Raw genomic sequence first — 54906 nt, 5'->3', positions numbered from 1 at the left:
CTGCAGATCTTAAGTTTAATGAACGGAAGTATTTCCGGGGGGGAAGGAAATTTGAAGTCGAGGTCTGTTTTTGTTCAGAGGGAAAGGGACAATTTAGGCAGTCGCCCGGCAATCAAATTCGCGTACAGTTTGGCCCGAAACAGACTGTACAGTTTTAGTGAAATACGCACATTGATGGAGATCTTACATTAGGCGGTATGATGGCTATTCAATATATTGTTGGTCAATTGAACAGCCCGATTGATCTGCTCTTCAATTTCATGCAACAGTTTCAGGACGCAAAAATCAGCATTGAACGGTTAAATGAGATACATGAACTGGAAGATGAGGAACCTCTCGGCTTAAGGTTAGCCACAGATTTACCTTTTAGAAAGGAAATTGTATTACGGAACGTTTGTTTTAGATATCAAGGCTCTGAGAGTCAAGAGGTATTATCAAATATTGATCTTGTTATTCCGGAGGGAAAAACAACTGCCATCGTTGGGATGAGTGGAAGTGGTAAAACTACGATATTAAAATTATTATTAAGGTTTTATGAGCCGACAAAGGGCAGGATACAGGTCGGAAGTGATAGCCTAGATCAGATAAGCCATAGCTTTTGGAGAGGGAAATGTGGGGCAGTTCTTCAAGATAGTTTTATCTTTTCGGATACCATTCTTAAAAATATAGCTGTGGGAGATGATTATCCAGATAAAAAACGGGTACAGAATGCAATTGATATCGCAAACCTTACCGATTTTATAGATGACCTTCCATTAGGTCTCAATACTAAAATTGGAGCTTCGGGAAATGGAATAAGTCAGGGACAAAAACAGCGGATACTTATTGCAAGGGCTTTTTATAAAGACCCTGAATATATTTTTTTTGATGAAGCGACTAATTCATTGGATGCTAACAACGAGTTGGTTATAATGGAGAATCTTAAAGATTTTTTTGTTGGACGTACTGTTGTAATCGTAGCACATAGATTAAGCACCGTCAAGAACGCTGATAATATTATCGTACTTCATAAGGGGTCAATAGCAGAACAAGGCACACACCAAGAACTTATAGGGAATAATGGAAGATATCTAGAGTTAGTAAGAAATCAATTAGAAAATATTGTCTAACGAATTGTTGAACATGGAAGATTTAAATAAATTGGAATTTAGTGAAGATGTACAGGATATCATTACTGCAGTACCGAACTGGATGATTCGATGGGGAATATCACTCATTTTGGTAATACTTCTAGGAGTCATCTTTTTTTCTTCAATAATTAGATACCCTGATGTTGTTAAAGTGAGGCTTAAGGTTTCTTCATTAAATATACCCAAAGCAATTGTTGCAAAAAAAAGTGGCAAACTTGCAGTTTTGTCTGTAACTGACGGACATTTCGTAAAAAAAGATCAGATCTTAGGTTTTTTTGAGACAAATGCCAACCCTGAAAGTGTGCTGTTAGTCCGTGAGGTTTTAAAGAAAATTGAACATAGTTTTCTTCATAACTTTCCTTTGCCAAAGCTACCATCAACTCTTAACTTAGGAGAAATACAATCTGCTTACCAGGTATTTCACCTTGACTATTTAAAGTATGAATCAACTATTACAGGGGGATATTATTCGAAAAGGATACAGTTTATTCAAAAGGATCTAGCAAATATAAAACTTTTAAGAAAACAGATTTCAAGTCAGAAAGCAATACAAAAACTTGAGTTGAACAATAACAAAAGCAATTATTTAGCTTATCGCAAACTTTTTGAAAAGAATGTAATCTCTAGGAATGAATTCTTTGAAGAGGAAAATAAATATTTGGCTTCAAAGCACCCAATGCAACAAACCGAAATATCTGAAACCAATAATCAATCAGCATATAATGAGAAAGAACAGTCACTCCTGGAGATAAACCATACCATAGCAGAGGAACGTTCACAGTTTCTTCAATCACTTAAAAAGTTAGAAAGTGAAATCGATGCCTGGATGTCAACCAATGCCTTAATTTCACCTGAAACCGGAAAACTGACCTTCGCTGGAATTATACAGCGTAATCAGAATGTAGCGCAAAATCAAGAGGTCTTTATAGTAAATGCAGGCAATACTTCTTTCTTCGGAGAAGTACAGATTCCGCAATACAATATGGGAATGATCCGCAAAGGTCAAAAAACTTTGATAAAACTACATAGCTTTCCTTACGAAGAGTTTGGAATGTTAAACGGACATATCAGCAGTATTTCTGATGCGGCATATAAAGACAGTATTTTTTTTGCAAATATTGATTTCGAAAAAATTGAAACTAAACAACAACGGATTATTTTAAAAAGTGGAATGATGGCGGATGCTGAAATTATAACAAACAATACATCTTTATTGATGAAGTTACTCAAAAATGCAAATAAAATATTCTTCAGTCACTGATCTTTATAAGTTAGTGGCCAAGAATTACACGGATATTATATGTATCGCTTCATCATACCTTAGAGAATCAGATTGTCGAAGAGAAAGAATTTATTAGACAGTTTTGGCAACTGATTGAAATCGTGGACAATTATTTTAGTCCGAAAACGAGAGATATCCCCATAGAAGGGGCTTCCGCGGGGATATAGAACAAAATCTGAGATTCTGGGACTGGACTAATTGCTGAACAAAATCAATGTGCACTTATTGCAAGAGCCATTTATAAAAACAGTAATTATTATTGCACATAGACTATCAACTGTTAAAAACACAGATCAGATACTGGTGTTAATGCAAAGGACTGCAGTTGAATAAGTAAATTATGAGATACTAGTTCCTAATTCTAACCTGAAACAGAACCCAGGTTGGGAATAGTTACAGACAAATAAAGATGAAAATAAAATTATTATTAGCTGCAACATTGTTATCCTTAACTACATTGATGGGGAGGGCACAACAGATTACCATTGGTACCTTTAATATCCGTTATGATAATCCTGCTGATTCAGGCAACTTATGGGTAAATAGGGCGCCTATTGTTTCTAACCTTATCCGCTTTCATAAGTTCGATGTACTTGGAATTCAGGAAGGTTTAAAGAACCAGTTGGATGATATCTCTAATGCACTACCAGAATACGCGCAATATGGCAAGGGAAGAGATGACGGCAAGGATGGAGGCGAGCATTCTGCTGTTTTTACCGTAAAGACCGTTTTAAACTGCTTAAAAGTGGTGACTTCTGGTTATCTGAAACCCCTGATCAACCAGGGAAAGGGTGGGACGCTACTTGTTGCAATAGAATTTGCTCATGGATATTCCTCGAAGATGTACAAACCAAAAAGAAGTTTTACGCCTTTAATGTGCATTACGATCATCAAGGGGTTATTGCCCGCAAAGAGAGCAGTAAATTGATATTAAAAAAGATTGCTGAAATTGCTGGCACTGCACCAGCATTGTTAACCGGCGATTTAAATGGGGGAAGAGATAGCGAATGGTATCAAAGAATCGCAACTTCAGGTGTTTTATCAGATACACATTCAAAAGTTAAGTTCCCATATGCGAATAATTCATCTTCAAATGGGTTCCGCACGCCGCGAGGACAAACTGTAATTGATCATATTTTTATGAGTAAACAATTTACAGCAACCAGGTGGGGTATTTTGACTGATACCTATTTTGGTAAATTCCCTTCAGATCATTTTCCGGTATTGGCAGAAGTTGAACTGAAATAGTAAACTTATTTGCCACTGCATTGTGGTATAAGAGTTAAAAGGAGATTGTATCATAAAGGCGTTTCATCTCAGATGCTGTCATGTTGAGCTTGTCGAAACACTTTAAAGTGTATTTGACAGGTCCTTCGACAAGCTCAGGATGACAAATCTATCTTTATGATACAAGCTCCTTTTTTATGTCTCATCTTCTAGCTGAAATTTAACCGCTTTCCTTTATCTTTGCCGCGAATTTAATATTCCCAATCGTGATTAATGTAAATAACATCTCCGTTTCATTTGGCGGAACCACCCTTTTTAGCGATGTAACCTTTTCGATAAACGAGAACGATAAAATCGCCTTAATGGGTAAAAATGGTGCAGGCAAGTCGACCATTCTAAAAATCATTGCTGATGTAGCTAAACCTACATCTGGTAGCGTAACAGGTCCAAAAGAAGCTGTGATTGCGTATTTGCCACAACATTTGCTCACTCATGATAATGTTACTGTTTTTGAGGAGACCATGAAAGCTTTTGCTGAGGTAAACCAGATGCAAAAAGAGCTTGATGAGCTGAATGAACAACTTACTATCCGTACCGATTACGAAAGTGACGATTATATGAAGCTTATCGAGCGGGTATCTGAATTAAGTGAGCAATTTTATTCTATCGAAGAAACCAATTATGATGCAGAGGTAGAGAAAGTGTTAAAAGGCTTGGGTTTCGAGCGTAAAGACTTTACCCGCCAAACTTCTGAGTTTTCGGGTGGATGGCGTATGCGTATCGAATTGGCCAAAATTTTATTAAAGAAACCTGATCTTATTTTACTGGATGAGCCTACCAACCACATGGATATCGAAAGTATTCAATGGTTGGAAGATTTTCTGATCAATTCGGCAAAAGCCGTGATGGTAATCTCGCACGATCGTACCTTTGTAGATAACATTACCAATCGTACTATTGAGGTAACAATGGGCAGGATATACGATTATAAAGCCAAATACACCCATTATCTTCAACTGCGTGCTGAGCGTCGTGTACACCAATTGAAAGCTTACGAAGAACAACAACGTTTTATTGCCGATAACCAGGAATTTATCGATCGCTTTAGGGGAACTTATTCTAAAACCTTACAGGTGCAATCGCGTGTAAAAATGCTCGAGAAACTTGAAGTAATTGAAATCGATGAAGTAGATACTTCGGCGTTGCGATTAAAATTTCCACCGTCGCCCCGTTCAGGCCAGTATCCGGTAATGGTAGAAGAGCTAACCAAAACTTATGGCGATCATGTGGTGTTCGAAAAAGCATCGATGGTGATCGAACGAGGAGAAAAAGTGGCTTTTGTTGGTAAAAATGGTGAAGGAAAATCGACAATGATTAAAGCCATTATGGACGAGATTGATTTTGAAGGCAGTTTAAAAGTAGGGCACAATGCTAAGATCGGCTATTTTGCACAAAATCAGGCCGCATTACTTGATGAGAACCTAACGGTATTCGAAACCATTGATCAAATTCCGTTAAGCGATGGTTCAATAAAAATCAAAGACCTTTTAGGCGCCTTTATGTTCAGTGGCGATGATACCACAAAAAAGGTTAAGGTGCTTTCTGGCGGCGAGAAAACCCGTTTAGCCATGATTAAATTATTGCTAGAGCCCGTAAATGTATTGATCCTGGATGAGCCAACCAACCATTTGGATATGAAGACCAAAGATATTATTAAAGACGCGTTGAAAGATTTTGATGGTACTTTGATTTTGGTATCTCACGACCGGGATTTCTTAGATGGATTGGTACAAAAAGTGTTTGAATTTGGCAATAAACGCGTTCGTGAACACTTTGAAGATATTAAAGGATTCTTAGCTTATAAGAAAATGAATAGCCTGAAGGAAATAGAGCAAAGTTAAATAAGCACCGAGGTCGTCAGTCTGTCCAAAGGACTTCTGTGGAGAGCGTAGTCGAAGACTTCTTGAGATTGATAAATCGCAAATAAATGCCCTTCGAATAAACTATCATTAACAGACCCCAGTAGAAAAATCGTCATTGCGAGGAATGAAGATAACCGAACGAAGCGAGCTCATGAATGCCTTTAAAAACAACTGCAAAAATGAATAATCTTAATGCGCACGCTAGCAGCGATCGTTGTAAGATTGCTTTCTCGAAGGTCGGGACAGGCTGTCGGCTGAAAAAACCTTCTCAGCAATGAGAAGGTCGTCTTAAAAACTTTTCCCTTTTTTTATCATTTTTAAGCAAATGGCACATTTGGGATCAATAATTTCTTTATGCGTATTTTAATTAAAACACCTGAACACTTTATTCAGAAATAAGATTACTATTTAGTGCTAATTGAAGCTTTTAGTGGGATTTCTAAACTTTTTATAGCACCAATTGGAGCAACCTTAATTGATCTGTTTCCTTTGGATAGGTAGAAATAATAAATACTATTTGTTCCGATCAAATAAATGTCTTCAGATTCGCCGTTCGAATAATTCAGTTTGCGGTCGTATTTGAGTTCGTTATTGCTGATGTGTTTTGATAAGTTTTTCCCTTGGCCAAGTCCAATTCCCAAAAAAAGTGATAGGAGCCCAATGGCAAAAACAATAGTGAAAAGTTTCGAAAAATGGCTTTCTACTTCCTCTTTACTAAGTGTTTCAGGGTTTTTTAGGCCAGAAAGATTTTGTGCCCACTTTTTATCCCTTCGCTTTGCCAGATAGGTCGGGTAAGCATAAGCGAGGATAATAAAACCTGTCGTAACGATTAATACCACCGGATTAGATGTTAGTGTTGCTACCGGACTGATCAATACATCCATAATTGTGGTGTACTTTAAAATGTTTATACCAATCTGATAGTAAAAAATGCTTTCTTTTAATATTCCCATTACCACAAGGAACAGGTAACCATATGGCAATAGCTTTTGTAAGTTTTCTGAGAGTTTCATTTGCTAATGATGTTATTTAGTCTGGAGGTAAACTTTGTTTTGAATGCAAAATAGAAAAAATAACTGTCTCTATTGGTTGTTTGTGTAATAAGCAAAATTATTGGTCAGGATGATTTACTTTTAAAGCCGTTATTATTTATTGAACTGAGGATGGAACAAGAGCAACAATTTCTTCTGCTGTAACGCCCACCCGGCTAACATCTGTTTGGGTGGCAGCAAAACGATCGATGGTTAAATTTGGTGCTTTGCCCATAACCAGCGTATGGTGATTGGTATTGCCTTTGAGTTTTAATGTACTATTGTCGAGAATCTCAGTATATAAACCTTCGCTACTGGTATCGATGTCGGCAAAGGCATTCCCCTTAAGAATGATCTGAAGATATTTAGTGCTGAGCTTTGCTTCTGTTTTTACAACAGCATTTTGATCAGCCTCAATGCGGTAGATATCATTTACATAAATAACAAGTTTACACTTTTCTTTATCGATGCCGGTAATGCGTAGTACCTCGCCCTGCTGGGTAACTTTCACATTTCCAGTATTATCATCTGCATAAGATATTCCAATAGCGGGCCGCTGCACCAACATCACTTCTACATTTCCCTTTATCACAATCCTTCTAAAGCTTTGAATCTTGTAAAGCATCGTCGTGTTTTTTTCTGTAGCCCTTAAGCTTGTTGGAAGGGCAGCCGTTAAGGTAATTACTGCCAATGCAATAACGATTAGCGTTTTAATTGAAGTTTTCATTGTGTTTTTTATTTAAATGTTAAAATTTGTTAAGCTTATGGTGATGTGCTAATTAAAATCAGCTTGTACCAATATTATTCCGCTACGTGGTTAACCAAGCGGGTGCCAAAAAGGAGATGTTATCTTAATTGCTCTGTAATGGTTGTTTTTGCTTATTGCTCATTGAGGCGTGTTCATTTCCGAACAGTCGTTGTGCGGCAGCGAACAGTTTTTAGATGTTGAGAATATGAATGAAAGCTGAGACTGTCTTAAAATCCTTTATTCGATATTAAACACCATACATATAGGATTATATTCATTATTTTAGTGAAAAGTTAAGGTATATTGAATCAGTCGTTTTGAATAAAAATCACGATGTCAGTAAAAATTAATCGCCAAACACAGCAGAAACTTAAACAATTATTAATCATTATCCTTGCATGGATAATGACTGGGGGTGTAATTGCTATTTTTGAAGACCTTGTACTGCATACCCGAAATTCTTTAGGACCAGTGCCCGGTTATACATTAATTTCTTCAATTGTACTAAATGCAGTTATTGGCCTGTTTGGGGCATTGTTAGGAGGAAGTTTGCTCGTATTCTTTGTAAATGTAAAATACAATGATAAGCCTTACGGTTATACCCTTTTAATTGTTGCCGGATCGTTTTTAGGCGTTATTTTGATTGTAAACGAGGTACTGAGCCTTTATGAACTGGGCGATTCGAAAAGATTTTTAAAAAACGGATTAGTGTGGGCCATCGTGGTTTCGATAACGCAGTTGCTGCTACAGATAAACAGTAAGTTTGGACAAGGGATTTTCTGGGATATTATTAGTGGTAAATACAATACACCTAAAGAAGAATCACGGATCTTTATGTTTCTCGACCTAAATTCATCAACCTCCATTGCCGAAAGCCTCGGAGATAAAAAATACCACGAATTATTAAAAGATATCTTTATAGATATTACCAATCCTATTTTAGAAAATAGGGGAGAAATATATCAATATGTGGGCGACGAAGTGGTAGTTGCCTGGCGTTATGATGAAGGATTAAGAAACAATAAATGCATCAATTGTTTTTTTGATATCAAAGCGCATCTGTCTTTTCTGAGGAATAAGTACATTGGAAAGTATGGGTTAATACCTGCTTTTAAAGCAGGTATTCATTGCGGAAAGATTATAGCAGGCGAAGTGGGGATTATAAAACGCGATATTACCTACTCTGGTGATGTACTTAATACCACTTCAAGAATCCAGAATATGTGTAAGGAGTTTAACCAGGAGATGCTGGTATCGATAGCGCTAATCGAAGAACTCCAGTTAACAGACCATTATACCACGCAAATGTTGGGGTCAATTAAGCTCCGGGGAAAGGAAAAAGAAATGCAGCTCGTAGCTGTACAGCCTGTTTAACATACCAAGAGACTGATAAAAATTCTTTAAAGCATATTGTCTTGATTATTGTCAACCAGATTATTATTTGGGCACAATTAATTTAATTGCATTGTATTATTTTTGTTGCAGCATGAATTAATTGTCTATCCGTTCATGTATGTAGGATTTGTTTAATTTGTGATGACTTTAAACAAAAGAGAGGGTAAGCATGAAAAATGTTTACCCTTTTTATTTTAATATGTCAAATAAAGACTATCGTTCTCATAAATCCTACTAATTTCATATTTCATAGATACTGTAATAATTTCTTTACGGAAGAAGCAGGACAGAGCAGGTCGCTTCTTTTTTTTAATTATTATAGATTGGGATGATTAACCATTTATAAACCCATATATGTTTTGTCCCATTTGGGAGCAATGATATAGTTTAAGCCATCTATTATGTTTGTTTTTACCAATCCGATTAAAACTTCGGGATCTAAAATATTGTTTGTTTTTATTGTGATGTGCACTGGTGTACCTGCTTTTGCTCAATATGTAGAACATAGAGGTAATGATGTTACCTCGCCACTACATTTGCTAAAGCCAGCCTATGTTACACCTTATGGTGAAACAAAAATGGCGGATGTTAAAGCATCGTTAGATCGGATTTATAGTTATCTGGATAAAACAACCCCTTTCGAACTAATAGATAAGGTTTCGGGAAAAGTGGTTTCTGATTTAAAGAAAGCAGATTCCAGTTCGGTATTTAAACCTGGAGACTATCGTTTAACGAGTTACGAATGGGGTGTTACTTATACTGGTATGCTGGAGGTTGCTACTGCAACAGGAGATCAAAAATTTAAGGATTATACCGTTAAGCGGATTAGTTTTTTGGCAAATGTTGTTTCTGCTTATCAAAAATATTTAAAAACAAATAAAACGGCAGTAACACCGGTTCGTTCGGTAATAGATCCACATGCATTGGATGATGCAGGTTCTATTGCTGCTGCAATGATTAAGACGCAACGAACAGGAGAAGTGAAAGCCGATCTCCGCCCGGTTATTGATCATTATTTAAATTACATCATGACCAAAGAGTTCCGCCTGAAAGACGGTACATTGGCCAGGAACAGGCCGCAACCCAATACGCTATGGCTTGATGATCTCTACATGAGCCTGCCGGCAATTGCCCAGATGGGGGTGTTAACTGGTGAAAATAAATATTTTGATGAGGCGGTGAAACAATACAGATTGTTTGCCGAACGGATGTTTAACCCAGAAAAAGGATTGTATATGCACGGCTGGGTTCAGGATATGGATCCCCATCCCCAGTTTCATTGGGCGAGGGCAAATGGCTGGGCACTTATGACCAAAATAGAACTGCTGGATGCCTTGCCTGTAAACCATCCCGGTAGGCCCTATATCTTGCAAATGCTAAAAGCACATGTAAAAGGTTTGGCAGCGCTGCAGGATGGGACAGGTTTTTGGCATCAGCTTTTGGATCGCAACGATTCTTATTTGGAAACTTCTGCTACCGCCATTTATACCTATTGCATTGCCCGTGCAGTTAACAAAGGCTGGCTAGATGCCAAAGCTTATGGCCCTATGGCGCTTTTGGCCTGGAATGCAGTAAGTACTAAAATAAATGTAAACGGCCAGGTAGAAGGTACATGTGTGGGTACGGGCATGGGTTTCGATCCTGCATTTTACTATTATAGGCCTGTAAATGTTTTTGCGGCACATAGCTATGGCCCGGTGCTTTTGGCAGGAGCAGAAACTTATCGTTTGTTACAAGAGCACCCTTTTGTAATGAACGATAGTTCAGTACAGATGTATAAATAATCAACGCTGCTTTTAACCAAAATAACGATGAAATATACATTCTGTTCATTTCTCATTACCGCTTTTACCTGCATTTTAGTGTTTAATTATCAGCCCGGCTACGCACAGATTGGTAAACGTTTTCCTTCAGAGAGAAAAGTGCTTAAAGATCCTGTTACGGGTGCTGTACTTACCTTTCTAACCAGTACGCCTGCAGGAGATTCGAAGATTTATCAGACACATAACCAGTGGACTGCTGATGGACAATGGCTGATATTCCGATCGGGAAGGGTTAAAGGAGAGGCAATGGCGGTAAATGAGCAAACGGGAGATCTTGTTCAGGTTACCGAAGGTGGCTACACCGGAATGTTGAATGTGGCCAGAAAATCGATGAAACTATATTTTATGCGGAATATTGATTCGGGCAAACGCATAGGTGGGGCAGTAAAAATTATGGAGGTAAATCTGGCTAAGGTATTTGCAGATAGTAAATCTGGTAAAATGAAGCCTGTATCGGCTTATGAACGTATTTGTGGAACTACACCCGAAGAAATTGGTGCAGGTGGCGATATGGCGCTTGATGGCGACGAAAACTGGGCTTATTTCAGGGTGGGTAAAGAAGAAGCGGCTAAACATCTTGCAGCAGGAATTAAACTGGAACCGAACTTCGGGCCACGGAAAATGGGTGCTGGCCCATCGGGTATAGCAGGGATGAATATTCATACCGGCGAAATCAAATATGTAGTTTCCGTTCCTTTTCAGGTAGGGCATATACAGACCAATCCCTGGCTTGCCGGCGAAATTGTTTTTTGCTGGGAAACCGGAGGGAAATCGCCACAACGAACCTGGACTGTATTGGCTGATGGAACAGGGTTACGCCCACTATATCCAGAGGCCGATTATGAATGGGTTACCCACGAAGCCATCATTTCGCGTGATGAGGTAGCCATGGCCATTATGGGGCACAGGCCCATATCCGGAACTGGTGCTGTATCTGCCCCACAAACTGAGGTGAACGGTGCCAATCCCGGGCAAGAAAATGCCTGGGGACCATCAGGCACCCGCGAAAAACCTACCGGGCTGGCTATTGTAAATTTAAGAACAAGGGAAATGAGAATTGAAGGTCAAACACCAACTGGTAGCGGGCTTTGGCATGTAAGCGGTTCGCCAGACGGAAAGTGGGCCGTTGGCGACGATTTTTCGAGAAGCATTTATCTGATTAATAGGAAAACGCATGAAATGAAACTACTCTCGGCAGGACATAAGCAAACAGCTGCAGATCATCCGCATCCTACCATGAGCCCTGATGGTAAAAAAATCGAAATCCAATCAGCGATGTTGTCTGAAGATAATCGATCCATGAACATCTGTGTAATTTCTATCCCGGAAGGATGGATGAATAGTAAATAGCTTTAAACCAAACAACATGACAACTACTGCTAATTGCAGGATAGTCCTCGTATTTTGTCTTATTTCTTGTACTGTTAATGTTTTTTTTGATCAGCAATACTATTGTTTAATTTTTTTTAAAGGCATTAAAGCTTGCTTAAAACGATTTACCTCCGCTTAAGATTGATGTTGTCTTTTTATGATAATATTTTATAGTAAGAAGACAGGATAGTACAGGATGGAAATTTTGTTCTGCCTCTATATATTTAAGAAATAATTCACTAACCAAATAACTTTTTAACCAACTATTTAATTAACGAACGTTAATACGATTCTATGCAGTAAAAATCTACTCACCCTTTAAGTCAGTTTTTTCATTTCTTAATTTCTAATTGATTTAGATCCATAGCTTTTTATTGCCCAGTATTTTAATGGCCGTTTATCCAATGAAATTGCTATGAGTAAAATTTTACAAAAATTTTTAATCGTTAATTTGGCGATTATATTCATTCTCAGCGCTTGCCGGAAAAAAGAATTTGATGAGTTCTATGGCCGTCCTGAAACATTAGCCGATCCAATTTATCAACAGCTTCAGGCCAAAGGGAATTTTACCAGATTTTTAGATTGTATAGATAAATCAGGCTATAAAGAAACCTTAAGCAAAGCAGGTTCGTGGACGGTTTTTGCACCAACAGATGCAGCTTTTACCACCTACATGACCGAAAACAACTTAACCGAGATAAATGCAACCCTCGCTTCGGCAATTGTACGTTATTCAATGACTTATGATGGAGAAAAAGTAGAACGTTTAAGCGATAATTTAACTGCAAAAGGTTTTGTTAAAAATGTTGGTTTTAGGCGACGTACCGTTTATTACGATTTTGTTTATGATGGCATAGACAATGATGGTAAAGCAATAAAGGTAATTGCGGGTAACCGGAACGGAGCTTATTTGCCAACCGATTTTAACAATAAAAACCTGCCCTATTTTCTTAGCCCCTTCGTCACTTTTGCGGGTATCAGTGCTTTAGATTATAATTATTTTTATCCAAATACTGAGTACACCGGAAAAAATGTGGGCCCTGGAAAAATTATCGAGCAAGATATTGTAGCCGAAAATGGCGTAATCCACATCGTAGATAAGGTGCTTACACCGCCACAAAGTATCGATCAGTATATTGGCACTAAAGCACAGTATGGTGCCTTCAAATCCCTTTTGGATAAATATGTAAGCTATAATTTAAATACCGACATTACCCATCGTTACCAGGTATTAACAGGCAAAAGCGATAACGTTTACGCTAAAAACTATAGCATATTGCTGGGTTTCTCACCCAACAACGAAAATTATCTAAAAGAAGATGCCAACGATGCGCAGATTGGTATGTATACCATTTTTGCACCAACCGATGATGCGGTTGAGGCTTATGCCAAGGTGCTGTTAAAATATTACGCAAAAAACAGGCTACAGCCCGGAAACTATAAAGCACAGCTGAACGAACTGTTTTCTTTAAGATCCGATATCATCAGGGATTTTATCAACTCACATTTGTATAGAACTACCGTATGGCCAAGCAAGTTTAATACGGTTAACAGCTTTTTGGGCGAAGCCACTAAACTTACGCCTGCAAACGTTGTAGACAAGCAGTTTTTAAGTAATGGATTGTTTTACGGCGTAAACGCTGCCCAAAATGCCAATGTATTTTCGACCGTTTATGGGAAAGTAAATTTAGATCCTACCTACTACATTATGAAACAGGCGCTTGACGTATTAGGCTATGCTATTCCAATTAAAACGGCCTCATTAAAATATATTGTTATCCCAATTCCTGATGCCACCCTGGTAAGTTTAGGGTTCTCATACGACCCCTTTTATCCTTCGTCGCCTATTAGGGGCGACCTCAATATTTTAAGGCGACTCTTGCAAACGCATATTATCCCACTGGGCGACCGTGCTGTACCAAATTTTGCCACAACGGCTGGTATTTTAGAAACTTCGGGTGGTGAATACATTAAGTACAACAACGGTTTTTTCTCTTCAGCTGGTACAGAAGATTTACCCGCAGTTGCCGATAAAAGTATTAAGATCGATTCGGTTGCCACGGCTGTTAATGGTGCTGATGCCTATGCTGCCAAAGTGCTGATGTATACTGTACTTCCGGTAAGCAAGCATATCGAAAAATATGGTACGCTAACAACCGATCCTTATTATTCTTTCTTTCAGTATCTTAAAAATAACGTTACGCTTTATACGGCTGCTACAGGCGCAATTCAAGGGGTTACCGACGGCACTTCATACACCGTTTTCATTCCTACAAATGCGGCTATACAAGCTGCGGTAACCGCTGGGTTATTACCGAAATTAGCCAACGGAACGCCAAACTATGCGCCAACAGATGCAGGAGATATTAGCCGGGTGGCCAAATTTATCCAATACCATATTATTAAAAGCACAGTAGCAAGCGATGGACAGAAAACAGGTTCTTTTGAAAGTTTGCTTAAAAACGATTCGGGAGATGCAGCCAAGGTTACTGTATTTACCAATACTACCAATACACTCACGCTAAGAGATGTAACCAATACTTCTGTTAATGTTTTGCTGGGTACAACCGATAGAAGCAACGTGTTATCTAACAGAACGGTGATCCATCAAATCAATTCTTATTTAAAATATCAATTCTAAACCGAGATGACTAAAAGATATAATTATAGTTTTTTTATTTTACTATGCTGTTTGTTGGTATCGTCCCTAACCTATGCACAACAAATTAACTATGTAAAGGGTAAGGTAATTGATAAAAAAGATAAGCAGCCCATTATTGGTGCATCTGTTGTAATTGTTGATAAAGATAAAAGGGTAATTAAAGGCGTTTCGACCGATATTGATGGAAACTATTCTTTGCCGGTAGCAGATAAAACCTATAGGATATCGGTTTCATATATCGGATATAGGTCTACAGCACCCGTAAATATCGATAAGGCAGTGATCAATTTCCAGTTAGAACCTTCTGAAAATCAGATGGATGAAGTTCAGATTGTTTCGAGAGCCAAAACTAACAATGGAAGTGGAATGACGATCGATAAACGCGATCAGACTTCGGCTACGGTTACCATTGATGCCAAAGAACTCGAAGACCTCCAGTCGGCATCAATCGATCAGGCCTTGCAAGGCCGCATGGCAGGGGTTGATATTACCGCTAGTACAGGCGACCCAGGTGCGCCGATGCAGATCCGTATCCGTGGTACATCTTCCATTAATGGTGCTACCGATCCGTTAATTGTATTGGATGGTATGCCTTACGATATTACCATCCCTTCTGATTTTAATTTTGCCACTTCTGATGAGAACAATTATGGTCAGTTATTAAATATTGCCCCATCTGATATTAAAGAAATTAGCGTGTTAAAAGATGCCGCGGCTACAGCCGTTTGGGGATCGAGAGCAGCAAACGGAGTATTGATCATTACCACAAAAAGAGGTTCAATTGGTCCGCCAGCTATTTCCTATAATTTTAAAGGTTCGTATTCTAAACAGCCAAGTCCGATCCCGATGCTGGATGGTAACCAGTATTCATCACTCGTTTTGGAAGAATATTATAATGCGGGCCGTCAGTTTTCTACTTCAGAATTTGCAAAACAATTTCAATATGATCCGAACGACCCTTATAATTACTATAATTACAGCAACAATACCGATTGGTTATCGGCCATTACGAGGGTAGGTTACCTTCAAGATCATAACCTATCTATTTCCGGTGGTGGTGAAAAAGCCAGATACCGTGCTTCGGTAAATTATTTTAACCAAACAGGTACTACCATTGGCACCGATTTAAACCGTGTTTCGGCAAGGGTGAATTTAGATTATATGGTGTCGAACAAAATCAGGTTCAGTTCTGATATTTCTTATACACATATCGACCAGAATGGCCTTTTTACGCAGAATGTTAGAGATGTAGCTTATACCAAAATGCCTAACCAGAGCATTTACGAGTACGATGAGTATGGGAATTTAACTTCAAACTTTTTTAGTCCTGCGGCAACCGCACAAGGCTCATTCTTATATAACTTCGATACTAAAAAGGTAACCGGAACTTTTAACCCTTTGGCGATGGCAACAGCAGGTAGTAACCATCAATTGGGAGAACGGATTACACCAAAATTTAGTCTACAGTACGAAATTTTGCCAAGTGTGCTACGCCTGAATGGAAGTTTTATGGTAAATATTAATAACACCAAAGTAAAAACCTTCCTTCCACAGATTGCAACAGGCCGCCCATATACCGAATCTGTAGTCAATACAGCTTCAGATGCTGATGGCGATTCATTCACCATGAACACCAGTATGACGTTGGCCTATACACCGAAATTGAACGATAGACACGATATCATAGGTTTTTTACGCTTCGATAGTGAAGATAGCCGCAGGACTGGGCAGTACTTGTTTTCTACCAATACTGCATCATCGTATTTATCCGACCCTTCTGTTGATAGCCGTACCAATTACACAGGTTCTGCATCATCATCATTAGGGCAAACCAGGTCAGTTGGTTTATTGGCTAACGTTCAATACAAATTTTTAGACCGTTATATCATTAATGGTAGCATTAGGGGCGATGGTAATTCCAGGTTCGGTGCTGCTAACCGATATGGTATTTTTCCTTCAGTTTCTGGTCGTTGGCGGATATCTGGCGAACCTTTTATGAAAAAGGCTAATAAATATGTAGATGATTTTAGTTTAAGGGCCAGTTACGGTAAAAGTGGTAATGTGCCGCGTTACGATTATACTTATTTCAATATTTATCAGAATTACGGTTTTAGTTATTTGGATAATGCAGGGGTATATTCTACCAATATGGAATTAACCGATTTAAGGTGGGAAACTGTTACCCAATCCAATCTTGGTATTACTTTAAACCTCTTTAAAAATTTAAATATCGATTTCGATTTATACCGTAAACGTACTACCGATCTGTTTTATCCGGGTTTACAGGTAGCGAGTTATAACGGTTATGGAGGGGTTGATATGAATGTGGGTACTATGGATAACCAGGGTTGGGAAGTAAACCTGAATGCTACTGTGATCAAAAAGAAAAAGATAAGATTAGACCTATCCTTCAATATTGCGCACAACGAAAACGTAATCCGCGAGGTTTCTCCTCTATACCCTAGAGAAAACAAAGGTAGGGTAACCAGCAACAATGTGTACAAAGTATTTGTGCAGGAAAATAATCCTTTCGGGTCGTTTTATGGCTTCAAATTTAAAGGTGTATATCCTGATAAAAATGCAACAGTTGCATTGGATGAGAATGGAAACCAGATTGTTGGACCGAACGGCGATAAAATTTACATGCGTTTTGCTTATCCATCTATCGATTATGTTTTCCAACCGGGCGATGCCATGTATGAAGATATCAACCATGACGGGAACATCGATTATAAAGACATTGTGTACCTGGGTAATGGTAATCCAAAACTAACGGGAGGATTTGGATCTAACCTAACCATCAACGGAAACCTTCGTTTAGGTTTTAACTTCACTTTCCGCACCGGATACGATATTATTAACGGTACTAAGATTAACACCACCAATATGTATGGTTTTAATAACCAAAGTACAGCCGTATTGCGCCGATGGAAAAAAGAGGGCGATGTTACCGATATGCCAAGAGCCATGTATGGTACGGGCTATAACTTTTTAGGCTCCGACCGATACATTGAAGATGGATCATTTTTAAGATTGAGCTCGGTGGTGTTAAAGTATGATTTTGGCAAAACCTTTATGAAGAGATTGGGTATGAAATCGCTTACCACCAATCTTACCGTTCAGAATATCTTAACATTTACTAAATATACTGGTCAGGACCCTGAGGTGCCAATTAAGTTAAATGGGTCGAACACGGTGATAGATAATTCTACCACGCCGCCAATTAAAACAATCACTTTCGGTTTAACTGCTAACTTTTAATTCAAAACTGATGAAAAATATTTTATATAGCACTTGTTTATTGATGATGCTGGTGATGAGCAGCTCTTGCAACAAATGGCTCGATCTTAAACCTAGAGATGGCATTACCAGACAGGAATTCTGGAAAACGAAAGAAGATGTTTTAGCAGCAGTTTCCGGTTGCTACACCTCTTTACTGGCGCCTCCTCCAGGTATTGGCGATAAATCTTTATTGGAGTACATGTTTATGTATGGCGAGCTCAGGGCAGATATGATTGCAGGTGGACCAAGTATTACAACAGAGGAAACGGATATTATCAATGTAAATATTACCCAGGATAATACAACAGCAAGATGGGCAGCATTTTACCGTACCATTAATTATTGTAATACCGTACTTGATTTTGCACCTGGTGTTAAAGCTACCGATCCCACTTTTACCGATGCAGCATTGAACGGTTATGTGGCAGAAGCGCTTACGCTAAGAAGCCTCATGTATTTTTACCTGCTGCGCACATTTAGAGATGTACCATTAAAATTAACCGCCACTGTAAAAGATACCGATTTACAGGATCTGCCGAAAACCAAACAGGCCGATATTTTAAAACAGATTGTTGCCGACTTAAAAAAGGCAGAGCAGGGAGCGGTTACCACTTATGGCAGCACAAGGTTTGATAAGGGTAGGGTAACCAAATTTACCGTAAATGCTTTGTTAGCCGATGTGTACCTGTGGATGGAAGATTATCCGAACTGTATTACCGAGTGCAATAAAATTATCAGTTCGCAAAGATTTGCCCTGGTTGGTGCAGGTTCTGGCTGGTACAATAATGTGTTTTTTAAAGGCTCATCCATCGAAACCATATTTGAATTTGACCAGGCGATTGAAAACCCGTTTTATAATTTATTTGTAAATAGCAGAAGACGTTTTATCGGTTCCCCGTTTTTGAGTACCGAAATCTTTATTCCAGATGACGTTGATCCGGATAATAACTATGATATCAGACCGGGATCTTATTATAGTTCGGCTTTTACCATCCAAAAATATGGGACAGAAAATCCTTCTTATGTAAAATGGCAAGCATACCGTTATTCAGATATCATGATGATTAAAGCCGAAGCTTTGGCTTTAACGGGAGGCGGTGTAGAAGCTTTGGCATTGGTTGATGAACTGCGATCAAGACGTAATGCGGTAGATGCTACAAAAGCTACTGTAGACCCTTCAGAAACTGAAGCTTTGTGCGATTATATTTTGGCCGAACGTGCCAGAGAATTTGCTTTTGAAGGCAAAAGATGGTTCGACCTTTTACGCCATGCCAAGCGCAATAACTATAGCCGTATTGATATTCTGTTAGATCTTGCTGCTAAAACAGTATCGCCTACGCTTCAACAATCGGCCATTACCAAATTTAGAGATCCCAATAGCCATTACCTGCCGATTTATCAGAGCGAGTTATTTACAGATCCTAATCTTGTACAAAATCCATTTTACACTAAATAGAATAAGTGATATGAAAGTGAAATTAGACATCCGAAACATTACCTATTTGGTTATACTCAGCGCATTTATAATTTTCGTGATTAATGCCTGTAAAAGAGAAAGTTTAACATTAAGTACTACTGATGATGTAAACATTACCGGATTTTTGGAGAAAAATCCAGAAAAATTTTCTCTGTTTACCCAAATTTTAGAAAGATCGGGTACAAAAGGTTATTTGGCAGCATATGGTAAATACACCATGTTTACTCCTGATAATAATGCAGTTAACGATTGGTTGAAAAGTTTAAATAAAACAGCAGTCGACCAATTATCAGCTGCAGAACTGAAAGACGTTGTTCGTTTCCATGTTTTGCCAGATACCGTTGCTACAGGCAAATTTACCGATGGTAAGTTAACCCAGATCACCCTTTATGGTCAGTATTTGCAAACTGGTGTTACTTTTAAAGATGGTGTAAGTAGTTTTATCATCAACAAACAGGCGCTCATTACACAATCTAATGTAAGGGTAGGTAACGGTATTATCCACGTTATCGATCATGTTTTAATACCATCAACCAAAACATTGGCAGCAAGTATAGAAACGAACAACAGGTATAGTATTTTTACGCAAGCCTTAAAAGAAACTGGTTTTTACGATTCATTAAACTATGTACAATCTGTAATTCCTGATACTACACGTCGTTTTCAGACTGTAATCCTCGAATCCGATTCGGCATTACAAGCTGCGGGTTTTAATAATTACGCTGCTTTAAAAGCCAAACTTTCAAAAACAGGTAATCCGAAAAGCCATACTGATAGTTTGTGGATGTATGTAGCTTACCATATTTCAACAGGAGCAAGTTATACGCCCGATATCGTTTCTTCGCCTTCTTTGGCAACATTGGTGCCGAGTGAAATTATAACCACAAAATTAGTGGGAACGAAAATCTTATTAAATGATGATGAGTTTAATGGTGTGATTGAGCCCGGAGTAGAAGTAAACAGAACTTTTAGTAATGTTACTACTTCGAATGGGGTTTTACACGAATCGAAAGGTTTTTACAAAATTAAACCAAGGGTGCCTACTGGTGTTTTCTTCGATATAGGCGATCAGCCGGAATTAAAATTATTGGCGGCCTGGCGTGCGCCTGGACAAACCATTCAGCTTTTACAAAACGGAAAATTGATTACAGCAGGCATCAGGCTCGATGCTTACAGATCGGGAACAATTGGACCTGTTTATGCTGTGTCGTCAACGCCAATCGGTGCATCTGATGGCCGGAGTTATGCCAACAGAGATGTAATTCAATTTAACCCTACCACCAGCAATACCGCACGCTCTATCTGGATGGAAATCAGAACACCTATGCTGGTAAAAGGTAAATACAAAGTTTGGATCTGTTATACCTATAATGGCTCCGGACCGCTTACACAGGTTGGGGTTGATGTAGGAACAACACAAGAACAATTATTGCCAAACTTAGTCGATTTTGCCCAAACTTTAACCAGTTCTGGTGTACCTACCGCCAATGCTGCTTTGCCTTCAGCAGATGGATTAATGTTAACCAATGGCTTTAAGCGCTATATGGCTACAACTGCCGAGGTAAGTAATGGTGTAAATGGTTTACAGCCCATCTCACAGAATAATTTATGGTCGGTTATGGTCGGGAAATTAGCCGGGGTAGTAGATATTAAAACAACTGATAAACACTGGGTTAGGTTTACTACACTGCGCGGTAATGGAACCGGAATTATGAATATGGATATGATTCACTTTATTCCGATTGATGATGATCAGAACTATCCAAGATTTAGTCCGTCGGGCCTGATTTATAAACGCCCATAACTAATTGAGCCATAGAACTAAAAATATAAATAATGACTAGAAAATATATAATATACGTTGCTCTGCTCAGTATCAGTACAGTTTTATATTCCTGTAAAGATAACCTGGAACTTCATAACGAACTTACCAATGTAGATAACAGCTTAGATCTTGCGCAAAAGCTCGATGCCCAGGCCAACCTCAGTATTTTTAACGGTTATGTTAAAACTACAGGTTATGATAAGGTGCTTGCAGGTGCGCAAAATTATACGGTTTGGGCACCAACCAATCAGGCTTTAGCCAGTTTGGATGCAGCAATTGTTTCTGATCCTGCAAAATTAAAAGATTTTGTTGCCAACCATATTGCATTATCTACTTTCCCATTAAACAAAGAAGGCGATACCACAAGGTTGAAATTGCTTAATAATAAGTTTGGTGTTTTTACCAGCACTAAATTTGAAGAAGGCACCGTTTCTGCTGCTGGCCAGTTTGTGAAAAATGGGGTATTGTATACTGTAGATCAGGCTGTTCCAACCAAACAGAATATTTGGGATTATATGCTCAGCAGTACTGATGGTGCTTTGCAAAAGAACTACATTAATAATCTATCAATTACCGTTATCGATACCGCAAACGCTACTGTAATTGGATATAACGCATTAGGTAATCCTATTTTTGCCCCTAATCCGCCAATGATATCCAGAAATACGTACTGGGTAAATGTAGCAGATCTGAGAGACGAGAGTCAGCAATACACTTATTTTATATTGCAGGATGCCGCTTTTACAGCCGAATCAACAAAACTTTCAACCTATTACCCAAGTGTAAATCCGAATTTGAATGCTTCCTACTTTCTGGTTAAAGATTTAACCATAAAAGGCGTTTATCCAATTGAAAAGTTACCAGATACACTTATTTCTTTACAAGGGGTAAAAGTGCCGATCAATAAGGCTAATATTATCCGTTCCTACCGGGCCAGTAATGGGATGGTGCATGTGGTAAATGCGCTTCCTTTCCGTTTGAAGGATAAAATACCTGAATTTAAAATAGAGGGTGAAAAACCACAGGCTGTTAGCGCTGCACGAACACTTTTATACCGTACAAAACTCGATAACTTAGGAAAAACTTTTAACGACATTGAGGTTTACGACCACAAGTATGCCGAATTTGGAATATTTTATTCTAAAGCCAATTTGCCGGTTGTAAAATACAAAGTATACGCAAGAGCCATTTCTGGTTTACCGGGCGATCCGCAGGTGGCGGCATTTATGCAGCGTTATTTCTTTTTTAACCCTGCCACAGTAAGTTATACTTTGTTTTATACCCATCTGGTAAATCCCTTAACCTATAACGAAACTTACTTAGGCGAATATACGCCAGCACAGTTTGGCAATTTTCAGGTGAGGTTAACCGCTGCAAACAGTACGAATGTAAATGTAAGTACACTCATATTGGATTATCTCCGCTTCGAACCAGTTTTACCTTAATTATGAATCTTGCTTTCAAAAAAAATACTATGTATAATTTTACAACGATAAAAAAAGTTTGGGGCATATTGCTTTGCTTACTGGTGTTTGGCTTAGCCGCACAGGCACAGGAAGTAGATTCGATGAAAACCGAAACAGATACCACTACCATAAAAGTAAAGGCCCGCGCAGTTAAGGGTGAAAAAATAAGGGGAATTGTGCTCGATGGGAATACCAACAAGCCTTTAGTGGGGATTAATATTACAGTTACTGGTTTTAACGCCGCCATTACCGACGAAAAAGGAAGATTTACCGTAGTGGTACCTGATTACAAGGCTAGTATTATTATTTCGGGTAATGGTTTCCAAACCAAGGTACTACCAGTTTACAAAGACAAAGAGATCAGAACCAAACTTTACCCGTTATCATTTACTTCTGTTTACAATGAGGTAGTTACACCAACAGGCACAATTTCTCAGGCAAGGGCAATACCCGCCATCAGTAATGTGAGTTTGCAAGGTAACTGGGCCAGTAATTCTGAAAGTGTAATGAGTTATGTTCAGGGCAGGGCCGCAGGGGTTAAAGTTACCAGGCGCTCAGGAACGCCCGGAGTAGGCGCCGATGTGCTCATCAGAGGGTTTAACTCTTTGTACGCTACAAATCAGCCTTTATATGTGGTTGATGGGATGATTTTCGATGCTAATAATTACGGTACATCGCTCATTAAAGGTCATGTTAACAACCCGCTTCAATTTATCGATGTTCGGGATATTGAAAACATCAGTATTATTAAAGATGCAGCTTCGGCAGCAACTTATGGGGTAAAAGCGGCAAATGGAGTCGTATTAATTACCACTAACCGTGCACACGATCTGGCTACCAATATCGATTTTTCTGGTTACGCAGGTTTTAATTTCAAACCTAAAAACTTACCTGTAATGGGGACTTCTGATTATAGGTTATATCTTTCCGATATTTTAAAAAGTCAGGGGTTAAGCAATAGTGCCATTGCCGCAAAACCTTATATGAACGATAGTCCAACCAATCCCGATTATTTTAAATACCACAACGAAACCAATTGGCAGAATGAAGTATTAAAAAGCAGTTTCGATCAGAACTATTTTTTAAAGGTAACCGGAGGTGATAATATTGCCAAGTACGCACTTTCTGCTGCTTATGCCAGAGATAGGGGCGTAATTGATAGCACCGATAATTTAAAATATAGTACGCGCTTTAACAGTGATTTAAACCTGACTAAAAAACTACAGGGAAGCACCAGTTTATCATTTACCTATACCGAGCAGCGTTTAAAAGATCAGGGAATTGCTCCGGTAACCAACCCACTGTTTTTAGCTTTGGTTAAATCGCCTTTTATGGCCAAGAATGAAATAAATTCGACTGGGGCAGTTTCACCGAATTTAGCGGATTATGATACTTTACAGGTGAGTAATCCAAGAGCTTTAATCGAGAAAGGACAAAATTTAAAAAAGGCTTATCGATTTTATGGAAACATCAATTTCGATTTTACTTTCAATAAAAACTTTAAACTATCTAACCTAAGTGGTGTAACTTACGATAAAACACAGGAAACACTTTTTATTCCAAGAAAAGGGGTAACCAACGATACGCTTTCCAATTATGTAGGCGATAGTCGTTTAGGTACACAGGTAGGCAGGTTTTTTAATGTGTTTAACGATCTGCGCTTAACTTACGATCAATCTTTCGGTTCATATAGTAAATTACATGCAATTGTTGGTACACGCTATTCACAGAGCGAAAGCGAACAGGATTATGCGTTGGGTTTTAATTCTGCAACAGATGAATTGATCAGCATTGGGAACAGTAATGCTGCTTTTAGAACATTTGGTGGTGATATTGGGAAATGGCGTACGCTAAACAATTATCTGTCTGCTAATTATAGCTACGCTGATAAATACCTCGTTAATTTTTCGATGGCTGTTGACGGTTCTTCACGTTTTGGTGCAAAGGCCGATCAGGGTTTCTTAAACTTCGATGATGGTTTGAGGATTAATGGAAGCCGTTATGCCGTTTTACCGGCCGTTGGTGCTGCCTGGGTAATCTCTTCAGAGAAATTTATGCGCAATTTACACCGCGTTGACCTTTTGAAATTAAGAATGAGCTATGGTTTGGTTGGAAATGATGACGTAGGGAATTATACCGCCAGGAAATATTATACCTCTCAAAATGTATTGGGCATCAGAGGTATCGTAACCGGCAATTTTGCTAACCCCAATCTACAATGGGAAACCGTTCGCAAGTTTAATACTGGTATTGATGGTTCCTTTTTTAGCGAACGCCTAAGCATCAGTTTAGATTATTGGAGAAACAGCACCAAAAATATGTTAAGCTATCAATTGCTGAGTGTTGTTACGGGTACTGCTTCTTTTATCAACAATAATGGTGGCATGCAGACAAATGGTTTAGATTTAGCCTTAAACGGTCGGATTCTAAATGAAAAATTAAAATGGGATGCGGGTTTAACCATCGGTACGTCAACCAATAAAATTACTAGTTTACCTGGTGGAAATTCAGTTATAACCAGTTATGCAGGTGGTGCTTATATCAGCCAGGTTGGTCAGTCAGCCAATCAGTTTTACGGTTATAAAACCAATGGTGTTTTTGCAACCAATGCGGAGGCCGCTGCCTCAGGTTTATCTAGTCGCAACAGTTTAGGAGCACTGGTGCCATTTACAGGTGGCGATGTAAGGTTTACCGATAGCAATGGCGATAAAATAATTGACGATGCCGACCGCACTATTATTGGTAATCCTAATCCGAATTTGTTTGGGAGTTTTAATAACACTTTCACTTACAAAAACTGGAGTTTAGATGCTTTAATCACTTTTGTTAGCGGTAACGACGTTTATAATTATACCAGGGCACAGCTAGAATCTGGAAGTACTTATTACAACCAAACACCAAATATTAGCAACAGGTGGAAAGGTGATGGACAAGTTACATCGGTGCCAAAAGCTACTTATGGCGATCCGGTAGGGAATGCCCGTTTTTCTGACCGCTGGATAGAAGATGGTTCCTATTTACGTTTGAGAACCGTTAATGTAACCTATAATGTACCCTTAAAACTGAAAGCCATTAAGTACGCAAAAATTTATGCTACGGCTAATAACCTGTTTACTATAACCAATTATTTAGGCTATGATCCAGAATTTAGTAACTCCGGAAGTTTATTTAGCCAGGGTGTAGATACCACACTTGAGCCACAGTTCAAGTCGTTTCAACTAGGCGTTAGAGTTGGATTATAATTAAGAAAGATATACTCATGAAAATGAACTTAAATAAAAAAATCGCATCCCTTTTACTATTGGGCATTTTATCTGCAGGTTCGTGGTCTTGCAAAAAAATGCTTGACGTACCAACCGAAGATAAATTGGATAGTGTAAATGCTTTTAAAACAGTATCTGATGCAGATGCAGCGGTTATCGGTATTTATGGCCAATTTTTGGGACTGGAAAAACTGTATATCCTGCAGAACGAACTGCGTGGTGATTTAATGGATGTTACCTCCAAATCAAGTGCCGACTTGCAGGAACTGTCAGCACATACCGAAACAAAAAACAACCAATATGTTGATCCAAGGCCATATTATCAGGTGATTGTGAATTGTAACGATGTGCTCAAAAACTTTAAAATGATGGTCGATGATCGCCGGATGAGTGTTGATGATTACAACAAACGCTACTCAGATATTGCCACATTAAGGAGTTGGATTTATCTGCATTTAGGCATTCAATATGGCAGCATACCTTATATTACTGATGCGATTGAAACAGTAGATGATTTAAAAAACTTGGCCAATTATCCGAAAACACCATTTGACCAGCTCCTGGATAAATTAATTGCCTTTAACGAGAGCCTGCCATATAAGGAAGCCTATGCTTATCCAACAGGAACATCCTTGCTGGTTACCATTGATGCTAACAGTACCCAAAAATTGTTTGCTTCTAAAGCCTTTCTGTTAGGCGATCTTTATTTGTGGAAGGGAAATTACATTAAAGCGGCAGAAAATTATGCCAAGCTGATGAATGCCGAAAACAATAACGGGAATGATAACTTCAGGTTTAATTTTTATAAGATCAATAACTCCGGAGATCCTGCCTATGCTAATTTGGCCATCTTATTTAGCAGAAGTGGACAAGATCCTACCAGTTTAATTAATAGTTTAGATGCAGGCTGGAGGGCTATTTTTGGCTTGCCAACAACATCAAGTGCGTGGAGTTCAGAATGGTTTTGGTCTATGCCTTACAATACAGCATTTAAGCCTGTAAACCCAATGATTGATTTGTGTTCACCGCTAAAAAGTTATCAGATTAAGCCATCACAAGCCATAAAAGATCTTTGGAACAGCCAAATTACCTATGGTGGTATTCCCTTCGATCCAAGAAGTAAATTATCGTTCAATGCTTCTGCCATGGGCGATGAAATTACCAAACTAACAGACAATGGCGGTAAGTGGGGCATTTACAGGGCACCTTTGTTGCACCTTCGTTTTTCGGAGGCAGCCAATAGAGATGGACAGACCAAATTAGGCTGGGCATTGCTAAACACAGGTATTAGAAACACTTATTACGTAGGCACGTTTACAGCTGGTGTCCAGGCACCTGTTTCCGTCGCAGAGTTAAATACCATGATTACACCTTATCCGCAAACTTCACCTTATTATTTCGATGCCAGAAAAAATAACGATGTTTCAGGTACCTGGTACCGTAACTGTGGCATTAGAGGCAGGGCAGTAGTAAATTCCATCGATGTAAGTTACCAGACGGATAAGGTTGGCTTAGAAGGCAAATTAATTGATGAGGCCGCATTGGAGCTTGCTTTTGAAGGTAACCGCTGGCCTGACTTGGTCCGTATTGCCCGCAGACAGAACAATCCGGCCTTTTTAGCAGATCGGATTTACCAAAAGCTGTTAAAAGCAGGTAATCCTAATGCAAGCCTAACCAGACAAAAATTAATGGATCCGGCCAACTGGTATCTGCCATTTGATTGGAAATAGAAAAATAAAATAAGAAGTTGTATCATAATGGCGATTTCACCTCAAATGCTGTCCAAAGGACTCCTTTGGACAGGATGACAAAACTACATTTGCGTATACAACTTCTTTTTGCTATTAAAAAGCTTCGAGGCTCAAAATCTGTGCCTTGTAAGCTGCCGGGAGAATTAAATTTCTTAATGGTTTATTCAGCTTCAGTTTCCTGCTTATTTTGTATAAAGTAAGTATTGGTTTAATGGGTTTTCCTTCCCCCAGTTTAAGTAATTCATTCACTTTAACTGGAACGATGAGTGCTTGTATTTTTCGCATTAGTAAATACCTCAGCGCACCCAGATGTTTTTTGTACTGATCATAAAGATCATGAGAAAAGCAGCTATAAATTAAATTTTCCTGTAGCTGTTGTTCATGCATCATTTGCCAGGCCACAAAATTAATAGGAAGTCCGTTTATTTCCATGCGATATCCAACTTGATAGAAAGTGGTAAATATTTCCTCTTTTTCTGCTAAAGTGAGTTTTCTTTCCAGCACTTCGAAGGCGCGGATGGAATAATCAATCAGCATGAATAATACATCTCTATAGGCCCAGTCTGGAATTTTAGTGTTTCTTCCAGCTTCAACATGCTGATGGATCATAGTAATCTGATCTATCGCTGCATTGGCTTCAGTTACAGTAGAAAATACGATTTTTTGCGCATAGGCAACAGTAGAAAACAATCTTCCCAGTGGATCTTTAGGCAGTTTGCCGGTAAAATACAACCAATCAACAGCTTTATTCAGGCTAAATTCTGCTGCTGCGCCAGCAAAAATAAAAAGAACAACATCTGTATTGCCCCATATTTTCCTTACGATAGAATGTTTGTCTACAAAGTCCATAATCCATAATGCTCTTCTAATATTTCAATTTTTTTGATGTTAATGCGGCATAGTATCAGCGGGATAATGCCAATGATGCCGAAAGAACAGTCTATCATTTGCCAAAATACTGGAATGTGACGGATATTTCCGGCAATTAAGGCCAATGGAATAATCGCGATACAGCAGATGATACCAAATTCGATCACCCATTTGTTTTTGACAGGATCTTTTAATGGGCCGATAAAAAGCACCGCCAACATGATATGTGCAAAAGCCAGCCAATCGGTGCCATAACTTAAAAATGGATAGTGTAGGCTGGTCGCTTTAAGGGCCTGATAAACCGCTCCAATCCATATTTGAAGACTACCTGGTAAAATTGCACTGTGTTTAACCAGATAGGCCATTTCGGTTTCTAACGGAAAAGCGGTTAATCCGCTTATTGCCAATCCTACAATGATTGTGCAGACGTATATTTTGGAGTGTAACCTTAATTTTTGTTCTTCCGTATTCATAGCTTGCTGATTAAATAACAGTGATTTGCAAGTGATTATAAGTCTGATGGAATAAATCGCCTCACATTTCTATGTTTTATAAAGTGCTTTGTGTTTCAAAGTAAATGCTAAAAATTGAATATTCCAAAAAAAGTTAAAGATTTTCGATATGATTAATTTTTATCTTCTTGTATTGAGATTGGAAATAGAAGATAGGTTGCACTTAAAGATTACGGAGCAGGGAGGCGATTTGCTGCGAGTTTACACCTGACAATGGTATGATTTAAAAAGCAAAAGAGCCAGCATCGCGCTGGCGCTCTTGTTATCATTAACTAAACTAAATCAACGCACTGCTGGCTAGCAGTTGTTTCATTCGTTAAACAAATATCTGTCGGATTGACAATTAAAACGAAGGTGGCTGCTAAATACGGAAAATGTCCTGTTGAATAGGCTTTTTCGGAATTTAATTCTGTGGGTAGTTTTAATTATACTTTTTACCAAAATTTTGTTCTTTTTTTTATGTTCCGCTTAAGGGTTTAACGGAGAGTATTTATATATTTGGATATTCATTATAAACTAAGCCTAGAAAAGAAATAAATAGACTAACCACTATAATGGAATTATACACCCCTGACCAAACAGACAGAGATATTTTAACACTATTACAAAAAGATGCAAGGCTAACCTATAAGGAACTGGCTGCTATGCTACATTTGTCAAAATCACCCATTCAGGAACGTGTAAAACGCTTAGAACGTTTAGGATTTATTTCTTCCGTAGTAGCATTGATCGACCCTAATAAATTTGAGAACTGTATGATATCCTATTTACAGGTTCAGCTTACCAATCATTCTGTTAATGCCTTCCGGTTATTTCAGCAGGAGGTAAGCAAACTCGATGAAGTGCTGGAATGTTACCATACAACAGGAGGCTTTGATTTTATGCTAAAGGTTGTTGCAAGAAATATGATCGCTTACAACGATTTTCTAATTAATAAATTTGGTCGTTTGGATAATATAGGCACCCTTAACAGTTCACTTGTAATTACACAGGCTAAACGCGAAACCGCTTTACCTGTATAGTAAGATCATTAAATTTATAAATTAAAAAAGCACCCCAGATTTTAAATCCGGAGTGCTTTTTTGATTTTTATAGCTTATATAGCCACATTGATCTGTACATTGATATTACCACGGGTAGCTTTAGAGTATGGACAGGTTTGGTGCGCCGCCTCAACCACTGTTTTTGCTTCTTCGTAGGTAAGCCCAGGTAAAACCACATTTAACCTTGCCTGAAGGTTAAAACCACTATCGGCCAAGGCCAGATCAACTTCTGCATCAATTGCAGCATCTACAGGAAGTGCAATTTTAAGTTGAGGGGCATTATGTTTCATTGCACCAATAAAACATGCAGCCCAGCCTGCAGCAAATAATTGTTCAGGGTTGGTTCCTTTTCCTGTACTGCCTGGAGATGATAGTGCGGTGTCAAGCACTCCATCGCTACTTTTTGCGAAGCCCTCACGGCCACCGCTTACATGAACTTTTCCAGTATAAAGCACTTTGTTGATGACTACATTCAACGTATTTGCTGATTCGATTACATTTTGATTTTCCATTTTTTTAAATTTTATTGCGAATATTTGAATTTTTAAGATGAGTAGTTTTATTAGGCCATCATTGCCGCTTGAATAATGGCATCTGCAAATGCCTTAGGTGCTTCCTGAGGGAGATTATGCCCAATGCCACCACTAAGATTGTAGTGCACATATTTGCCTTTAAACTTAGCTGCATAATTACTTGGATTGCCATGTGGAGCGCCATTGGCATCGCCTTCGAGTGTAATGGTCGGAACTGTTATTGCTGGAAATGTGGCTAGTGTTTTTTCGTGTTTATCATATTTCGCTTCCCCTTCCGCCAGTCCCAATCTCCACCTGTAATTATGAATTACAATAGCAACATGATCTGGATTATTTAATTCAACTGCTGATTTTTCGAAAACGGCATCAGTGAATTTCCATTCTGGAGAAGCGGTTTGCCAGATCAGTTTAGCAAAATCTCTTCGGTTAGCTTCATATCCTAAACGGCCGCGTTCAGTTGCAAAATAGAATTGATACCACCATGATAATTCAGCTTTTGGCAACAATGGTTTTTGGTTTGCCTCCTGGCTTCCAATGAGGTATCCGCTTACCGAAACCATTGCTTTACAGCGCTCAGGCCATAATGCAGCTATAATATTTGCCGTTCTTGCTCCCCAATCAAAGCCGCCAATTACTGCTTTATCTATCTTTAAGGCATCCATTAAGGCTATAATATCTGCAGCAATAGCAGATTGTTGTCCGTTTCTTGGCGTTTTTGGCGAAAGAAACTGTGTACTGCCATGGCCGCGAAGGTGTGGAACAATTACCCGGTATCCTTCTGCAGAAAGCAAGGCGGCTACATCAGCATAACTATGAATTGTATAGGGCCATCCGTGTAACAGTATAATGGGCTTGCCATCCGCTGGGCCGCTTTCTGCATAACCCATATTTAGCACGCCTGCATGAATCTGTTTTATCGTGTCGAAAGATGTATTGCTTTGCGTTTTATTATTGTTGGTTTTGTTTTTTGTAATTTCTTTAGCATTCAAAAGGTTTAACCCCCCAAGTTCTGCAACTGCCACGGTTAAAGCAGCTACACTTAAAAAGCGTCGGCGGCTATAATTATTTTGATTTTCCATAGTTCTAAAATTTGTTGATGATTAATATTTTATTCTGTTAAGTATGTCAAAATTAATGCGGATAGAAAGAGGCGATTAGCCTTTTCGGGATGAAATAGACAGATTAGGTTTTGACTTATACATTGTTAGCCCTGAGTAAGACAATAATTGAATTCAAAGGAATGGTCTTCATTTTGGGTTGGCTATCGTGTTGATGCATTTTTTATTGTTAGCCTTTTATGCGTTTCGCTAATTACTTTAACGAAACAGGGATCTTACCGAAATAAAAAACACAATTCTTGTGCTGATTTAAACCTGGCATTGTCTACTTAAGCGCCAAATCTGTCTGGTTCAGGCTTAAAATTGTTTAACTATAAGATTTGCGGGGTTACTTTAGGTGAAAAAAGAAGAGATACAGGTGGTGCAGCCATCATATTTAAAAAAATATTATTTTTGATTATCCCAACCCACCTAATTAGCCTGGCTAAAAACTGATATGACCAAAAACCCTTTAAAGATTTCGCCTGCTATTATCTGGGTAAGTTCTATTTTTCTTGGACTTTTATCTTCTGTTCCGCAAATTGCAGAGCACCATTTTAATACTGCCGAAGCCGCTGTTAATGCGGGTATTACTTCAGTATTTGCTTTGTTGATGTGGTATTTGAATATTTACATGCTGTCGCTAAAAAGCAGCAGGCCCAACAAACAAGGGATTTCCTACTCCAGGTTATTTAAAAGTCTTTTAATTGGTATTGGCGTTATGCTTTGCCTGGCATGGATTCAGCAGTTGATCCTTTCGCACATTAATTTCGGTCCGGTAATGTTGATGGTTGAAGTAAGGGGAATATTGATCAATTTAATTTTTTATATGTTTCTCCACCTGTTACAGCAAAATTACGAAAATCAACAGGTGAATATGGAATTGGAGAAAATCAAAAGCGATAGTTTAGGCGCTCAGTACGAATTGCTGAAGCAGCAGGTTAATCCTCATTTCCTTTTTAATAGCCTCAATACACTAAAGGCTATGGTAGAAATTGGCGACGAAGAGGCTGTCGATTTTATCCTTAAGCTTTCTAATTTTTATCGATATACCCTCGAGAGCCGTAAATTAGATCTGATTCATGTTTCGGAAGAAATGGAAATACTCAATGCATATTTATTTTTGCAACAGGCAAGATTTGATGGTGGTTTTAGTTTTACTTCTACCTTAAATGAAGAAATATTGCACACCTTAATTCCTCCCTTTACGCTGCAGCTGTTAATCGAAAACTGTATCAAACATAATGTTGTTTCATTGGATAAACCTTTACATATCAGCTTGTATGCCGAAGATGGGCAAATTGTTTTGGAAAACCCTATCCGGTTAAAAACAGCCGATAACAACTCGTTGGGGGTTGGACTAAAAAATATCACGTTGCGCTACCAGCATCTTCTCGAAAAACCAATCGAAATTATTAACGATGGCCAAATTTTTAAAATTAAACTCCCATTAATTCATGAACATCATCATCATTGAGGATGAGCTGAAAACAGCTAAATCACTCGAAAATATAATTTTGAGCCTAAGGCCCAATGTAAAAATAGTAGGGCAGTACCAGAGTATCGAAGGATCTGTAAAAGCGTTGTCAGAACAGCCACAGCCCGATTTGATATTTATGGATATTCAATTGGCAGATGGATTATGTTTTGAAATATTTAAACAGGTTAAGGTAAACAGCCCTATTGTGTTCTGCACAGCCTTCGATGAGTACTCGTTAGAAGCTTTTAAACGCAATGGAGTAGATTATGTATTAAAACCCTTTTCCAAAACAGATATTCAGGACGCTTTTCAAAAGGTAGACGGCCTTCAGAATTTTTTTCAGCAAAAGGTAATCCCCGATTTAAGTAATTTATTGACAAAATTGAGCAGTCCAGTAGGAAAAGAGAGCTTTTTAGTGTTTAAAAATCAGAAATATACCACCGTTCAAACCGAAAATATTGCTTTCTTTTATATCAGAAATGATGCTTCAACCATTATGTGCTTCGATAAACAAGAGTTTGCATTAAATCAATCTCTTGATCAGATTATGGCATTGGTATCGTCTAAACAGTTCTTCAGGGTTAACCGCCAATATTTAGTGAACTTCAAAGCCATTAAAGAAATAGAACATTATTTCTTAAGGAAATTGTTTGTTAAACTGGTGATTGAAACTCCGGATAAGTTGCTGATCAATAAGGAAAAAACACCTGCTTTTCTTTCCTGGATGGAAGACAGGTAAAGAAAAACCCATGTTTATCTGCTATTAGGTAACAAGCTTGGCCAGAAACGGATATCTGTTTCTGGCTTTTTTTGCTTTAGGGCATGCTCGTAGCTAATTTGTCTTACTTATCGGCTTCCTGTCTAACTCTTCCGGCAATTTGTCCGGTTCAGCTATTTTCACCGAATTTCAGGCATACTACCCGCTTATTTTTGATAAAAAAAGAATAGAAATTATGAAAACACTAAAAAGAATAGCGATCGTAAATGCGGTCATTGTGGCGGTAATAGCACTTAGCGCATTTATTTGGGTAGGATCTGCACAAGAAAAAAAAATAGAGCAGCCCGTTAATGGAAAAGGCTTTGCCGTTTTGGAATTATTTACGTCAGAAGGATGTTCAAGCTGTCCGCCGGCAGAAGAACTGCTGGCTAAAATAGAGAAAGAATCTAATGGGAAACCGGTGTATGTACTTGGTTATCACGTCGATTATTTTGATAATTTAGGCTGGAAGGATGTTTTTGGAAGTCCGGAAAATACAAAAAGGCAAAAAAAATATAGTGCCTGGCTAAATGCACAGGTTTATACCCCTCAATTGGTTATTAACGGCGCTCAGGAATTTATAGGTTCTAATGAAAGCGAGGTGAGAAATGCCATTAACAAACAGCTTCTGAATAAAAAGTATACAGCCAGTTTAGCCTTCGATACCAAGAGAGATGGAGAGGAATTGACAATAAATTATGAAACCAAAGATACTCAGGCTAGCGACGATCTTCTTTTTGCACTGGTACAAAAGGGCGGTAGCACCCATGTACAGCGTGGGGAGAATGCAGGCCTTAAATTATCTCATGTTCAAATTGTGCGGAAAACCTTAACACTGTCTCTAAAAGATGCAAAATCTGGAACTGCAGTACTAAATATCCCTAAAGGTAGCAACGCTGAAAAATGGGAAGTAATCGGAATGGTTCAACATAAAATAACAGGCGCAATTTCAGCAGTAAATGCATCAACAACTTTTTAATCATACTTATCATGGAAAATCATCAAAATACCACAACCAACAGTTTATTGGTTGGATTGGCAAGCTTAATGTCGACACTTTTTCTGGTTAGCCCTCCATTTGAAAAAAATCCACAGCAATGTGAAATGGTGCAGAGCATCGGAAAGAAAAAACAGAAAGGACTGGAGAATGAGCCAGTTGTATAACATAAATCTAGTCGCAATTCATAAGCAATGTTAATTCGTTAGGAGGTCGCTATATATTTGGCGACTTTTCTATTTAAAAACAATTCGCGCTGTGCTTTAGCATCAAACAAAGAGATTAATAGCGCGTTCACAGCCTTGGATGTTTAGCTGTTGTGTAGATTGCCGATCTTGGACCGGTAAAATTTATCACTAATAAAAAAAGAGCGCTACTAGCGCTCTTTTTGTGGATACTGATTTAACTAGAATTTATTCAAATCTTAAATAGCAGTTAAATTTGAATATTTGGTAGGATAAAGTTTTTGGAACATCAGATAGGTTATTGTAACGATAGCCAATGCTATAATGGCATCAATAGTGGCCAGTGGACCAATCACAATTAGTTTTGAGCAGAATGCAAAAATGATATCAAAGAATATCCCTGCAAATACCCATTCTTTTAACCTTAACAATTTGTTGGGAATTAGTAGAACTGCGATTCCGGCTAATTTAGCAACACCAAGTACATAAATAAAGTACGCTGGATATCCCAGCTGTAATGTAATGTCCCAAACAATAGGGTTTTTTGTGAGTTCACAAACTCCGCTGGTGCCAAACCATAACGAAGTTAGTGAGGCGCCGATCCAATAAATGGTTTTTGTCGTTCTAAGTGTCATAATATTTTTTTTAAGTATTGCCCAAAAATGTTGCATAAAGTGTCCAAAAACCAGTTGAATGGATCTGAACCAGACAAATTAAATCCTGAATTAGACAATTGAATGAATTTATTTTAAGCTATTGGTTTGCGATACGTTTTTAACTTAAAGGGCTTATTGATAAAAATGTGTAGGTGAAGTCAGATATTTGTTACGGATAAAATCCTCTTGAATATTTACTTTAGTTCGATATTGGGTATTCATTTACTGTTTATTAATCATATCCATCAATATTTTTAGAATTGAAATCAAATTAACATCATAAATTAATCAACTATGTCGAATCGAAACAACGCAACCGATACTACTGGAGCCTTAACAGATGCTGGGATAAGCCCGGATAAGAAAACATTTTTACAATCACTTACCGAAGATTGGTGGGCAGTTATATTGGGAACGATTATTATTGTTACCGTACTTTTTTTAACTAACAATGGTACTGTAATAAGTTTACCTGCATTTAAATGGGCAACCAGCGAAGACCTTTTGGGTAAAATATTATCAGCATCCAACTTATTGTTAATTGTTGAAATGGGGGTAGTTTTTCTGGCCTTAGCTTCAATAGCAATAGGTTTATCAGGTGGCAATGTTGTACGGTTTGCTGGCGGTTTTGCACTCATCTATTTTTTAGCTATCGTTTCTTTTATTATCGGAGGCAATAAAAGTGTATCCTATTTTGGGTTAGAATATGTGGTGTTTGCATTGCTTATCGGTATCGCATTAGGTAACCTGATCAGGTTGCCATCTTGGCTAAAAGAAGCAGTAAGGTCTGAGTTTTATATTAAAACAGGTTTGGTTATATTGGGTACCACTATTTTATCGGCCGATTTGATTAAGGCTGGTTTACCTGGTATAATACAGGCTGTTATTGTTGTTACTGTAGTTTGGTTTTTTTCGATGTGGTTAAGCCGCAAGTTAAAAGTAGATGATGAATTTGGGGTAATATTGGCCTCAGCAGTATCTATTTGTGGTGTTTCTGCAGCAATTGTTGCTGCTGGAGCTATTAATGGTGATAAACGTAAATTATCTTACGTAACCACGCTGGTACTGATTATGGCTATCCCAATGATGATTATTCTGCCTTGGGCGGTAAAGTATTTTCATATACCTGAGGTGATTGGTGGGGCATGGCTGGGCGGTACCTTAGATACAACAGCAACCGTTACTGCTGCAGGCGATCTGGTTGGACCAATAGCCGTTAAAGCAGGTGTTATTGCCAAGTTTTCGCAAAATGTTTTTATTGGTGTGGCCGCTTTTTTTATTGCAATATGGTGGGCCTATAAAAAACCTAAAGGTGAAGATGGCGTGCAGCTTAAAGCAGAACGCCCGGGGTTGAAAATTGTGTGGGAGCGGTTCCCAAAATTTGTATTGGGTTTTGTAGCAGCATCTTTGGTGTTTTCTTTTCTGTTATCACCCACAACTGCAAAAAGCGTTGGACCAACCTTAAACGGCTTACGCACCGTGTGGTTTGCAATCGCATTTATTTCGATCGGTATGGAAGCTAAATTTTCATCACTGGTAAAACTTCAGGGCGGTAAACCCGCATTTACATTTGTTACAGCACAAATATTTAACATATTCTGGACCTTGTTATGGTCGTATATTTTGTTTGGCGGGTACCTATTTCCTATACCTGATTTTAAATAGGTGAGGAATTGGGTTTAAGAAGATCCTTCAAAAGGCTTTGGTAATAACCTTGGTAGAGATCTGATTTCTTTCCGAAAAAAAAGCGACAGAAGTGTCGCTTTTTTTGTTCTTTTCTTTTCCTTATTTAGCCAATGCAACAGTTTGCAATGCATTTGTATCTGGGCTACTCATTTCTGTTGTTAGTGCAGCAAATCTATCAAGGTTTAATTTTGGTGTTCTACCCATTACCAAAGTATGTTTTTCAGTAGCACCGCTCAGTTTTAGGTCGGCATTGTTTTCGATTACGGTATATAAACTCTCTGTATCAGAATTGATTTCTGCAACCGCATTTCCCTTTAAAAATACCTGAAGATATTTAACATCCAATTTGCCTTGTGTTTTTACAACAGCATTGTCTGATGCCTTAACTCTGTAGATATTGTTAACATAAAGGGTAATTTTGGCCACTTCTTTATCTTCTGAACTTATTTTTAATGCATATCCATCCTGGGTTACTTTTACTTTGCCAGTATTGTCATCATTATAGCTAATGCCTTCTTTCTCTCTTTGTATCAACGTAACTTCTACATTTCCACTTACAATAACCTGGTTCACGTTTTTAGGTGCAGAAACTTTAGTTGGTTGTTTCTCATCAGCCATTACGCTTGTTGAGAAAATAGAAGAGCTTAAAACGATAGCTGCTAAAAGCGATTTTGTTAGGGTTTTGATTGAGGTTTTCATAATGCTGTTGTTTATATTTTTAATTAATATTTTGTGAATGTTTTGTAGATAAGACGCCTTTACCCCAAAAACGTTGCAGTAGAAATGCCGCTATTATACCAACACAGCTAAATTGTCGACGAACTGGATTTAAAAACTGCCGAATGGAAGAAATTATTTTTGCATCTGATTCAGAGGAGCTTCCATTTATTCAGTTTTCTTCGCAATCTGTGATTTTGCTGATACAAAACTTAATGGACAGATTTTATATTATCTTTAAGGAAGAATTCTTAGACGCTCACCAGCGAGTTGTTCAGTTAATTAGGAGAAGGGGAGCTTGAGACTTCATTTTTTGACCAAATCGTTTAAGTAACAATATGAGAAGTACAAAATTTAGCTATCTGGCTTTTTTTATCTGCCTGATCTACATCGGTTTTTGTGGTTTTATTTCTGATAAAGATAAACAGGTATATCCGCGTTTAGGTATTGTATCAGGTTTAACACAGGATAGTTTAGCTTATGCTTCAGGTTTTAAAATGATTGGCGAATCTGTTCCGAAGATGCTTTCTCCTGCATTAACAGATGATCAGTTTCGTGCCAATTTGAAAAAGATTAAAGCTGCAAAATGTAAAGTGTTAACCTGTAACCTTTTTTATCCGGCGAATATAAAAATAGCTGGCCCGGAGGTAGATGAAACAAAGGTTTTAACTTATACCGAAACTGTTCTTTCAAGAGCTCAGCAAGCGGGGATCAAGTTTATTGTTTTGGGCAGTTCGGGTGCAAGGAGCATTCCGGCAGATTATAATGTCGTTAAGGCAAAATTAGATTTTATTAGCCTGGGCAAAAAACTAGCACAAATTGCCGGGAAATATAAGGTTACAATTTTGTTAGAAAACCTCGAAACCACCGAAACTAACTTCATTACCTCGCTAAAGTCTGCTGCAGAAATTGTAAGGGAGATTGATCATCCAAATTTCAGGCTTAATGCTGATATATTTCACATGATGCGTGAAGGAGAATCTCCAGATGAAATTATCGAAGCCGGAACATTGATTGCATTTTCTGAGGTTGCCGAAAAACAAAACAGGTCGTTGCCAGGTGTTATGGGCGACGATTTTAAGCCTTATTTAAGGGCCTTGCACAAAATAAACTATAAAGGTTTCATCTTTATGGAAGGAAGCATCAAAAATGCTGCTGTCGAAATGCCACTTGCTTTCAAATATCTTTCTGCTCAGATTGCCGAAGTGTATTCGGAAAAGAAAGCAGATTAATTATTACTCTTTCTCACTGAAATAAGATTATAAATGCTGTTATTTCGATAATAACACCAGCGATTGTATATTTGATTTTTCTGCAGCTTTATCAATATTTGGTAAGCGCATTTTTGCAACGTTATTCTCAACGGTTAAAGATGGATTTTCACTTTTAGTAAGTGCAGCTATGTCTCTTACTGTGCTCGACAATATTTTAAGTGTAAGCATAAATTGACGGTCGATATTCCTGATCTTTTGAAAATCGACATTTGGATTAAAATGTTCGGTATTTGACCGCTCACTGTGATTAAACTGGATGCTGTCTAAAAGAACCAATTTGTCTGTGATCTGGTTCAATACTTCATCCGAAAGATTTAGTCCTTGTATACCTATTACCCTATTGTTTTTTACATAATAATCTAAGCCATTAAAGCTAATGAGGGTTAAGTTGTTCCTGTTGATAATATATTCTGCCTTTGGAAGGCTATTTTTCGAACGATTTTTGTTAAATGCACTGCGCTGAGCGGCTAAACGCTCAATCATATCGTTTCCGTTCAATCTATCTATATTCTCGAAAATATCAGATTGTTTTATTTGCTTGTTTTGAGCAAGAACATGAATTGATAAGCAAGATAATGAGGTAATTAAAAGGAGTACTAGAGCGGATGGTTTGGCACTTTTCATGCGACAAAGATACATGTATAATTGTTAAAATTAAACTTTTTGTATGTTTAATATTACGCTTTTTGGATGTTTTTGGAATTTATTTGATGATAAATATCAATTTTTTATTTAACAGTTATTTAACTTTAAGAAAAAACACACATAATTGCTTGGCTGAACAGTTAAAAATTACTGAGCAGAAATAAGTAATCAAGTTTTTAATGTTGTGCTTTTTTGTGCTTTAGAAATAGTTCTATACTTTTGATTTCGCAATATATAGTATCACCTCATTATTGATGATCGAACTCGACTTTTTCTTTAATCTGCCTAATGGCGATATCATGCATTTTCAGCTTATCCAGCTTTCGAGAGGTGGGCTATGGACTGTTCTTGATCATGAACAGGTATTGGAAAGGATAGTAAAAGAAGATGGGGAATGGAAAACATTGTTAGGCAGTTCCTTATCTGAAGCGCTTATACAAAATATAGGGCTGTTTATTGATCGGCAGCAATATCAAACTTTGCCTATCGAGATTAAATTGAGATGGCCAAAGCTTATTGAGGAAATTATAGTGAATTCAGATTCTGAATACATGGTGGTCTGTAAACCCTTTGTAAATTTCAGGTCATTTGAAAAAATGTTTGAAAAATTTGTACCTGCCATGATAAAGGATGAGTGGGCAATCAATTTTAAAGTTTATAGCCACGATTTTGGTGAAGATTTTATAAAGAAACTTAGCCGCAGGGAAGAAAAATCCAGTTACCCACCTATTCAGAAGTGGTAATCTTGCATTGGAAAGAGGGATTTCACTTCATATTAAATTTCTATTATTTAAAATATCACATATAAAATCCCCGGTAAACCTATTTTGCTACAGCATCCTTTAGGTTTATTGAATATACAATTAGTACAAGCGATAGTCAATTAGGTTTAAATCAGTATTAATTTCCTTTATTAGATTAATATTGGCCTCAAAGTTTCATTGAGTCGCTATTGGGATGTTAATTCTGCAGTGCTAACTAAATGTATTTTTGTTGCAGCAAGTCCTCTTGCTGTAAGCTCTATTTCAAAAGAAATTTCATCATTGAGCCTGATTTCTTCCTGAAGTTCCATTAAAAAGAACTGAATTTTCTGTTCATTTTCATCTTTAATAATGCCATGCCCACTATTTAGATCTACATAGCATATTGTACCCTTTCTCATTTTTTAATCTGTCTGGTTAAGATTTACACTTAATTCTTCAATGAAGATTTATCTGAATAATAGAACGTCAATTAGGAAGGTTTAATATAGTAATAATTTTGTTACATTAAGTTGAGGAAATAGATAATATTTTATTGGTGGCGAAAATGTGTTTAAGGGAAGGTTTTCTTATTGGAACAATCTAATTGTTAAAGAGGGATAGTTTGTTCAGTTTTTTTATCTTCAGATTCTATTATTAATGCATTTAAGGAAATGCTTATGCTTAAAATATAGAAACCTTCTTCGTCAATTCCTGCAGTTATTTCGGCATTTTGGTGGTAAGCGTATTTTAATCGGTTATGGATATTGTCCATTCCTGAGCCAAAGCCTACTTTGCTTTTTACTAATCTGGGTATATTGCGGCTTTCGATACGCAGTTTGCCATCAAAGGTGTAAACATCTATAGTGGCCTTGTTTTCTATGTCATTAAGATTCCCGTGTTTAAACATGTTTTCTAAAATAGTAAGCAAAACAAGTGGAATTAATTTGATGCCACCAAGATCAGGACCGCTGGCAAGTTCGATATAAATTGCACCCTGTGTAATGCGGTGCAAACCAATCAGATTTTCGCATTGTGCAATTTCTTCACTTAAATATACGTAGCCTTCATTGTGCTGGGTATTGGCAGCAAAACGCATCATATCAGAAAGATAAAGCATTACTTTGGCGTCTTCTGGAGAGTAGGTGCTTAGTTTCTGGTGTACAAACTCAAATGTGTTAAAAAGCAGATGGGGATTAATTTGTGCCTTCATGAAAGCATTTTTAGACATGGCTAGTTCCTTGTCCATTTTTTCCTTATCAATAAGCATTTGAAAACGCTGCTTTTCAATACGGGATTTTTCTGCTTTTTCTCTGATGAACCGCTTTAAGAAATAATAACCTGTAGAAAAAATAAGGAAAAATGAGCCTCTATAAAGCACCTTGGCTATTCTGATTCTAAGACTTGGTAGTTCTCCAGGTAAAATATTAGTATAGGTATTTAGCAAAATGTCTACACCAGTAACCAGACCTAAATAAATCAAGATAGTTGATATCACAACCAGAGGAACTTTCCATAGTGCTCCGTTATGAAATGCTGTTGCTTTTTCCAGCAGTAAAGTATAGGTATAAAAGAAGGTGATATTAATGGTGTAATGAATAGCATAGTTACCAAATGTACCGGCCATACCTACCCAGTAAATAACCACAACGGTTTCCCAAAATATAAATACAGACCATGCAATTATATGTATCCGGTAAGTATGTAACCAGTTTCGTAACATTCCCATGCTCCGTTTTAATCTATCCATAATGACTTATTTACTATCTGTGTAACAACTAAAGTTATAGGGCGCTATCGCTGCTAGTTTTCGAAAAAAAACAATTATGAAGACTCAAAAACTAGCTAAAAGAACACTATTTGTATTTAAAAAAAAACTGAGTAAAGAGATCAGTAACCCAACAACGGTGTCTGATCCAACTACTATAACAGTTTCTACGAATACAGGTATAATTTAAAATTATTGAATGTTTTCATCGGTAGCCGTTATTTTTTACGGCTACTGATGATTAGCCTTTCAGAAATAAAATTTTTAAATTCATTATAATAAATATCTCCAACGGTAAAGCCAATGTGGTTGTTCATGGTAATCCGGTTGCCATCCACATACAAAATCTTATCAATGGCAACAATATAACCGCGGTGTAACTGTATAAAGCCTTTCTTAATGCTAAGCTGTTCCCTAACATCTTTTAAACTTAAGTAAGCAATAATTACTTTTTCAACGGTATATATCTTGATGTAATTGTGAAAACTCTCAAAAGCAATAATATCTTCATATTTAACCATTACCGCACGGTGTTCCTCTTCTTTGTTTTTAACTAAAAAATAATCTTCGTTGGTACCACCCGTCATTTCCTGTCCAAAAAGCCGGGTAATTGTAGTTGCAAATTTGGCATAACTATATGGTTTAAGCAAATAAGCATCACCTGCAGCTTCAAAAGCATCAAAAGCATATTCCTGGTGTGAGGTGGTGAAGACGAGTTTTCTGGTTTTAAAGCGGATGGCCTTAGCCAATTCCAGGCCGGAAATCTGAGGCATTTCCACATCCATAAAAATTACATCGACTGTTTCTGAGTTGGCTAGCTCTCTTAAAGCAGTAATTGGATCAGTATATTGCTGGACGAGTCGCATGTTAGGAGTATCCTCAATATATTTTTGTAGCCCCACTAAGGAACTGAACTGGTCGTCTATGGCTATGCACTTAATCATCTTCAAAAATCTGTTTCTCTTATAACGAAATTACGCCTTTTCGTACCGAAAAGGGTACTATCTGTACGGATTAATTTTAAGTCTTTTTCTTATTTACTAATTTAACGCAAAAATGTGTCAATTAAGTTTAGAAGATGCCGGCAATAGCCACAATCCATAAAAATATTCTAGAATACCTATAAAATATACTCCGCCTTTAATGTTTTTGCTAATCGAATTATAAGTTTTAATCAAGCTAAGAGCACAGATTTGTACGTTTTGTTACAATAATATATATACTCCTACATCTGTGTATTCCCTGTTGTCTGATCGTGTTTCATTTTGCATAACTTCTTTGCATAATACCCACTGTACTGATTAGTGTTGGTTAAACGTCATATATATTCAGATTAACCAGACTTGGTTTTATTAAGGATATTTTTGTGGCGTAGATTTTATCCCTTTTAATTTATGGCTAATCACTTATTGAAAAATATTCCTTATTCCGTTCTCGATCTTGCAACCGTATTAGATGGTTTTACTGCTTCAGATACTTTTAAAACAAGCCTCGATTTAGCTAAACAGTCTGAAAATTTAGGTTATACACGTTACTGGTTTGCCGAACACCATAATATGGCTGGTGTTGCCAGTTCTGCAACAGCTGTGCTTATTGGTTATATTGCTGGTGGCACCAATAAGATCCGCGTAGGCTCTGGAGGCATTATGCTACCCAATCACGCACCCTTAATTGTTGCCGAACAATTTGGCACTTTGGCTTCTCTTTATCCCAACCGTATCGATCTCGGCTTGGGCAGGGCACCTGGAACCGATCAGGTTACGGCAATGGCCATCCGTGGTGAAAATTTTAGTGCCGTTCATAGCTTTCCCAGAGATATTGACAAGCTACAGCAGTTTTTCTCCGCAGATAATAATCGTGCGAGTGTAAGAGCCATTCCGGGAGAAGGATTGGATATTCCGATCTGGATTTTGGGCTCGAGTACAGATAGCGCCCGATTAGCAGCAGAAAAAGGCCTTCCTTATGCTTTTGCAAGTCATTTTGCACCAGCTTATTTCGAACAGGCCATCGCCATCTATAGAAATAACTTTAAGCCATCCCCATTTTTACAGGAACCTTATGTAATGGCCTGTGTAAATGTGGTTGCTGCTGATACCGACGCAGAAGCTGAACGTTTATCAAGCTCTGTAAAACGCATGTTCCTCGGTGTAATTACAGGCAAAAGAGAATTATTGAAACCTGCAGTAGACGATATTAATGTTTATTGGGATCAGTTGGAAAAAGAAGCTGTAGAACAAATGTTGTATTATTCTTTTATCGGTAGTGCCGAAACCATTAAAGAAAATTTAGAAGCTTTTGTTGCAAAATATGGTGTAAACGAGATTATGAGCACCTCGCATATTTACGATCATCAGGCAAAATTGCATTCGAATAAAATTTTTGCAGGCTTGTTTGGGTAAGTGATTAGGAGTCATTGCGAATATGTCTCCTTCATGATTCGTCATTTCGAGCGGACCCCGATAGCTACCATTCTATCCGTAGTGTTAAACGCAGTGTCACTACGGATGGAGAATTTAACAACTCAATGGTTAATACCAAGTCAGAGACTCTTTTCCATTGTATTGTCCGTAGAGCCCTTCGGAACTCTACGGACAGCCAAGGGGGAACTCAATCGCGTCATGTTTCCCATGGATATCGCAAATCACCACAGAGTCCTATCCATTTTCCATCTTGCATTTCCCATTATTCGTCATCTACTCTTTAAGATTTGTTAATACTAAGGGAATATTAGCCCCTTAGCTTTGCGCTTTATAAAGCGGCATCCCTTGGACAATTCATTATTTTTATCTTTACAGCTTGGAGATCATCGGGCTATGGAGGCGATCTACCGGATCTACTGGGAGGATATTTTTGATGTTGCGCTGAAAAAAATGGGCGATGAGGCGCTGGCACAGGATATTACACAGGAAATTTTCATATCCCTCTGGGAGAACCGAACAGCAATTAACCTAACAGGAAGCCTTGATGCCTACCTGTATGGTGCGGTGAAATATAAGGTGATTAATTATTTCAGGTCGGGCAGCATTAAAGAACACCACCAAACTGCACTTAAAGCATTAATGGATGAGCAGCATATTGCAGCAGCTGATGATAAACTGATTTTAAAAGAGCTTCATTTAGAAGTTGATGCCGCTATTGCACTTTTACCCGAAAAAATGCAATTGGTATTCTCGATGAGCCGAAAACAGGAAAAATCCATTAAAGAAATAGCTTCAGAACTTGATGTTTCGGTCCAAACAGTAAAAAACCAGATTTCTGCAGCGCTAAAATTGCTTAAAAAAAGCCTTTCCTATATCCTGCTCATTGCAGCTTTAATCGGCTTAACATAAAGTTAATTTATAGATAACATTCTTGGTTAGTACCGATCTGCTTTTCAACTGACATGTATTTAAATGACAGAAGAACAGGCAAAGGAACTGCTGCAGAAATATCTCAATAAGCAGGCAAGTCCGCAAGAACAAAAAAAAGTTGAAGAGTGGTATGCCACGCTCAATCAGGAAAATATTGAATTGGCAGCCGATCGGAAAGCAGCGATAGGCGAGCAAATGTTTGCTCACCTTCAGGCCGCTATGCGCCAAAAGCCAAAACATGGCAAAGTATTCAAACTACAGTCTTTTATCAGGATCGCTGCCGCCATACTCATCATCATTACACTGGGAATAAGCATTTGGAAACTCAATACCCCATTGAAGCTTGAAAATCAGATTACCGTAGTTACTGGAGGTACAGAACGGAAGCGCATTACCTTATCAGATGGTTCGGTGGTTTTGTTAGGTCCGTCTGCAAAACTCTGCTATCCTAAAGCCTTTGCTTCAAACAGCCGCCATATTGCACTTAAAGAAGGGGAAGCTTTTTTTGATATTGCCCACCAGGAAAAAAGGCCGTTTACAGTACATACAAGCGCTGGGGTAGACATTAAAGTTTTAGGGACCTCTTTCAAAGTTAAATCTTATCAGGCCAATAAACAGCTCGAGGTTGCCGTAGTTACCGGTAAAGTTGGGGTGAGCAATCAAAAAGGCAACCTGGGGACGCTGGTTAAGGATGAGTTTTTAACTTATGATAAAAATGACGGTCGCGCTGCCATCCGTAAAATCAAAGCGTCTGCTTTTATCGAATTTGCTTTTGATGGTGCAAACCTCGATCAGGTTATTACTAAACTCCAATATGTTTATAGCATCAAGATTTTGCTGAACGATATCACTTTGGGCAAACTTAAAACTACTGCATCTTTCAGCAGTAAGCAATCGCCTGAAGAGATTTTGGATATCATTTGCAGTCTGCATCACCTCAGGTTCAATGCATCAAAAAATCATAAAACATTTAATATATACAGATGAGATAGGAATATGATATAGAAATTTTCTACGGTACCGATCAGATCGTTCGCCGCAATCTTTCTTCCTGGCAACAAAAGCCAGTATAATTAAAGCTTTACAAAAATAAAATCAAACAAATTAAGCAATGAAAACAACCTCCGCTAAGAGGACACCAGCTCTTTATAAGATCATGAAATACTCATGTTTAACATTTACAATCCTCTGCATTTTTTGCAGCTCTATCCTCGCTTCGGCAGGTATGGCACAAAAATTAGAGAAAACTACGGTAAGCATTACAATAAATAAAGGCCGTAAGATGACCGAGATCATCAAAGAAATTGAATCCCGTACCGGACTTAGTTTTGTGTACAATCCAGATCAGTTGCAACAAAAAAACATGTTTTTAAGTGGCGATTTTAACACAGAACCCGTAAGATCACTTTTAGACAGGCTTGGTTTGCAGGTTTTAGAAAAAGGTGGATATGTGATTTTAAACAATGCCGTAATGAATAAGCCAGACCGGATAATCACAGGGGTAGTAAAAGATACTACAGGTTTGGCACTTCCAGGTGTTTCGGTGAAAGTATTAGGCACACAAAGTGGTACTATTACCGATGGAAACGGTGCTTATCGCATTGCAGTTGGCGCTGATGCCGTACTGTCATTCTCCATGATTGGTTATCAGACCAGGGAAGCAAAAGTGGGCGAAAACCAGGTAATTAACATGGTTTTGAAAGAAGAACGCTCCACACTTGCTGATGTAGTGGTTGTAGGTTACGGTACACAGAAAAAAGAAACCTTAACCGGAGCAATCAGTATTGTGGGGATGGATAAACTTTCTTCGCGATCATTAAATAGTGTAGGTGAGGTGCTTGCCGGAAAAACTCCGGGTGTAATTGTGACCAACGAGGGTGGCGATCCGACATCGATGCCTCGTATCAATGTTCGTGGCTCAGGCGGTATTAATGGAGAAAATGTACTTTACGTAATCGACGGATCTATCTTTTCGGGTACTCCACAGCTTAACCCTAACGATATTGAATCGATATCGGTGCTAAAAGATGGATCTGCAGCCATTTATGGCGCAAGAGCTTCTGGCGGTGTAATATTAATTACGACCAAAAAAGGTAAAAGCGGTAAGATGCAGATCAGTTTTGATGCGAAAATTGGACAACAAAGTGCCTGGAAAAAACTAGAATCATTAAATGCACAACAACGTGCGCAGGTAGCCGCAACTGCAGCTAAAAACGGCGGTACTACCATATTGCCAGCCTTTGATGCTGCAAAATATCCTGACGGGCAGATTACACGTACCGACTGGATGGATGAAGTGTTTAGAGATGGCTTATTGCAGGATTATAATGCTGCAATCAACGGTGGCTCTGAAAAATCGAATTATTATTTGAGTTTCAATTACCGGAATGCCGAAGGGATTGTGTTAAACACTAAAACCAAACGTTATAATTTCAGGATCAATACCGAACATGAGGTAACCAATTGGTTAAAAATTGGCGAAAACTTATCGTACAGCAGCACTAACGGAAACGGCGCAAATACCAGCAGCGATTATACGGGTGCTTTACTTTCGGCCATTTATTATCCTACAAATGCCACACCTTACAATGCCGATGGTAGTTTTGCAGGTTTACCTGGGCCGTATGCTGGAGATTATGGCGATATTGTTAACCCTGTTGCCGATTTAATGCGTATTGATATCAACAATCCGGTAAATGTGTTGGTCGTTAATCCCTATGCCAATATTAAATTAGCCAAAGGTTTAACTTTTAGGTCTAACTTAAGCATCACCAAAACAGATGCTGCTTTTAAAAGCTTTACACCTAAAAGGCCTGAGGTAGGAAAACCCGTATTAAGCAATAGTTTACAGGAAAGCAACAACCATAATAGCGATTTCCTGACAGAACAAGTGTTAAATTACAAAGGTACCTTTGGTAGCCATCAGCTCGATCTTACGGGTGGTTACTCATTTCAAAAAACACAGTACAGAAGTTTGTTTGCTTCAGGATCAGGTTTTGATGATGAATCGCCACAATACAGGTATTTGATGAATGCCACAGTAATACAGCCTTCATCGAGCGGTTATAGCGCACAAGCACTTTCGTCATTGTTTTTTAGGGCAAACTATAACTATCGCGAAAAATACCTGGCATCGTTAATCGGTCGCCGTGATGGATCGTCATTACTGACCAAAAATAACAGGACCCGGAATTATGGTTCAGCTTCTGTTGGATGGCTAATGAGCAAAGAAGACTTTCTTAAAGATGTAAGTTGGTTAAATGAATTGAAATTAAGGGCAAGTTATGGTTTTCTCGGTAATTTAGCAGCACTTACTTCTGCTGCGGTGAACCCATTGTTAAGTCCAACACAAAGTTATTTCGGACAAACGCCAACTTTGCAAAATGGTTATGTTCAAACGGTTTTAGCCAATCCTAATATCGCATGGGCAGAATCTAAACAAACAAACTTTGGTGTTGATGTAGCCGTTTTAGGCAGATTGAGTCTTACAGCAGACTATTTTGTTAAAGAAATTAATAAAATGATCCTGGTGAGAACATTACCCGGAACAGCAGGTTTAGGTACTCAGACCATTAATGCCGGTAAAGTAAAAGATAAAGGTTTTGAGTTAGGATTAAATTATAATAGTGATAAAAATGCAGCTTTTACCTATTCCGTAAATGCTACTTTAACCAAAATAAACAACAATATAGAAGAACTTATTCCTGGTATAGAAAACCAGGTTGTATCTACCAATTTCCGGAATGAAGTTGCGCCCCTTACCAATAGGGTAGGACAGCCACTGTATAGTTATTTTGTATTAAAAACTGATGGTATTTTCCAAAGTCAGGCAGAAGCCGATAACTATAAAAATGCTAAAGGACAAAAAATTCAGCCAAATGCAAAAGCAGGTGATTTTAGATTTGTAGATATCAACGGTGATGGATCTATTGACAGTAAAGACCGTTATTTTGCTGGTAGCGCTTATCCCGATTTCTCTTATGGGTTGAGCTTTAACGCAAGTTATAAAAATTTCGACTTTAATATTTTTGCACAGGGCGTACAAGGAAATAAATTATTCAACGCCGTAAAACGCACTACTTATAGCGCTAGTGGTCCTTCATACAACAAATTGGTCGGCATTTTAGATGCATGGTCGCCAGAAAATCCAGGTGGCAAAGTGCCGATTATTTCAACCAGCGATGCCAACGGAAATTTTGCAGCTTCTGATTTTTATATCGAAAATGGCTCTTATCTGCGTATACGCAACGTAACCTTAGGCTACAGTTTACCAAAATCGATCGCTAATAAATTAAAAACAGGTGGTGTAAGAATTTATGCCACAGCAAACAACCTTTTCACTATTACTAAATATTCAGGCTTTGATCCAGAAATCGGAATGGACAACAATGGAGTGGATGTTGGCCGTTATCCGCAGGCACGAAGTTTTATCCTTGGTTTAAGTGTAAATTTATAATCACAACAATAATGAAAAAGAATTTAAAATATATGGCATTTGCCGCCCTTGCTGTTTTCTCTTCATGTACAAAGCAGCTCGATATTACACCCGAAGGTTCTCCATCGGCACAGAACTTCTGGAAAACTAAAGAGGATGCATTGAAAGCCGAAGGTGGAATGTACGAAATCTATAATGCTGAAGATTTTTACGGTCGCGGGATGTTCTGGTTTATCAATGCCAGCGATGATATGGTTACCGGCCGTAACAAGCCAGAGGCCGATAACATTAAAAACTTTAACCGTACTTATGTAGGCGGTGGTTATACCGAAACGCAGTGGAGTATGCGTTATGCCATCATCAAACGTGCCAACGATATCATTACCAATGTGCCGAACATCAATATGGATGAAAGTTTAAAGAAACAGATCATTGGCGATGCTTATTTTAATGCAGGTTTGGTTTATTTTCAGCTGGCTGCCAATTACGGTAGCGATAAAGCGGGTGTACCAATTGTTAAGCCTGAAACAGATGCATCTCAGCCCATTCCCCGCGCCAGTAATGTAAACGAGAACTACGATTATATTATTTCGCTTCTTTTAAAGGCAGCTGATAACCTTCCTCTGTTTTCAGCAATGAAACCAGCTGATTACGGTAAAGCACATAAAACGGCTGCATGGGCTTACCTATCTAAAGTGTACCTGTTCAAAAAAGATTATGCCAATGCTGCTAAATATGCTGATATGGTCATCACTTCAGGTCAGCATGATTTAGTAAATACTGGTTTTGCCGATGTTTTTAAGGCTTCAAACAACTGGTCTAAAGAATATATCTGGTCGGTGGTTTGTACGCCAAGTGGTGGTGGCACCGGCTGGGGAAGTAAACTTCCGGGTGTAATGTTAACCAATAAAGCATGGGGCATTTACAATGGTTGGGGTTATTATTTGCCAACCAAAGAACTTTACGATTCTTACGAAGCTGGCGATCAGCGCAGGGAAGCTACCATTTTGAAACCTGGTGATAAATTTATGTTCTTTGGTGCCGAGCGTAGCTTTACTAAAGATGGAGGAGCAACTTCAAATTACCAATTTAAAAAATACATGGAGCCGTTTTCTTATGCCAATCCAATTCCAACACACGTTAATCCGAATGGAGATAATGGAACTACTGATTTAAATGTGCCATTAATGCGTTATGCCGAAGTGTTGCTGATTAAAGCAGAAGCTGCAATTAACCTTAGCGGTGCAGGGGCAGGCGATACCGAACTGAACAAAATCAGGTTACGCGCAGGTTTGGGGACTAAGACAGGAATGACTATCGGCGACCTTAAACGCGAACGCCGTAACGAACTTGCAGGAGAATGGGCCGACCGTCACCGCGATTTGGTAAGATGGGGCGATGCACAGGCAGCCTATGCCAAACCTTTGCACGATTTTGATGGGAGCGTAATTTGGCCGGCAAGAACTTTCAATCCGCAGGTGCACGATGTTTGGGCCGTACCACAAAGAGAAATTGATAACAGTGCAGGTGTAATTAAACAAAATCCAGGATGGTAAAATCGAATAAACTGATCCTGTTTTTATTATTGGGTCTAGGTGTATATTCAGTTTCTGCTCAGCAGAAACTGAATGCCGGTAACGGACACAGCCATAATGATTATAAGCAGCAGATTCCTTTATTGGAGGCTTATTATGCTGGTATGGGATCTATCGAAGCAGATGTATTTTACCGTAATGGAGAATTGTTTGTTGCCCACGATAGCAGCGAAATCACCTCGGGCAAAACATTGAAAAAATTATATATCGATCCATTGGTAGCATTTTTTAAAGATCATGCCAACCATCCTTATGCCGATCCGAAACAAAAACTTCAATTGGTAATCGATATAAAGGAGGATTATGAACATGTAATCCCTAAATTACTGGCTGATTTAAAAGGTAATGAATCCGTTTTCGATCAACAGATCAATCCCTCAGCCATTAAAATTGTAATGAGCGGGGCTGTTCCACCTGCCGAAAAGTTTAAGGATTATCCATCACTGATCAGTTTCGATGGCCGTCCCGCAAATCAATACACAAGTGATCAGTTAAAGCACATTGGTATGATTAGCGATGATATTTCTCATTATTCGGTATGGAATGGAAAAGGTACCCCAACACCAACCGATTTAGAAAAGATGAAAGCGGTGATTGCCAAAGTACATGCATTGGGCAAACCTTTCCGTTTTTGGGCAACTAAAGATAGCCCGAACAGTTGGAAAGAACTGGAGCATATGGGGGTTGATTGGATCGGAACAGATCATCCCACATTGTTAAAAGATTTTTACAAGAACAGGGCTAAGCTTGAATACAGCAACCCGAAGGCTTATATACCATATCAGCCAACTTACAAAAGCGACGGATTAAAAACAAAAGCCAAAAATGTAATTCTTTTAATAGGGGATGGAATGGGACTGGCACAGATTCAGGCAGGTTTGAGTGCTAATTTTGGTCAATCCAACATCATCACGATTAAACATCTTGGCCTATCGCGCACCGAGGCTTCCAATTCAGATTTTACTGATTCTGCAGCAGGTGCAACGGCTATGGCTACAGGGCATAAAACCAATAACCGCTACATCAGCGTCGATTCTACGGGTAAAGCACTTCAGTCTATCCCTGATATTTTGGCGCCTTATGGTCTTACAAGCGGGATCATCAGCAGTGGCGATATTACCGATGCTACGCCTGCAGCATTTTATGCTCATCAGCTTGAACGATCCATGACGAAGGAAATTGCTGCCGATTTTCAGAACGGTCATGTTGATATTCTAGTTGGTTCTAAACGGAAAAGTTTTACCGAGAATCCAGATCAAAAATTGATGGATAAAATCTCGGCTAAGGGGTATACACTACAAAAAGACCTAAAAAGTTTTGTTGCCTCAAATGCGGATAAGCAAGTGGTGCTTTTAGACGATTCTGCTACGCGGAAAATATTGGAAGGCCGGGGAGAAATGCTGAAGACTTCGTTCTTAAAAACGGTTGAATTGCTCTCGAAAAATAAAAAAGGATTTTTCATCATGGCAGAAGGGGCACAGATTGATCATGGCGGGCACGCAAACGATTTGCCTTTTGCGGTAACCGAACAGCAAGATTTCGACCGCCTGGTGGGTGAAGCCTTAAAGTTTGCTGATCAGGATGGCGAAACGTTGGTAATCGTAACTGCCGATCATGAAACCGGAGGACTATCGCTCCTGGATGCCTCTTATAGAAAAGGAACCGTTCGTGGCAATTTCAGCACAGATGATCATACCAATATCATGGTGCCTGTATTTGCCTACGGCCCTGGTTCGGAAGCCTTTATGGGGGTGTATCCTAACCATCAGATTTTTTATAAAATCATCGAAGCTTATCGTTTAAAGAAAACCCAATAAATCTTTAAAATATACCAAAATCTGCATAGCGGTGTCTGTATACCCACAGCACCGCTTTTTTCTTAACGTTAAAGCAATGTGGCAGCGCTAATTTTGAAACAATAAAAAGAATGTTATGGAAAGAAGATCCGCACTTAAGAATATAGGTGGCCTGTTTTTACTGCCAACCCTACCTGCATTTTCTTTGTCAGCCGATAAAAAACCGGTGCTAAGAGTGGCACACATCACTGATGTGCATCTTAAAAATCAATTTAATGCGCCCGCCAGGTTTGTTAAATGCCTGCACCATTTACAGTCGCAATCGCCCAAGATAGACCTGGTTTTAAACGGTGGAGATATCGTTTTTGATATGAACAAAGAGAACATTAGCACCATTAACGATCAATGGAAACTGGTAAAAGAGACGATGAAGAACGAATGTAACCTTCCTGTGCATTACTGTTTGGGCAATCACGATATCTGGTGGAACGAAAACACTAAGGGCGATGTTTTTTACGGGAAGAAATATGCCATGGATAAATTGCAGCTGGTTAAGCCTTATTATAGTTTGGTGAAGAACGGATGGAAGATTATTGTGCTGGATAGTACCCATCTGGATATCGACAATACCTGGTATATTGGAAAATTGGGCGACGAACAGTTGGCATGGCTTAAAGACGAGCTCGAAACAACAAATGCTGAAATGCCTGTAATGGTGATGTCGCACATTCCAATCCTAACTGCACTTTTAATGATTGAAGATGACATTGTAAACAAATGGACCATGTTGGGTGGCGATATGCATACCGATACGAGCAAAATTATCAATCTTTTTTATCAGCATCCTAATGTAAAACTGTGTTTAAGTGGCCACCTGCATATGCGCGATAAAGTGGTTTACAATGGTGTTACCTATCTTTGTAACGGTGCCGTATCAGGTGCTTGGTGGGAAGGCAACAGAAGAGAAACCGCACCAGGTTATGCACTGGTCGATTTACACGCTGATGGCAGTTTTGAAGAGCAATATGTTAATTATTGATAATGTAATTTGTTAAAATGGTCATTATACGGGGAAATTAGATTTTATTCAAAGACATTGGAGTAGACGATGCCAA

The 54906-nt window shown here is 38.4% G+C and carries 44 protein-coding genes; 32 read left to right on the top strand and 12 right to left on the bottom strand.

The features are described from left to right. The 6 genes from ASU31_RS27885 to ASU31_RS24330 all read left to right on the top strand — a co-directional run. On the top strand, positions 1-192 hold a 192-nt coding region (locus ASU31_RS27885; protein WP_209435061.1), incomplete at its 5' end, for a hypothetical protein. Positions 193-197: 5 nt separating this feature from the next. Beyond that, on the top strand, positions 198-1109 hold the full coding sequence (locus ASU31_RS24345) for a peptidase domain-containing ABC transporter (RefSeq protein WP_057934845.1): 912 nt from the start codon (positions 198-200) through the stop codon (positions 1107-1109). 13 nt (positions 1110-1122) lie between these two features. Further along, positions 1123-2391, top strand: coding sequence for an HlyD family secretion protein (locus ASU31_RS24340; RefSeq protein ID WP_057934844.1), 1269 nt, complete (start codon positions 1123-1125; stop codon positions 2389-2391). A gap of 430 nt (positions 2392-2821) precedes the next feature. Continuing rightward, on the top strand, positions 2822-3340 hold the full coding sequence (locus ASU31_RS28065) for an exonuclease/endonuclease/phosphatase family protein (protein ID WP_342438984.1): 519 nt from the start codon (positions 2822-2824) through the stop codon (positions 3338-3340). Beyond that, on the top strand, positions 3337-3660 hold the full coding sequence (locus ASU31_RS28060; protein WP_342438982.1) for an endonuclease/exonuclease/phosphatase family protein: 324 nt from the start codon (positions 3337-3339) through the stop codon (positions 3658-3660). The genes ASU31_RS28065 and ASU31_RS28060 overlap by 4 nt, the downstream gene beginning before the upstream one ends. Before the next feature lie 245 nt (positions 3661-3905). Continuing rightward, the gene (locus tag ASU31_RS24330) at positions 3906-5540 is read left to right on the top strand and encodes an ABC-F family ATP-binding cassette domain-containing protein (RefSeq protein ID WP_057934843.1); all 1635 of its coding nucleotides are present in this window, start codon (positions 3906-3908) and stop codon (positions 5538-5540) included. 425 nt (positions 5541-5965) lie between these two features. Here the strand turns inward: ASU31_RS24330 and ASU31_RS24325 are convergent, their stop codons facing one another. Then, complete coding sequence (locus ASU31_RS24325) at positions 5966-6574, bottom strand: hypothetical protein (protein ID WP_057934842.1); 609 nt, start codon at positions 6572-6574, stop codon at positions 5966-5968. Between the two features lie 136 nt (positions 6575-6710). After that, entirely contained in the window at positions 6711-7319 is a 609-nt protein-coding gene (locus ASU31_RS24320) for a GIN domain-containing protein (RefSeq protein ID WP_057934841.1), read from the bottom strand. A gap of 354 nt (positions 7320-7673) precedes the next feature. Here ASU31_RS24320 and ASU31_RS24315 point away from each other — a divergent pair, with 354 nt between their 5' ends. From ASU31_RS24315 to ASU31_RS24270, 10 genes are all read left to right on the top strand, one after another. After that, positions 7674-8714: an adenylate/guanylate cyclase domain-containing protein gene (locus ASU31_RS24315; protein WP_209435060.1), complete on the top strand. Its 1041-nt coding sequence runs from the start codon at positions 7674-7676 to the stop codon at positions 8712-8714. A gap of 422 nt (positions 8715-9136) precedes the next feature. Next, positions 9137-10519 (top strand): glycoside hydrolase family 88/105 protein, encoded by a 1383-nt coding sequence (locus ASU31_RS24310; protein WP_157258275.1) that lies wholly within the window; start codon positions 9137-9139, stop codon positions 10517-10519. 27 nt (positions 10520-10546) lie between these two features. Next, complete coding sequence (locus ASU31_RS24305) at positions 10547-11908, top strand: TolB-like translocation protein (protein ID WP_209435059.1); 1362 nt, start codon at positions 10547-10549, stop codon at positions 11906-11908. Between the two features lie 436 nt (positions 11909-12344). Then, entirely contained in the window at positions 12345-14570 is a 2226-nt protein-coding gene (locus ASU31_RS24300; RefSeq protein WP_057934840.1) for a fasciclin domain-containing protein, read from the top strand. Positions 14571-14576: 6 nt separating this feature from the next. Further along, complete coding sequence (locus tag ASU31_RS24295) at positions 14577-17852, top strand: SusC/RagA family TonB-linked outer membrane protein (protein ID WP_057934839.1); 3276 nt, start codon at positions 14577-14579, stop codon at positions 17850-17852. A 10-nt stretch (positions 17853-17862) separates the two neighbouring features. Continuing rightward, positions 17863-19329, top strand: a complete 1467-nt coding sequence (locus ASU31_RS24290) for a RagB/SusD family nutrient uptake outer membrane protein (protein ID WP_057934838.1) — start codon at positions 17863-17865, stop codon at positions 19327-19329. 10 nt (positions 19330-19339) lie between these two features. Beyond that, positions 19340-21154 carry a fasciclin domain-containing protein gene (locus ASU31_RS24285; protein WP_057934837.1) on the top strand — a complete coding sequence of 605 codons (1815 nt, stop codon included), beginning with the start codon at positions 19340-19342 and terminating at the stop codon, positions 21152-21154. A gap of 32 nt (positions 21155-21186) precedes the next feature. Next, entirely contained in the window at positions 21187-22620 is a 1434-nt protein-coding gene (locus ASU31_RS24280) for a fasciclin domain-containing protein (RefSeq protein ID WP_057934836.1), read from the top strand. 29 nt (positions 22621-22649) lie between these two features. Then, complete coding sequence (locus tag ASU31_RS24275) at positions 22650-25883, top strand: SusC/RagA family TonB-linked outer membrane protein (protein ID WP_057934848.1); 3234 nt, start codon at positions 22650-22652, stop codon at positions 25881-25883. Positions 25884-25900: 17 nt separating this feature from the next. Beyond that, the gene (locus tag ASU31_RS24270; RefSeq protein WP_057934835.1) at positions 25901-27634 is read left to right on the top strand and encodes a RagB/SusD family nutrient uptake outer membrane protein; all 1734 of its coding nucleotides are present in this window, start codon (positions 25901-25903) and stop codon (positions 27632-27634) included. A gap of 114 nt (positions 27635-27748) precedes the next feature. Here ASU31_RS24270 and ASU31_RS24265 read toward each other — a convergent pair whose 3' ends face one another. Together ASU31_RS24265 and ASU31_RS24260 are read right to left on the bottom strand one after the other, a co-directional pair. Continuing rightward, positions 27749-28504: an oxygenase MpaB family protein gene (locus ASU31_RS24265; RefSeq protein WP_057934834.1), complete on the bottom strand. Its 756-nt coding sequence runs from the start codon at positions 28502-28504 to the stop codon at positions 27749-27751. Further along, the gene (locus ASU31_RS24260; RefSeq protein WP_057934833.1) at positions 28492-28998 is read right to left on the bottom strand and encodes a hypothetical protein; all 507 of its coding nucleotides are present in this window, start codon (positions 28996-28998) and stop codon (positions 28492-28494) included. Before ASU31_RS24260 ends, ASU31_RS24265 begins: the two co-directional genes overlap by 13 nt. Positions 28999-29591: 593 nt before the next feature. Between ASU31_RS24260 and ASU31_RS24255 the strand changes: the two genes are divergently transcribed. Continuing rightward, positions 29592-30059 (top strand): Lrp/AsnC family transcriptional regulator, encoded by a 468-nt coding sequence (locus tag ASU31_RS24255; protein ID WP_057934832.1) that lies wholly within the window; start codon positions 29592-29594, stop codon positions 30057-30059. Positions 30060-30133: 74 nt separating this feature from the next. On the opposite strand, the gene ASU31_RS24250 is transcribed toward ASU31_RS24255, so the two are convergent. Further along, on the bottom strand, positions 30134-30592 hold the full coding sequence (locus tag ASU31_RS24250; protein WP_057934831.1) for an organic hydroperoxide resistance protein: 459 nt from the start codon (positions 30590-30592) through the stop codon (positions 30134-30136). A gap of 50 nt (positions 30593-30642) precedes the next feature. Beyond that, the gene (locus ASU31_RS24245; RefSeq protein WP_057934830.1) at positions 30643-31692 is read right to left on the bottom strand and encodes an alpha/beta fold hydrolase; all 1050 of its coding nucleotides are present in this window, start codon (positions 31690-31692) and stop codon (positions 30643-30645) included. Positions 31693-32167: 475 nt separating this feature from the next. On the opposite strand from ASU31_RS24245, the gene ASU31_RS24240 reads away from it, so the two are divergent. The 4 genes from ASU31_RS24240 (at position 32168) to ASU31_RS27655 (ending at position 35111) form a co-directional block, all read left to right on the top strand. Next, on the top strand, positions 32168-33187 hold the full coding sequence (locus tag ASU31_RS24240) for a sensor histidine kinase (protein WP_057934829.1): 1020 nt from the start codon (positions 32168-32170) through the stop codon (positions 33185-33187). Then, positions 33168-33929: a LytR/AlgR family response regulator transcription factor gene (locus tag ASU31_RS24235; protein WP_057934828.1), complete on the top strand. Its 762-nt coding sequence runs from the start codon at positions 33168-33170 to the stop codon at positions 33927-33929. The genes ASU31_RS24240 and ASU31_RS24235 overlap by 20 nt, the downstream gene beginning before the upstream one ends. Before the next feature lie 214 nt (positions 33930-34143). After that, complete coding sequence (locus tag ASU31_RS24230; RefSeq protein WP_157258271.1) at positions 34144-34926, top strand: DUF1223 domain-containing protein; 783 nt, start codon at positions 34144-34146, stop codon at positions 34924-34926. Between the two features lie 11 nt (positions 34927-34937). Continuing rightward, entirely contained in the window at positions 34938-35111 is a 174-nt protein-coding gene (locus ASU31_RS27655; protein WP_157258269.1) for a hypothetical protein, read from the top strand. A gap of 257 nt (positions 35112-35368) precedes the next feature. Here the strand turns inward: ASU31_RS27655 and ASU31_RS24225 are convergent, their stop codons facing one another. Next, positions 35369-35764, bottom strand: coding sequence for a DoxX family protein (locus ASU31_RS24225; protein ID WP_057934847.1), 396 nt, complete (start codon positions 35762-35764; stop codon positions 35369-35371). A gap of 315 nt (positions 35765-36079) precedes the next feature. On the opposite strand from ASU31_RS24225, the gene ASU31_RS24220 reads away from it, so the two are divergent. Next, positions 36080-37450, top strand: a complete 1371-nt coding sequence (locus ASU31_RS24220; protein ID WP_057934826.1) for a YeiH family protein — start codon at positions 36080-36082, stop codon at positions 37448-37450. 120 nt (positions 37451-37570) lie between these two features. On the opposite strand, the gene ASU31_RS24215 is transcribed toward ASU31_RS24220, so the two are convergent. Then, positions 37571-38170, bottom strand: a complete 600-nt coding sequence (locus ASU31_RS24215; protein WP_057934825.1) for a GIN domain-containing protein — start codon at positions 38168-38170, stop codon at positions 37571-37573. A 143-nt stretch (positions 38171-38313) separates the two neighbouring features. Between ASU31_RS24215 and ASU31_RS27650 the strand changes: the two genes are divergently transcribed. Continuing rightward, the gene (locus ASU31_RS27650; RefSeq protein ID WP_157258267.1) at positions 38314-38490 is read left to right on the top strand and encodes a hypothetical protein; all 177 of its coding nucleotides are present in this window, start codon (positions 38314-38316) and stop codon (positions 38488-38490) included. A gap of 36 nt (positions 38491-38526) precedes the next feature. Beyond that, positions 38527-39420 (top strand): sugar phosphate isomerase/epimerase family protein, encoded by an 894-nt coding sequence (locus ASU31_RS24210; protein ID WP_057934824.1) that lies wholly within the window; start codon positions 38527-38529, stop codon positions 39418-39420. 39 nt (positions 39421-39459) lie between these two features. On the opposite strand, the gene ASU31_RS24205 is transcribed toward ASU31_RS24210, so the two are convergent. Continuing rightward, positions 39460-40086, bottom strand: coding sequence for a hypothetical protein (locus ASU31_RS24205; protein WP_057934823.1), 627 nt, complete (start codon positions 40084-40086; stop codon positions 39460-39462). Between the two features lie 275 nt (positions 40087-40361). Between ASU31_RS24205 and ASU31_RS24200 the strand changes: the two genes are divergently transcribed. After that, positions 40362-40850: a hypothetical protein gene (locus ASU31_RS24200; protein WP_057934822.1), complete on the top strand. Its 489-nt coding sequence runs from the start codon at positions 40362-40364 to the stop codon at positions 40848-40850. Between the two features lie 206 nt (positions 40851-41056). Here the strand turns inward: ASU31_RS24200 and ASU31_RS24195 are convergent, their stop codons facing one another. From ASU31_RS24195 to ASU31_RS24185, 3 genes are all read right to left on the bottom strand, one after another. Further along, complete coding sequence (locus ASU31_RS24195; protein ID WP_057934821.1) at positions 41057-41269, bottom strand: cold shock domain-containing protein; 213 nt, start codon at positions 41267-41269, stop codon at positions 41057-41059. A gap of 188 nt (positions 41270-41457) precedes the next feature. Further along, positions 41458-42597 carry a sensor histidine kinase gene (locus ASU31_RS24190; RefSeq protein WP_057934820.1) on the bottom strand — a complete coding sequence of 380 codons (1140 nt, stop codon included), beginning with the start codon at positions 42595-42597 and terminating at the stop codon, positions 41458-41460. A 236-nt stretch (positions 42598-42833) separates the two neighbouring features. After that, positions 42834-43559 (bottom strand): LytR/AlgR family response regulator transcription factor, encoded by a 726-nt coding sequence (locus tag ASU31_RS24185; protein WP_083505519.1) that lies wholly within the window; start codon positions 43557-43559, stop codon positions 42834-42836. A gap of 450 nt (positions 43560-44009) precedes the next feature. Here ASU31_RS24185 and ASU31_RS24180 point away from each other — a divergent pair, with 450 nt between their 5' ends. From ASU31_RS24180 to ASU31_RS24150, 7 genes are all read left to right on the top strand, one after another. Continuing rightward, entirely contained in the window at positions 44010-45014 is a 1005-nt protein-coding gene (locus ASU31_RS24180) for an LLM class flavin-dependent oxidoreductase (RefSeq protein WP_057934818.1), read from the top strand. Positions 45015-45380: 366 nt separating this feature from the next. Beyond that, positions 45381-45944: an RNA polymerase sigma-70 factor gene (locus tag ASU31_RS24175; RefSeq protein ID WP_157258265.1), complete on the top strand. Its 564-nt coding sequence runs from the start codon at positions 45381-45383 to the stop codon at positions 45942-45944. 63 nt (positions 45945-46007) lie between these two features. Continuing rightward, positions 46008-46952 (top strand): FecR family protein, encoded by a 945-nt coding sequence (locus ASU31_RS24170; protein ID WP_057934816.1) that lies wholly within the window; start codon positions 46008-46010, stop codon positions 46950-46952. Between the two features lie 238 nt (positions 46953-47190). After that, positions 47191-50421, top strand: coding sequence for a SusC/RagA family TonB-linked outer membrane protein (locus tag ASU31_RS24165; protein WP_245224604.1), 3231 nt, complete (start codon positions 47191-47193; stop codon positions 50419-50421). Between the two features lie 11 nt (positions 50422-50432). Then, complete coding sequence (locus tag ASU31_RS24160; protein ID WP_057934815.1) at positions 50433-51956, top strand: RagB/SusD family nutrient uptake outer membrane protein; 1524 nt, start codon at positions 50433-50435, stop codon at positions 51954-51956. Next, the gene (locus ASU31_RS24155; RefSeq protein WP_057934814.1) at positions 51950-53812 is read left to right on the top strand and encodes an alkaline phosphatase; all 1863 of its coding nucleotides are present in this window, start codon (positions 51950-51952) and stop codon (positions 53810-53812) included. Before ASU31_RS24160 ends, ASU31_RS24155 begins: the two co-directional genes overlap by 7 nt. Before the next feature lie 115 nt (positions 53813-53927). Continuing rightward, positions 53928-54830 carry a metallophosphoesterase family protein gene (locus ASU31_RS24150; RefSeq protein ID WP_057934813.1) on the top strand — a complete coding sequence of 301 codons (903 nt, stop codon included), beginning with the start codon at positions 53928-53930 and terminating at the stop codon, positions 54828-54830. Positions 54831-54906: the final 76 nt, after the last annotated feature.

Source organism: Pedobacter ginsenosidimutans, assembly GCF_001442625.1.
In the GTDB taxonomy this organism is placed as follows: Bacteria; Bacteroidota; Bacteroidia; order Sphingobacteriales; family Sphingobacteriaceae; genus Pedobacter; species Pedobacter ginsenosidimutans.
The sequence above is the reverse complement of the archived record's forward strand: the minus strand, read 5'-3'. Positions and strand labels throughout refer to the sequence as shown.

Bases quoted from the DNA above. Each gene is read 5' to 3' on its own strand.
- ASU31_RS24345 (WP_057934845.1), top strand. From the start codon at position 198: ATGATGGCTATTCAATATATTGTTGGTCAATTGAACAGCCCGATTGAT.
- ASU31_RS24340 (WP_057934844.1), top strand. From the start codon at position 1,123: ATGGAAGATTTAAATAAATTGGAATTTAGTGAAGATGTACAGGATATC.
- ASU31_RS28065 (WP_342438984.1), top strand. From the start codon at position 2,822: ATGAAAATAAAATTATTATTAGCTGCAACATTGTTATCCTTAACTACA.
- ASU31_RS24325 (WP_057934842.1), bottom strand. From the start codon at position 6,574: ATGAAACTCTCAGAAAACTTACAAAAGCTATTGCCATATGGTTACCTG.
- ASU31_RS24320 (WP_057934841.1), bottom strand. From the start codon at position 7,319: ATGAAAACTTCAATTAAAACGCTAATCGTTATTGCATTGGCAGTAATT.
- ASU31_RS24315 (WP_209435060.1), top strand. From the start codon at position 7,674: ATGTCAGTAAAAATTAATCGCCAAACACAGCAGAAACTTAAACAATTA.
- ASU31_RS24310 (WP_157258275.1), top strand. From the start codon at position 9,137: ATGTTTGTTTTTACCAATCCGATTAAAACTTCGGGATCTAAAATATTG.
- ASU31_RS24305 (WP_209435059.1), top strand. From the start codon at position 10,547: ATGAAATATACATTCTGTTCATTTCTCATTACCGCTTTTACCTGCATT.
- ASU31_RS24300 (WP_057934840.1), top strand. From the start codon at position 12,345: ATGAGTAAAATTTTACAAAAATTTTTAATCGTTAATTTGGCGATTATA.
- ASU31_RS24295 (WP_057934839.1), top strand. From the start codon at position 14,577: ATGACTAAAAGATATAATTATAGTTTTTTTATTTTACTATGCTGTTTG.
- ASU31_RS24290 (WP_057934838.1), top strand. From the start codon at position 17,863: ATGAAAAATATTTTATATAGCACTTGTTTATTGATGATGCTGGTGATG.
- ASU31_RS24285 (WP_057934837.1), top strand. From the start codon at position 19,340: ATGAAAGTGAAATTAGACATCCGAAACATTACCTATTTGGTTATACTC.
- ASU31_RS24280 (WP_057934836.1), top strand. From the start codon at position 21,187: ATGACTAGAAAATATATAATATACGTTGCTCTGCTCAGTATCAGTACA.
- ASU31_RS24275 (WP_057934848.1), top strand. From the start codon at position 22,650: ATGTATAATTTTACAACGATAAAAAAAGTTTGGGGCATATTGCTTTGC.
- ASU31_RS24270 (WP_057934835.1), top strand. From the start codon at position 25,901: ATGAAAATGAACTTAAATAAAAAAATCGCATCCCTTTTACTATTGGGC.
- ASU31_RS24265 (WP_057934834.1), bottom strand. From the start codon at position 28,504: ATGGACTTTGTAGACAAACATTCTATCGTAAGGAAAATATGGGGCAAT.
- ASU31_RS24260 (WP_057934833.1), bottom strand. From the start codon at position 28,998: ATGAATACGGAAGAACAAAAATTAAGGTTACACTCCAAAATATACGTC.
- ASU31_RS24255 (WP_057934832.1), top strand. From the start codon at position 29,592: ATGGAATTATACACCCCTGACCAAACAGACAGAGATATTTTAACACTA.
- ASU31_RS24250 (WP_057934831.1), bottom strand. From the start codon at position 30,592: ATGGAAAATCAAAATGTAATCGAATCAGCAAATACGTTGAATGTAGTC.
- ASU31_RS24245 (WP_057934830.1), bottom strand. From the start codon at position 31,692: ATGGAAAATCAAAATAATTATAGCCGCCGACGCTTTTTAAGTGTAGCT.
- ASU31_RS24240 (WP_057934829.1), top strand. From the start codon at position 32,168: ATGACCAAAAACCCTTTAAAGATTTCGCCTGCTATTATCTGGGTAAGT.
- ASU31_RS24235 (WP_057934828.1), top strand. From the start codon at position 33,168: ATGAACATCATCATCATTGAGGATGAGCTGAAAACAGCTAAATCACTC.
- ASU31_RS24230 (WP_157258271.1), top strand. From the start codon at position 34,144: ATGAAAACACTAAAAAGAATAGCGATCGTAAATGCGGTCATTGTGGCG.
- ASU31_RS27655 (WP_157258269.1), top strand. From the start codon at position 34,938: ATGGAAAATCATCAAAATACCACAACCAACAGTTTATTGGTTGGATTG.
- ASU31_RS24225 (WP_057934847.1), bottom strand. From the start codon at position 35,764: ATGACACTTAGAACGACAAAAACCATTTATTGGATCGGCGCCTCACTA.
- ASU31_RS24220 (WP_057934826.1), top strand. From the start codon at position 36,080: ATGTCGAATCGAAACAACGCAACCGATACTACTGGAGCCTTAACAGAT.
- ASU31_RS24215 (WP_057934825.1), bottom strand. From the start codon at position 38,170: ATGAAAACCTCAATCAAAACCCTAACAAAATCGCTTTTAGCAGCTATC.
- ASU31_RS27650 (WP_157258267.1), top strand. From the start codon at position 38,314: ATGGAAGAAATTATTTTTGCATCTGATTCAGAGGAGCTTCCATTTATT.
- ASU31_RS24210 (WP_057934824.1), top strand. From the start codon at position 38,527: ATGAGAAGTACAAAATTTAGCTATCTGGCTTTTTTTATCTGCCTGATC.
- ASU31_RS24205 (WP_057934823.1), bottom strand. From the start codon at position 40,086: ATGAAAAGTGCCAAACCATCCGCTCTAGTACTCCTTTTAATTACCTCA.
- ASU31_RS24200 (WP_057934822.1), top strand. From the start codon at position 40,362: ATGATCGAACTCGACTTTTTCTTTAATCTGCCTAATGGCGATATCATG.
- ASU31_RS24195 (WP_057934821.1), bottom strand. From the start codon at position 41,269: ATGAGAAAGGGTACAATATGCTATGTAGATCTAAATAGTGGGCATGGC.
- ASU31_RS24190 (WP_057934820.1), bottom strand. From the start codon at position 42,597: ATGGATAGATTAAAACGGAGCATGGGAATGTTACGAAACTGGTTACAT.
- ASU31_RS24185 (WP_083505519.1), bottom strand. From the start codon at position 43,559: ATGATTAAGTGCATAGCCATAGACGACCAGTTCAGTTCCTTAGTGGGG.
- ASU31_RS24180 (WP_057934818.1), top strand. From the start codon at position 44,010: ATGGCTAATCACTTATTGAAAAATATTCCTTATTCCGTTCTCGATCTT.
- ASU31_RS24170 (WP_057934816.1), top strand. From the start codon at position 46,008: ATGACAGAAGAACAGGCAAAGGAACTGCTGCAGAAATATCTCAATAAG.
- ASU31_RS24165 (WP_245224604.1), top strand. From the start codon at position 47,191: ATGGCACAAAAATTAGAGAAAACTACGGTAAGCATTACAATAAATAAA.
- ASU31_RS24160 (WP_057934815.1), top strand. From the start codon at position 50,433: ATGAAAAAGAATTTAAAATATATGGCATTTGCCGCCCTTGCTGTTTTC.
- ASU31_RS24155 (WP_057934814.1), top strand. From the start codon at position 51,950: ATGGTAAAATCGAATAAACTGATCCTGTTTTTATTATTGGGTCTAGGT.
- ASU31_RS24150 (WP_057934813.1), top strand. From the start codon at position 53,928: ATGGAAAGAAGATCCGCACTTAAGAATATAGGTGGCCTGTTTTTACTG.